Below are 56,153 nucleotides of genomic sequence, written 5' to 3' on the forward strand. Positions count from 1 at the left end.
GAACTATCTATAAAACCCTGGTCGATTCAGTCCTCACCACTCATTGCGATTTGTGTGCCGCTTTGAGATAGGTATCAGCAGCACGGGGCTGAGATAGGCCTTAGCATCCTAGCCGCGTCACGCTACACCCGCAACATAAATGCGGAATGGCTGCTTGCAGATTCAGACGGGGGAATGCTCAAGCGTGCCTCCCATGTTTCAGCGCTGGAGATTAATGCATCAATTTGATCAAGCAGTTTGGCCACTGCTTCTGCATCAATCAGTTCGTTTTGTTGTTGTAGGCAGAGTTGCCCTTTTTCGTTCAACGCAAACCATCCTCCCGCAGTGCCCGCACCCCAGGCACAGGCACGCAGGAGCAGTTCATATTGACTAGCGCTGGGGTTGGTAGCGAGGTGGCAACTCATGACCAAGCGTTGCTGGGCATGTGAAGAGCGCAACTCGAGCAATCGTTGGTTGTCAAATATAAGCCGGCAACAGCCTTGCGCATCGAATGAGAGGCCCTCAATGCCCATCGCATGGCCCAAGGCCCCGAGTAATTGGTCAAACCGATCGCTTGTTTGGCTGGCAGTGAGGGTTTCAAGCATATCAAGAGGCTTTCTGGATAATGCCCTTCATGGTATCGCCAAGCGTTTTACTGAGTGTGCCTTGCAGCTCAATCATCATGCTCCATTTTTGCATGGCCATTTGCATATTCAGCAAGGCGGACGAATCACTGGGATTGTTTTGCAGGTTGGCCATAGCGCTCTGTACATTGGCTGTACTGCTGTCAAAAGCTGTGGTGAATGAAGCAGTGATGGTGTCAAAGGATAGTCCTGTCGAGGATGGGCTGATAGCTGCCATTGTTAACTCCTGAAGTTCGGGTTACTGCCGGGTTTCAGAGCTGATGCCCTTGAGAGAGGTGGCTGGCCTGCCCCGGCAGACTGTGTTGGGCCAGTACCTGTTGTGCTGCAAGGCAAGTTTGCAGCATAGCTTGTAGCAATACAAATTGTTCTCGAGCAACGCCATGAGATTGTTGATGGCGTATCAATTCAATCAGTTCAAGCAAGCGCTGCGCCGATTGTGCAACCATTTGCTGACTGGCAGCATCGGTACGCTGCAACGCTGCCTCCAGCGCGCTGAGCTCGGTGGTTGCGCTGTCGATTGGCTGTGCGTGACCTGGTATGGACAGGCTGCTATGAAATGGTGTCGATGTAGTCATGCTATGAATTTCATACCGGATTGTCAGCGTGCGACAGTGATGCGGCGAGGTTGATCGAACACGATCGCGTGGTCTTCAATCGCTTGTAGTCGCCAGCCTGCATGGCTGGCTCCTGGGAGCAATTTTGCGCCTCCAGGCAATACAAGGTAAGGGCTCATGCCGCCAACAACGCTGCGTATTTCAAACGGCGCTTTGCTGTGGTGGTTGGCAGGGGCTTTGGTGACGACTGTAAAGGGCATTCCAGGCCAGCGTTTACTGATCGCAAGCAAGGCATCTTCGAGCTTGGAGCGCTGTGAATTGCTCAGCGACACGGTGGCCAATATTTGTTGCCCATCCCATTCGGTTTCACTGTCGGCAAATCCTTCGGCTTTGAGCGCAGCAGCAACGTCCTGTGGCATGGTTTCTGCCAGTCGAATGCTGTTTTGCAGTTCTAGGTCTGGAGGCAGCAATGCTTTGGTTTGCTCAAACGCTTCTTGCTGGCTTGCCGTGTTGGCCATAATGCCGCTGATGCGCAGGCAGCATGAGTCTGCTGCGTTGAATTCGAGGTGTTTGAAGGCTTCAGGCAGCATGGCCTTTAGGTCTGTGCGCATCTCGGAGATCGAGCGTACTCGCATCAGCGGTGGAGGTTGTTGCCTAGCCATGGCGGTTGAGAGTCGGTCGAGCGCCTCAATCGAGGCGACCCATCCTGATAGTTGAACGCGCCCGTCGGGCTGCGGAGACAATTGAAGTCGAAGAGCGGGGTCTACCTGTGCAATTGCCAGCTGCAATGCGGGCAGCTGTGCAGTGGCACGCAGCATCAAGTCTTGTGACGTCAATGCTGCTGGCAGCGCTTGTGCTTGATTGACTTTGGCATAGTTAAAGAGCAGACCAAACACAACCACGGCCACAATGGCCAGAATCAGCACATAGGTGCGCTTTTTGCCTGCGCGCTTGTGATTGGTGCTGGCTGCCTGTTCTTGGGCTGCTGTGGCAGTAAGCGGTGCGGGCTCTGGCGGCAATGGCGCCATGGGGGAGTCTGCTTCAGGGGGCGTGGTGTCGGTTGCGCTATGTTCCCCAGGGCTTAATCCTTGCGATGGCAGATGGGGTGGCGCTGAGTTTGGCGCAGTGACGGCCTCACGCCAGTCCAGGTGATTGCCCATGGACACATCATCTGGCCATTCTTGCTGGGTGTGGGCGATACTGATCCAGATTCCGCCATATTCATGGGCATGACCGAGCGGGTGCCAATCTGACAAAGCGCGGTGGGTTTCATTGACTTCGCGGGATTTAGCTTCGCTGAGTCGCCAACCTTGTTCAGGCAGCAACTGCAGTTCAAATAAAGGTGCTGCCGCAGAAAAATCAGAGACGATTGCATCTGCCTGCTCTTGTGTGCCTAAGGTCATGCCAGCAGTAGCTGGCATACGCGCACCCCGGTGCTTGCCGCTGTGAATGCGCAATTCCAGTGTGTGTTGGGCCATTACTTGCTCAATTGCCTGCATGGTGGGACGTTGTCATCGAAGGCATGCTACTAATGGGTTTACAGATCAATGCGTGCCAGTGGTTGGATGTTGATTTCCTGCGTCAATTCTTGGTAACTGAGTACGGGCAGATCGTACAGATCTTGTTCAATCATTTTGCGCAGGTAGCGGCGGATGTCCATTGAGGTAAGCAGCACTGGTCGATGGGCGGCTTGACTGATATTGCCTACAGCCCGTTTGATGTTGTCGACCAGCTGTTTCGATTTGGCTGGATCAAGCGACAGGTAACTGCCTGCCGAGGTTTGTCTGATTGCGCCGCGAACCATTTCTTCGACATTGGGGGCCAGCAAGTAAGCGGGCAGTACATTCTGTCCGCTGGAGTATTTGTAGCTGATGTGGCGACGCAGGGTAGAGCGCACGTACTCGGTGAGCAAAACGGAGTCTTTTTCTTTTTGCCCCCATTCAATCAAGGACTCTAGGATGGCCCGTAAATTGCGAACCGAGATGTCCTCAGAGACCAATCGCTGCAGGATTTCAGCGATTTTTTGTATCGGCAAAACACGCGTTGCTTCTTTGACTAGATCGGGAAAGCGCGCCTCCATGGCTCCCAGCAAGAAGCGCGTCTCCTGAATGCCAATAAAATCTGACGAGTATTTTTTGAGCACGAACGCCAAATGGTAGGTAAGGATCTGGTTCACGTCCATGAAGGACAGGCCTGCGCGCTCCATCAGTTCCCGTTTGTCCGCAGAGACCCAAACCGTTGGCAGGTGCGGCAGAAAGGCACGGTCGGTTTCATAGTCAATTTGCAGTGCGTCCAAATTTTGTGTGGTTTCGCGTGACAAAATGAAATTGGGCCTTAGGCGGCCTTGTGAAACTGGGATTTCAGACAAAAGGATGTTGTAGCTCTCAGCTGCCAGGCTTTCGTTAAAGCGCAGCTGAATGCCCGGAAAAGGCACACCTAGATCGAAGTACAGTGCCCGGCGAATTTTTAACAACTCGTCATTGAGGGCATCTGCTTTGAGGCTGTGTTGCAAGTCGGCAGCGACGTCCATTAGTAATGGCACGGTGGGGGCAAATTCCTCGCTGCCATCTTGTGCAGGTTTGCGCGGTTTTTCGCCTGCAGCTTGCATTGCTGGAACCTCGGTGACAGCGCCTGTTTTCTCATCTACCACTTGGCGTGTGCTGCGAAGCAGCACATAGCCAACGCCACCAATCAGCACGGCAAGCCCAACAAACACCATCCAGGGCATGCCTGGGATGAGTCCCATGCCCAGGGCAACGGCAGCAGCAATCATCAGCGCGCGAGGTTGTGCCATGATTTGCGCGCCAATGTCCTTGCCTACGTTGGAGGGGCTGCCATCGTTGGTCTGTACCCGTGTGACAATCATGCCCGCGCAAATTGCGATGAAGAGTGCAGGAATTTGTGCAATGAGGCCATCGCCGATAGTCAGAATCGAGTAGGTGTGCATGGCATCGGCGGCCGTCATGCCGCGCTGCATGGTGCCGATGACGATGCCGCCCAGCAAGTTGACCGCCACGATGATCAATCCAGCGATGGCATCGCCTTTGACAAACTTCATGGCGCCGTCCATGGAGCCGTACAACTGGCTTTCCTTTTCAACAATGCCGCGACGGCGCTTGGCCTCTTCCATGTCGATGGTGCCTGCACGCATGTCGCCGTCAATCGACATTTGTTTGCCAGGCATCGCATCCAGCGAGAAGCGGGCCGCCACCTCTGCAACCCGCTCAGCACCTTTGGTGATCACGACAAACTGAACAATAGTGAGGATCAGAAACACCACAAGCCCCACCACAAGATTGCCGCCCACAACGAAGTTGCCAAAAGTGAGGATGATCTCACCTGCATCGGCTTGCAACAAAATCAGGCGCGTGGTGGCAATGGAGATGCCCAGCCTAAAGAGAGTGGTGATCAGCAGAACCGATGGGAACGAGGAAAAGGACAGGGGCGATGGCAGGTACATGGCAACCATCAACAAAATGGCTGAAAGAACCATGTTGGTGCCAATGAGCACGTCAACCAGCCAGGTGGGCAAAGGCAGAATCATCATGAAGATGACTGCGACCAAGAATGCCGCTAACACCAAGTCGTTGCGGCTGGTGGCCTTTTGAACGATGTACTGCAATCGCCCCAGCATGCCAGGAGCAAAAGAGGTCTGAGCCTGGCTATTCATGGTTTTTTATGGCTGCTGTGCGAGGGGTTGGATTGGCGGCTGCCCACCTGGCGAGTTGCGATGTGGGCCCGCATGGCGCTGGCCGCTTCTGTCTCTCGTCCAAGTTGTTGTAATACCTGGCCGTGCACCAGGTGAAAAGAAGCGTCTATGGCACCCAATAAAATCATGCGCTCTAAGGTTGTCAGTGCCCGTTGTGCTTTCTCTGAACGCAGTTGCGCAACCGCCAGGGTAAGCAGGGTTTTGGGGTTGTCAGGAGCTAGCACGTCGCGTGCTGTCAGCAATACAGCAGCTTTATCGGGCAGGCCGTGCTGTAGGTAGATGTAACCCAGCAGGTCCATCAGCTCCAGCTTCAGCGCCAGTTCCGGTTGTTCTGGCAGTGTATTGGTAGGCAGGCTCTGGGGGTTGACGCCGGAGTCTGCGTTGAGCGGTGTGGTAGTGGTCACCATGCAGTTGGTTTAACCTTGGTAGAGCACGCTGCGATACATCTGCACCAGATCGCGCAGGCTGCACTCTTCATTGAGCAATCGGCTTGCGCGGTTGACCGCGCGCAGTGCGTCTGTCTGTGCCGGTTCCTTTTCAAGCTGCGAGGCGGCCTGGCGCAGATGCTGCTGGACGGACTCCAAGCCCTGACGAAAGTGCTGTGGTGACAGAAGTTCGCGGTGTTGCAGGTGTGGGCTCAGTGCCGCCTCCAGGTCAGAGTCCAGGCTAGGCTGGCCCAGCAGCGCTTCTACCTCGGGCCGCATTGCCAGGTCAGCAGGCATGCCCTCTTCGCGTCGGGGCAGCGTTTGCGTGTCACCTTTGCGGGCGAAGGTGATTTGGTCAATGCCTCGGTCGAAGGCAAGGCCAGGTCCCAGTTTGATATCTGACATGGAGTGACTCCTTTTAGCTGGCTTGGTTGGGCATGTGGCGCAGTACCATCAAACCCGCAGCATGCTCTCTATACGCAACTCACTTGCAGCTTGCGCCAAAGCAGTGCTCGCGGCTGGCATTTGTGCACCCGGCTGAGCAGCGAGGCGTTGTTTCCAATGCTCCAGCAATTGGGCCAGTATTTCTAGGCGCTGTACGAATTCAGCGACATTCTCGGTGTCGCTGAAACTTTGCCAGAGCAGCAGCTCCTGCCGAACTGGATCAAGTGCTGGTTGAAACCCTTGGGTTTGCACACCAAACAGGTTGGCTGCCAGCAATTCGGTCAGGTACATGGCGCTTTGCTTGGCAGGCAAGGCCCCAATAACGCCAATAATGAGCAGGTTGTTGCTGCCTTCTTGTTTTTCCAAATCGATCTGGTGTTCTGCATCGACCCGCAGGCTGGCTACGCCTGCGTAGTTGAACGCCAGTGTGCAGCCAAGCTTTTGGCTGGCTTCCTGAAGCAATTGATCGGCTGACATAGTGATGTGTCCTCTTGGCTGCGTTCAAAGTTCTGCTGCATGGGCAATGAATGCCGGCAGCAGTGTGGTGTCCATGATCTGCTCGACGGTGTTGCGCAGCGCATTCGAAAGCTGCTGCCGGGCGGTGACGGCCGCGTTTACGGCAGCCAGGGCCTTGGCGTAATCTGTACCCTTGACGTTGAGATGGTATGTTCCCGGGGGTGCTTGTGTAGCGCTTGCAAAGAGACCTGGTGTGCTGGCTGGTGCCATGGTGAACTTCTGGAATATGGCCTGTGCCAGCGTTTCATCCGGGTTGTGTTTGAGTTCTGCCATGGCATCCATGAAGGCCAGTGATTCAGGGCAGCCGACCGGGGACATGGCCCATTGTCTGAACACTTGTAAGTCAGCCGGGCTGGCCTTCGTCAGGAAGTCGGTATAGGTGCCGGTGAAGCTGCCAAACGACCATTGATGTTTTGTGAAATGGCCTTGTCCGAATGCGCCATTGAGATTCAACATACAGTCTGAGACGATGGGGGCAAACGCATTGACCAAATCTGTTTCGGCTTTGGTGATGGCCTGGGAAAAAAATTGGGCCTGTGCTGCCTCGATGCCGATGTAGGTGATGGCTTGAGGGTTTAACAGCATGTCGCGACAATGGCGCAGCGCCGTCAGGTCGGGCTCGCCCTGGCTCTGAGCAAAAAAATCCCAGGCACGAACCAGGCCGTCAGCTGTGGCATTTTTGTGGTTTGCATCGCCTATGAGCTTGCCTTTTTGGGCCTGCGCAAAGGCGTGCAGGTCGTCGGCCAGTGGTTGATTGCTGCCCAGGTTCGCGCTGGAGAGCAGTGTCAAAAATGGGCTGTTGGCGCTTACTATGTCAGTTGCGACCGGAATGGGATACGGGCGATTGAAGGCAGGTTGCAATTGAAAGTCGAAAATGGGCTGGCCCTGCATGCTCAGGCGGTTGCTGGCTATGTCCAGTTCGAAAAGTACCGAGGTTTTCAGTGAATTGCCGTGGCGGTCAAGTTCTACTCTGGCTCCGGTGTCCGTTGTGATGGCCTCAACTTCATATTCGTGTTTGTAGGAGACATCAAAGCGACCATTGCCCTTGGTGGTCAACTCGAATGAAGCCTGATGTGCGCTTTCCTGGCACGCTTGCACACCAAGACCATTGGAAGTCTTGATGAAGGGTATGCCGCTTGCCATGGCCACACGGGCTGCCGCTGCAACGCCTTGGTGAAGAAACTGGGTGACTTTGAGCAAAGCGGCAGGCTGTTGACCGCAGGCAACGAAAAGTGCCTGCAAACCTGCTTGCACACGCTGCTCCTTGACCGCATTGCTCAGCGTTTTCCAGTTGGACACATCAAATACATTGTTGCCATCCACCTGGACATGTGCAAAGCCCCGCATGGCATCTACGATGAAGCTCCTGGAGACAGGTAATTCGATTGTGGCTGTCTGTGGGTGACTGATTGCGAGCGTTACTTCGGTGCTATCGGCGCTTTCCTTGGCGCTCAATGGTCCTTCCAGATTCGCTTGGTAAGCATCCAGTGAGTCACCTGTGAGCCGCACACGTGTTTGCCCATCGGGGGCGAGCCCATGCAGTGCTTGCAGCATCAAATTTGGCAACTCATTGATCGTGTGTTCCAAAAGTGCCATTTCCTCATCGCTAAGCGCTAGTTGCTGTGCGCTGTCGGACAGTTCATTAATGGCACTGTCCTGAGTCCAGTGCTGCATCATGGAGAGTCGCTGATTTGGAGGCAGCGAGGCGACAACATCTGCGAGAGCTTGATTCAGTGACGCCTGTGAAGCATGCCTGCCGCCGTCCATCAGCATGGCTCCGGCGCTCTCCGCGACCGCCTTGCGTGTTCGCATTAAATTCACCAGATCTGGCATCAGTTGACTGGCAGGAACGTCAGTTTGGTGCATCAACGACATCCACGCACCCTTGGTATGTGAAGCCTTTTCGTCAAGGCGACTTTGAAATTCCTTGTCAAAAACTGCTTTGAAACCAGCTAGGCTGGTACTTTGTTGGTTTTTGGGGATGAATTTTTTCAAAGCCGAGTTCAACTGCCCCAACTGCGCGTCACTCAGATCGTCTGCCGCCAGCGTATCTGCTTGGGTTTGGGTGCTGAGGTACTTGACCATGTCTTGGTGGTCTTGCTTCGCTTGTGCATTCAAGGTGAAAGTGGGGTCGGCCATTTCATAGGCTTGCAAACGCAGCCACACCTCGGTCATTTCGACCACGGTATTGCTCAATACAGGGGCGTCGGTTAACGAGTGAGGCAGGTCCAGGTCATCGGCCTTTAATTGCGCCACAATGGTTTGGAAGCTTTGCAGGTCCTTTGTTTCTCGCGCTTTCAGCTCTGTTTTGAAACTGTGGTGCAAGGGATCGTTAGGGCCTGTTTCGTTGATCAAGCGCATTAAATCGTCCAGAGCCGCGCACGATAGGACAGTTTTTAGCTGCGTTGACGATAAGCCATCTTTTAAGAGTGCTGCCACGCCACTGCTTTCGAATTGCGCGCCTGTGCCGCCGAGCGGAACGTGTAACTTGGCCAATGTGGCCTGTGTCTTGGCAATGGGATTCCAAATGTCCCGCAGTGCACCTGCAATGCTGTCACGCGTTTTTTGCGGGAGTGGCGTTGTTCCCGCGGCTGCTAACACATCTGTCAGCTTTTGCATGGCTTGTTGCTGCTCGTGCGCACTTGTTTTAAGTGTGGCGTGCGCCATTTCTGTCGCTTCGTTGATCAGAGTTTCAGCCAGATTGCCAGGTAGCTCGCCATTGTCATTGAGCAAGTGCAATTGCTGCACAAGATCTGGCAGTTGATTCTTGGGTAAGGAGGCCAGTGCGGAGCTTACGAAGTCACCAAGACTGAGTGCAGAAGTGGGATCAGCAAGAGTTTGTCCCAGTGTCTGCAAGGCCAGGCTCAGCTTCTGTGAGGCGCCTGTGTTACCGGCTAACAGTCCTTTTAGCGCAGCGTTCAGGTTGCTTTGAGTCAGCAATGCCTGTGTGGCGGCAGGCGTATTGCTGCGCTGCGGCGCGGCTTGTTCTGTTTGGCTGCGGCCAAAGAGTGAGCGAATGGTTTGACGAAACCCACCAGTTTGTTGTCTAGGAGCTGCAGGCCCGTTGTTCTGCGCTAAGGCTCGTCCATTAATCTGGGCAGGAGCCTGGTTTTGGTGAATCGGGGCACTGCCTGCCTGATGAGCAGGAGTGTGAGCGCCATTGGTGTTGAGATTGAGGGCCATAGCTGCTGGTTTTGTTGTGTTGCGTGGATACTCTTGTCACATCAGCCGGGAGTCTGAACGCGCACTATGGTCGTCGACATGAATGGCTGGCCTGAATGCACACTTGCGATGCATCTGCTAGGGTAAGTAACCGTTTGGCAAGATGGGTTCCATGGTGACTTGTTCGCTGTGCTGGGTATTGGCCTTAGAACGTGTTTACGATCTTTTCGCAGACCGCGTTGGAGCCCAAAAGGATACGATGCGCGGCAAAAACCGCAGTCGGGCTATCTGCCCGGCGAGGATTTTTAACAAAGCAGTGCGCCTTTTGGGCTCCAACCCGAAGGGCAAGGCTCAAAAAAGCGCATTGCGGCGTTGCCCGTTTTGTTCATACAGACGTATGAACTGCAACAGGCGCCTTGCACTGCCTCTTTTTTGTGCCTTGCGCGACTGCAAAAAGATCGTAAACACGTTCTAACTAGCTCGCAGTAGTTCGAAGCGGCTCATGAGCAAGTCAATGGCTTGGAGCAAGCGTGTGGCATTGATCTGCTCCAATGGGATTTGTATGGCCTGTACAAACCAATCTTGCGCGTCTTGTTCGAACCAACCATGTTGGATCAGGGCATCGCCTGAAGCCATGGTGTCCTGCTTTAAAGCGCGCAGCAGAAGCGGGCTGGTTTCATAGGCCTGCACAGGATGGCTGATATGCACGCGAACATGGGTTTCGTGCGCGGCAATGCCTAGGCGTGCCTGGGAGTCAAGGCGTAGCTGCAGCCCTTGCGCGGCTTGCGCCGGTGAGATTTCAAGCTGGATGTTCTGACCCAACTCGGTCAAGGCTTGTTCAAGCGACATTTCAGTAGTCCTCTTCGCGGTCAATTGCGATGTCCAGTGCTTCTTGCACGGCATTGAAGGTGCGTGTGCGCTGGTCACTGTCTTTAAAAATCGGCGTAGGCATATCGCGCAACATGCCTTTGACGGCCTGTAACAAGGTGATTTGCGGTGCTGCTGCATCGCCTGCGAACTTGTGTGCCAAATTGCCAAGACGGCTGTGTGACACCCATTGTTCATTGCTGATGCTGACCATCTCGCGTAGCAAGGCGATGGGGCTTTCTAATTGCACGCCATGTTTTTGGCTCAGCGAATGCAGCAGCGTGTCGCAAGACTCCAAAATGGTTTCAACTACTGATAGTTGGTATAAGTCCTGCATCAGACTTTGTAAGCGAGCGCAGTCGGTGCTGGGTCGCGTTGCTGTCACGTCCAATCCCAGAGCTTTCTGCAGCCGCTCAAGGCCCTGGCGCAAACCTTGTTCGCCATGGCGCTCAAGCAGCAGGTCCAGTGTTTTGTGGATGCTGGCCTCGCCAAGAACCACATCCTGATAGGTTTGCTGAAACCGTTGTACTTCCGCTGGTGGTGAATCACCGTCAGCGGCTGCTTCAATGGTGTTGAGGTCGGCGCGGATGGCCGGCCCGTGGGCCATTTCCAAATCGTCGATGGCCTCTCTGAGGCGCTCCAGTACTTCCTGCGATGCACCTTCTTGTTCCCCTTGACCTAGGGCGTACTGCAATGCCAGATACTGCGATGTGCTGTTGCCTAAATGCTCGCGCACCAGCTTGCCTGGACTGCTGCTGCCTTGCAGTAGCTGTGCGCATAAGGCCTTTATTTTTTCTGCTTCTGCAGCCTGACCAGCCTTGAGCAGGTAGTTGTTGATGGCTTGGGCCTGCATGACAGTTTGTTGTCCAAGCACGTCTTTTTTGCGTTCGTGGCGGTGGCGGTTTTCTGCTTTGCCTGCCATGTGCATGCTGATTTCTTCAGCTGCATTTGCAAGCATGTCACTTTCCCACTCAAGCACAACCCCTGATTGGCCAAGTTGACCACGTGCTTGGGGGTTGCTGTCGGCCGGTGCTTGTTGACCTAGGCCGGAGTCAATGAAGGTGTGCAGATCAATGCGTGACATGGATGTTGTCCTCTGAAAGGCTCCTTTGTGCAGGGCAAAAAGACACGACGTCAAAGCGGTTTGCTTTGGCGTATTGGTGTGAGTAACCAATTGGGCTTGGCGGTTCCATGACGACAGTGGTTTTAGCGAGTGTGTCAGGCCACTACATGAAATCAAAACAATCATGGAACTGACAGCGTATGGCTGTTACTTACCTCGTGTCAGCCGTTTAGTGCGGTGTTTATTAGCAGTCTCAATAGGAGTTCACTATGTCCCAGCTTTCAGCTGAGCAGCGTGCTGCGCAAATGAAGGAAGCCATTGATAACGCCCTGCGTGCTTTGGAAGAGGGGGAGCGGTTTTTCGAGGCGAATGGCCTCAATAAGGAAAAAGCGCTTGCTTATCTGGAAGCGCAGCAGACAGAGCAGACGCGCGCAGAGGCGCAGGCTGCTGTGCAGGCGGATCTGGAGGAAGTTGAGCTTGATGTAAAGGCCCGCGCAGGGCAAGAGACTTCGGCATCTGCCGGTGGTGCTGCATTGCGCCGCCGTCGCCAGATGATCTGAATGCGGTAAGTCATGAAGGCTAAGGAGTATTGATATGGGTATTACACCAACCAATTTGAATTCGCTTGCCGGGGTGGGGGCGATTGATTTGACTGGCATGGATATTGAAACTGCCTTGATGGCGGTGCAGTCCCAACGTGCGCAATTGCTGGAGTCGCAATTGACCAACCAGATCAAGGAGGTGCAGAACCGCAATGAGCAGATTGCCAAACTCAACAATGTACTGTCTGCCTTGAATAGTGTGGCTGCCAACTTCAAGGGCGATGCAGGTGCGACCGATAAGTTGGTCGGCAAGAAAGGGCTCGATGGTAAAAACTTCAGCCTCGAGAGCCATGCCCAACTGGTGGAGCAAGCATTGGCGGATGCTGGCCTGGATCGGTCTGCTTTTGATTTTCCTGCTGACAAACAGGGCTATAAAACATATAAGGCAGGAGATCCGGACCCCAAGAGCAATTTTCTTGTTGTTTTCCCACCAATTAGTGCAGCAAGAGCGCAACAGCTGAATGACAGTGCAATGGCCAACGCAAGCGGCTACCGCGATATGACCAAAGGGCAGATTGATGCGGCAGTTAACAAGGTCAAGGGCATGATTGATGCAGCCAACAATACCAACCAGATGGACATGCTGCGTCTGCAAAGCCTGACCAACAAGCGCAACGAGGCATTCGACATCATGAGCAATTTCATCAAGAAGATGCAGGACAGCCGCTCCTCCATCATTGGCAATATGCGTTGAGCATGTTTGTCGGGTTCTTGATTTGTTAAGTCATCGGGGGATCTATGGGTGTGAATTTGAGTGGTCTCGCGGGCGCTGGTGGTATTTCTGGAATCGATCTGCAGAATCTTGACATTGAAACAGCCATGATGGCCATTCAGAGTCAGCGCAGTCAATTGCTGGAAGGTCAACTGCGCGGGCAGCTGGATCTGGTGTCGGCACGCAATGAGCAGATTGCCTCGATGCATGAGTCCATCAGTGGCAAGCAAAGCCAGATCACCGATCTGGATAGCCAGATTGATGCGCTGGAGACGGGCGCCGTGCCTGCCTCGAACGAGCGTATTGCCGAGTTGACCCAAATGCGCGATCAATTGCAGCAGGTGCTCAACCGTGATCCCAATGGCTGGACCGGTCTTTCGTGGGGTTGGGACAAGGATGCTGCGACAAGTTCGCACGATATGCTGGCGCGTGTGAAGAGCGAAGGTCTGACCAATCAGGGCAAGGACCCCAAGGACATTGATGGCAACGGCACGATGGATGCCGAGGGTAAGACCATCAAGGGCTGGATTGAGCAGCTCAACAGCAAAATTGCAGAGGCGAGCGAAGCAGAGAAAACGACCAAGATCAACAGTCTGCAAACCGAGAAGGCGACGTTGAACAATGAAATCACGGATTTGAAAAGCGGCATTGATGCACTCAACAACACCCAGCAGATGGACATGCTGCGCCTGCAAAGCCTGACCAACAAGCGCAACGAGGCATTTGACGTCATGAGCAACTTCATCAAGAAGATGCAAGACAGCCGCTCCTCCATCGTTGGCAATATGCGCTGATTGCGCAGGAGCTTGATGCAATGACAGAAGTTCTACAAGATACCACCAATTCGCAAGACCAGGCGCTGCAGCAGCTCGCGCTGGTGCGCCAAACGCTGGTCAGTGGCGGCACCATTGGCGGTCTGCGTGGCATCTCACAACAGGAGTGTGAAGCACTCTACCAGTTTGGCCATGGTTTCTATGTGCAGGCTCGATATTCCGAGGCTTTTCAGGTATTTGCCTTGCTGGTGACATACGACCACTTGGAGCCGCGCTACCTGATGGCTCTGGCGGGGGCTGCACAGATGCTGCACCGTTATGAAGACGCCTTGCAGCATTACGGAACGGCCGCACTGCTGTTGATTGATGATGCGGCGCCCTATATCCATGCTGCCGAATGTGCCTTGTCTTTGGGGCGCAGGGACGATGCCGAAGAGGGACTGAAGCTGGCACTTGACGTGTTGGCGATGCAAACCAATCCGGCTTTGCAGGCTCGTGCCGAGACTTTGCTTGAAATGATTGTCCGACCAGGAGAGAAACAATGAGCGTTCAGCCCCCAGTTATTGGATCATCAGGTGGTCCTTCTTATGTAGATTTTTCAGAAACGAATTCAGCGTCTGATGTCAAAACAAATGGCGTGCAGGTGCATGAAATTGAGCAGGACAATGTTGGTGGGACAGACAAGGAAAAAAAATCCGGTGTTGATATGCCCGCGCCTGAGTTGACGCGTGGTGGCAGTGTCGGGCTCTCGAATTCCCTAGCTAGCTTGACTGCTGATCAGATGCAGGCGGACATCTATGCCGTGATGGCTTTGTTCCAGAAGATGGCACAGGAGCAGCGCACCGCGGCCCGCGAAACGCGCATGGCCGAGGCAGAAGCCCAGACCAGCTCATTGATGGCGGCGGCGGATGAAATTCGCAGTGCTGCAAAGGATAGGCTGATTGGTGGAGTGATTTCTGGGTCGCTCTCAATTGTAAGTGGCGCGGTCAGCATGGTAGGGGCTGCCAAGGAAGCGCGTGCGTTGAGTCGTACCGCAGATCCGGCAATTCCTAAGGCAGGCACTTTGACCAAGGAAGAAGCGTTAAAAGTCAATCCTGAGCAGGTCGCCAATAAAGCGGCGGTCAATGACCAGCTCAAAAAAGACTTTGCTTCTTTGCAGCTGAAGAAACCTGTTGAAGGAGCATTGACTCAGAAGGAAGCATTTAGGATCTCTCCTGAACAGGCTACTAAAAAAGCGGCATGGAATGATCAATTCTCGAAAAATTTTGGTTCTTTGCAACTGCCTGCTACTGCATCCGGACAAGGCGCTGCTGCGCAGCAGGTCGCCAATAAGGCTGCATTTAGTCTGCAGAGTCAGTCAGGCATGAAAGCAGGCGGCAATGCACCCAAGACCCATTTTCCTGCGGAGACCCAGAAAAATGAGCAGCCCAAATTGTCAGGTGATGCATTGGCTGCACACATCGCCGCAGAAGGCAAGGTCTGGCAGGGAGCGGCACAGACCATTGGGGCCACTGGTGGTTTGGTTTCCAGTATTACTGAATTCACTGCCTCCCTGCATGACGCCAGAAAGGCAGAGCTTGAGGCCCAGGCTTCCGCGCACGATGCGGCGGCGCAGCAGGCCAATGATGTAATGCAGCAGATGCAGGACATCATCCGAGATATCCGCGACAAGTTGGGCGCCATGGAGCAGTCCAGCTTGGAGACCAATCGCAGCATTGCTCGCAATATCTAAAGGTCAGGGGGGCGTGTCATGAACACCATTACCAATTTCAACCCTTCACTGGGCAGTACGCCATCAGATGTGAATGGCGAGGTTGATCTCGCTGTCACGCAAGGCAATAGCAACGCGCAGGCAAAGGCAAAGACGATCGACTTGATGCATGTGCCAGGCGATACGGGTTCAAACACAAGCGATCCTTTGCGCAATCAGAATGGCGCACCTGCGATTGCAGAGCCTGCACAGGATTTTTCTGCCGATGATCTGATTGCACTGTTGCAGAACCTGCGCAGCAAGAGTCATGATCAGCAGTTGCAGACCACGACTAAGACTCTGGAAAACCAGCGCATCAAGGCACAGCAGAACAACGAAGCGCAGGCCAAGAAAATTCAGGACTGGATTGAAAAGAGTGAGAAAGCGGCGAAATCGGGCTTCTTCGGCAAGCTCTTCAGTTGGGTTGGCAAGATCGCTGCTGTGCTGGCCGCCGGCGTGGCTGTGATTGCCAGTGTGGTGGCGACTCCGTTTACCGGCGGTGCGGCTGCTGCGCTGACAGCTCTTGCCGTGGTTGGCCTGATTGCAGCCACGACTTCACTGGCCGATCAAATTTCCAAGGAGTGCGGCGGACCAGAGATTTCGATCTCCAATGGCATGACGCAGATGGTGAGCAGCATCCTGAAGGGGCTAGGCGTAGACGATGAATTGGCCGACAAGATCGGCCGGACATTGGCACCGCTGGTTGCTGTCATTGTGCCTGCAGCCCTTCTGGTTGAGCCGGAATTGCTGGGTACTATGGCCCAGGGAATTGCTGAACTGGCTGGAGCCAGTCAAGAGACGGCAGGCTGGATCAAGTTCGGGATTGGCCTGACGGCCTCGATTGGCATCGGCGTTGCCACTGCGATCGCAGGCGGCAAGATTGCCGATGCGGAAAAAATCACCCGCACGCTGACGGACAAGATCATCAGTGCTACATCCAGCGCTGTGAAGGGGGCAACCTCGGTGGCTCAGGGCAGTGCGGGTATTGCACAGGCTGTTTATACCAATCAGGGCGAGAACGCCAAGGCGGATCAGCAGCAGCTCAAGGCGCTGCTGACCAAGATCAACGCACAGATGGAAGATCAGCGCGAAGAGCTGCGCAAGATCATCGAGCAATTGGAAGAGGGCGTACAGGCTGTCAGCAAGATGATTCAGGAATCTGCAGACAGCATGAGCCAAATCACAAGTAACATCGGCAGGAGAGGCACGGTATGACGCAAGCCGCTACAAGCCGCACGCAAAGTGTGGCAGGCAATGATTTTGCCCAAGCGTATTTCTCCGGGGTTGGCCAGTTAGAAGCTTCACGGCGTTTCACGGCCGAGCAACTGGAAGTGATCTATGCGATGGGCTATGCAGACATGAACCAGAGGAAATGGGATAGTGCTCTGCGCATCTTCAGCTTTTTAGCGCTCTATGGCGCCACGCGCAGGCACTACCTGGCCGGCTTGGCAACTTGCCTGCAAATGCTGGGGCGCTGGGATGAAGCCATCGATATCTGGTCTCTTATCCTCACCTTGTTTGATGACTCGCTAGAGCCCATGCTGCAAATCGTCTATTGCTACTTATCGGCAGGGCGGCGTGAGCTTGCAGTGACCAGGCTGCAGCAATTAGACCAGGCGCTGGGTGCCCAGGATGCGCTTAAGTTGCGTGTTACGGCATTGCTCGAGCAACTTGAGACTGCGGGCAAGTAATGCATACGCTGTTTGCTTCCGGGCAGGTTGAAGCCATTGCAACACCAGAGTCAGTGCAGGGCATTGACGGCTTGTTAGCCAATGATGTGCAAATGCTGACACAAATCGGCTTTATCGCTGCAGGCCGGGGTGATACCCGTCAATCGAGTGCCATTTTTGCTGGTTTACAGGCTTTGCGACCCCTGCGAGCATTTGCCTGGGTTGGGGAGGCCACGGCCTGGTTGAACGCAGGCAAGCCCTCTGAGGCTGTGCGTTGTCTGGGTCGTTTTGAAGGGCCGCCGGGCCAGGAGCGCGATATGGTGCAGGCGTTCTTGGGGCTGGCGATGCAGTTTGACGGGCAGGGGCAGGCCAGTTTGCGTGTATTGAAAGCCGTTGCATTTCAGCCTGTGGATCCTGCCACGGAAGGCATGTTGTTGGCACGCCAGATATTGGGTGGCCATACGCTTGAAGACTTGAATACGCCAACACCCGGCGCGGCAGGCACATTTGCGAAGACGCCATAACTAGAAAGTGTGAATATGGAAATTCTTTCATCCGCCATGATGGGCGTGGTGACGCCCTCCAGCGCACCAGCCCAGACCAAAGTGAAGCTCGATGAGGTGGCTGCCACTCGTTTCGCTGCCTTGATGCAGGCACCATCTGGGGCTGACAATGCCAATGCGGTCAATGCCACAAGCGAGGTTGCATCAGCCACCAGTACCACGCCTGCGACATGGGGTGATCGCATTCTCTCTGGCATGCAAGGTGTATCCAGTGATTTCCATGGCCAATGGGATTCGGTGCGCCAGGCACTGGCCAGTCCACGCGCAATAGAGCCGCGCGAAATGTTGCAGTTGCAGATGCAGATGCACCATATGTCTATTCAGTCGGAGTTGGTGGGCAAGCTGGTGAGCCGCAGCACGCAAAATATTGACCAATTGGTGCGCTTGCAATGAAGGGCAGCCGTTTGTGCGCTGTGCGCTCATGGTGGCTGGTTGCCGTGCTTTCCTTATTGTTGGCAGCCTGCGGCTCTCGGGTGGATTTATTTGGCTCGATGGCTGCAGACGACGCCAATGAGGTCTTGGCTGCATTGCTTAAGGCTGGAATTCCTGCGGATAAGCAAATGGGTAAGGAGGGCGTGAGCGTTCGCGTGCCTGACGACCAAGTCGGTCAGGCATTGCAGATCTTGCGTGAAAATGGCCTGCCTCGTGAGCGTTTTGATGGCATGGGGCAGATTTTCAAGAAAGAGGGCTTGATTTCATCGCCTTTGGAGGAGCGTGCACGCTACATCTACGCGTTATCGCAAGAGTTGTCTGACACGCTCTCCAAAATTGACGGCGTGCTGTATGCCAAAGTGCATGTGGTATTGCCCGAGCGGGGCACAGCGGGCGATAGCGGAACGCCTGCAACCGCTGCTGTTTTTATCAAGCACCAAGACGGTGTGTCGCTGGAGTTGCTGCAGCCGCAAATTCGGCGTTTAGTCACTAATAGCATTCCGGGCCTTACGGGCGAGCGAGTCTCGATTGTGCTGGTTTCGGGTCAGCCGGTTGAGGTATCTGCGCAGCAAGAACCTACGGTCAGTTTTTTGGGTAGCTCAATGCGCGCAGGATCATTGGCAGTCGGTATGTGGATTGTCTGCACTTTGTTGGTGCTGTGTGTGCTGGCTCTGTCATGGTTGGCGTGGCGCTATGCTTGGCCTGATTGGAAGGCCAGAGCCCAACGCCAAACCCAAGGGGATGCCAAGGCGTGACGACTTCGTATTTGCTCGAGCCATGGGCACGGAAGGTGACAAGGTCACCCTCCGTGCATTGGTGTGTCTGGCTTCAACCCAAGCTGAAAGGTCATCGGCATGGCTGAGGCTCCTGTATTGGATGGTGGCTTGTCTGAGCCAGTGCCCTTGGCCGCACAGCTGGTGGCTCGCTTGCTGGAATTCAACCAGTGGCCGAGTCGTATGTTGCACCCAGCACGTGCGCAAGCGGTTTGGACGGAACAAGAACTGGCCCAACAAGGCCGCAGCGCCAGTCTGGATCGTGTGCTGCACCTGCGCGCCTCTCGCAGGTTGCTGGCGCAGTTAGGCAGCGATGCGATGCCTGTGACGCAATTGAATGCACCTGCCTTGCCTTTGGCCCTGATTGCATCGGATCTGCAACTGCTGCTGGTGCGGCGTGTGGGTTTGATGGCTTTGGGCAAGCTGCTTAGCTCTTTGATTGCCAGAGCGCAGGTTGTGCAGGCGCGCGAAGATTTGGGGCGCGAGTCCATGGATTGGGCCATTGCACATGCATTGCAGTGGCCAGAATCGGGCTGGCTTCACCCGGTCTTGCAGCTGCAGCAAGGATGGACAGCCAAAGCTGATTTATTGGGTAGCGCTGTTTTGGCGCGCTCATGGCAGCAGGCACCTGCGCCACTGCGCCGCCGTGCGGACTGGAGTCTTGCCCCTCAGGCATGCGAGTTGGTTTTGCCTGAAACAATCACGGAGGTACAGGCGCGCACGCTTTGCCTGTCGCAACTAGCCGAAATGGAGCCCGCATGGCTTTTACTCTTCCCACCACAATCAACGCATTGACCCCACGCACACTGCAGGCGCGGCTTGCTCCCGATGTGCGCTTGTTGCGTGCAGCCGATATGCACGCCTTGGCCAATAGCGAGGCATTGGTTGCGGCCGCCACTGCGCAAGCACAGGCCATTGAGGCTGGTGCAGCCCAGGCCTATGAGGCGGAGCGTCAGCGGGGATATCAGGACGGTCTGATGGAAGCCAAAATGGAGCAGGCTGAACAAATGATCGAGAACGTCGGGCGCACGGTCGATTACTTTGCCCGCGTGGAAGGGGAGGTGGTGGATCTGGTCATGTCCTCGGTGCGCAAAATAATGGCGGATTTTGATGATGAAGCGCGTGTGTTGATTGTGGTGCGCAACGCGCTGGCCGTGGTGCGCAATCAGAAAAAGATGACGCTGCGCTTGCAACCTAATATGGTGGAGAAGGTGCGCGCGCATGCCAACGAGTTATTGGCTGATTATCCTGGCGTAGGCTATCTAGACATCGTGGCCGATGCCAGGCTGCAGGACCAGGCTTGCATTTTGGAGAGTGAAATTGGCATGGTGGAGGCCAGCATCGAAGGGCAGCTGGCGGCCTTGGAGCAAGCCTTTCGCAAAGTTCTGGGGGCTCGGGTATGAGTGGAGGCCGCTCTGCACGGCCAATTCGCCAGTTCGACTACATCACTGAGATGATGGCGCAGGCGCTGGAAGATACGCCTATGCTGCGCATCAAAGGGCGTGTGATTCAGGTGGTTGGCACCATCATCAAGGCGGTTGTCCCTACCGTGAAAGTCGGCGAGGTTTGTTTGTTGCGCAACCCAGGGGAAGATTTTGAGATGAAAGCCGAGGTGGTTGGCTTTGCGCGTGATGCAGCCTTGCTGACCCCCATTGGCGATATGTATGGTATTTCGTCTGCTACCGAGGTGATTCCCACTGGGCGCGCCCATATGGTTCCTGTTGGCAATGGTTTATTGGGGCGGGTATTGGATGGCTTGGGAAGGCCTTTGGATTTGGCTGAGAGAGGCCCACTTGAGGCGAATAAATACTATCCCGTTTTTGCCGAAGCACCAGACCCACTCAAGCGCCGTATTATCAATCAGCCTTTGGAATTGGGCGTGCGTGCATTGGATGGCGTTTTGACTTGTGGTGAGGGGCAGCGCATGGGGATTTTTGCTGCTGCAGGGGGGGGCAAATCGACCTTGATGGGGATGCTGGTCAAAGGCGCAGCAGTCGATGTCACCGTGGTAGCACTGATTGGTGAGCGTGGCCGGGAGGTGCGGGAGTTTTTGGAGCATGAGCTGGGCCCAGAGGGACGGCGCAAGGCGGTGATTGTTTGTGCGACCAGCGACAAATCTTCAATGGAGCGTGCCAAGGCGGCCTATGTGGCGACCGCGATCGCTGAGTATTTCCGCGACCAAGGTAAGAAGGTTTTATTTCTGATGGATTCGGTCACGCGTTTTGCGCGTGCTCAGCGTGAGATTGGGTTGGCCGCAGGTGAGCCGCCGACACGACGCGGTTATCCGCCGTCGGTATTCGCGACCCTGCCAAAGTTGATGGAGCGCTCTGGCATGAACGACAAGGGCTCGATCACGGCGCTCTACACCGTGTTGGTCGAGGGCGATGATATGACCGAGCCCATCGCGGATGAAACGCGCTCTATTTTGGATGGCCACATCATCCTCTCGCGCAAGCTGGGGGCGGCCAATCACTACCCAGCGATTGATGTCTTGGCCTCTGCTTCTCGGGTGATGAATGCCGTCATTACGCCAGAGCATAAGCGCCTGGCTGGGCATTTGCGTGAGTTGATGGCCAAGTACGAGGAGGTGGAGTTGCTGGTGCGCATTGGTGAATACCAGCGTGGCGGCGATGCGGTCACCGATGAAGCGATCGACAAGGTTGAGCGGATCCGCGCCTTTTTGCGTCAACGTACCGATGAACGAACTTCTTTGGCTGACACCTTGGCTCAGATGCAGATGTTATTGGCAGGTGGGGGGCGCTCATGAGTTTGTTTGGTGAGTTGATTCGCATCAAGCGTTTGCGCGAAGACAAGGCCGAACGCCATATGTACCAGAGCCGACAACAGGCGCAGCAGGCCCGTGAGGCGCATTTGTTGGCGCAAAGCCATTTGCAGCATATGGTCGAGCAGGGTCAGCAGATTGAGCAGCAGTTGTATGCAGACCTGTTTAGCCGGCAGGTGCGCGTGCGCGAGATCGATGCTGTGCACCAAGAGCTGGCGCAGATGCGCCAGTGCGAAATGCAGCAAGAACAGGTCGTTTGCGCAGCTGCAGAGCAAGTAGCAGTGGCGCAAAACGCCTTGCGTCAGGCCCGTGAGGGACACCAGATTGCCCAACGTCAGACCTCCAAATTCGTGGATCTTTCCGCCTCTTTTGATATTCAGCGCCAACGCGAGAGTGACCGTTTGGAAGACCTGGAGATGGAGGAGGCTGCGAGCGTGCGCCGCGAGCGAGACGATTGGGACGGTTTGCAAACCGACGAGGAGCAGCCATGAGTGTTGAGCGCAGCATCCACCTTGATTTAGGCATGCCGCCAAAAACCGATCTTGAAGATCAGGCAGACAGCGGCACGCCGACGCACAAAGATTCCCGCAGTCCAGCACAACTTCAGCAAGACCGGCAGGCGTTTGAGGCGAACTTGAAAGGCCCGCCGCACCAAGCAGCCATACCAGCGGCTGTGCCTGCAAGTCCGTTCGCTTTGTTTGGTCAGACTCCGGTTGTGCAAGCCAGTGTTGCCCAGCTTGATCAACCAAGCGCTGCGGCTGCCTCTGAGGCTTTGGCTGGTTTGGATGCCACGCTCAGCGCGCTGGCATCGCGTGTATTGGTCGGTCAAGGCAGAAATGGCAGCACAGCGGTACACATTCAACTGGAGTCCCATACGCTGCCAGGCGTATCGCTGGAAGTTTTTGAAGCCGAGGGGGCATTGGTTGCGCAATTCGTATGCACCAACGAAGCCTCGCGTGAGCGTTTGGCACGGGCCGTGGACTGGCTGGCCAAGTCATTGGCCCAGCGGCTGATGCGCAGTGTGCTGGTGCGGGTATTGGCCGATGACCCAGAAGACCCGAGTCCTGTTGAGAGCCGAGCGGATGCGCCGATTTGATATGCCATTGATGACCCCAATTTCTATGCGCAGTTTGAGCGCCAATGAGGCGCAAGCCTACACCTTGATTGCACAGCGGGCACAACACATGCCTTTGCGTATTTTTGAGTGCGATTGGCTGGTTGCTATTGTGCCGGTCGAGCCTTGGCCGCAGGCATTGGCAGATGCCTGGGTTTTGCATTTTGAGTGGTCTGGCGGTCGCTTTGTGCTGTCTCTGCCAAACGATGCGCTGGCCGAATTTTTGGCTGCAGCACAGCTGTATGACCCTGCCCAAGCACTGCCTGATGCACTGGCCGAGCTGCTGCTGGAGGCGGTGTTTGCCGAAGTGTTCGACGCCTTGCGCCCACTTGGGCGTGGTGTGCCGCAGCTGTTGCAGGCGCAGCGCAGTGATGCGCAGCCAGGGTTCGCTGGCAGCCATGCATTGGCGTTGCATATCAAGTCCGTTGGCAGCAGTAACGTGCTTGCACTGCACCTGCAGGCCGATGCCATGGGCCTGTTGGTTGTGGCAGGAGCTGTTGCCAAGCGTGCCCCCATGCGTCAGGGCTTGCGTGAGGACATGCCGCTGCCACTGCGTGTGATGATCGGCCGCAGCGACTTGCCTCAGCGGGATGTGGCGGCATTGGCTGTGGGTGATGTCTTGCTGCTGCAAGACTGCCGCCTGGATCCCCTCCAACAGTTGTGGTTGGCAGCCACGCCATCGCACGGTGTCTTGGTCAAGCTGGCTGTATCCCAGCATCCACACCCTGATGCAGTCAGTCCTGATCTTGCAAATGCGGAGCACGCTGTACATGCTCCTTTGCGCCTTCTTGTTGTTCAAGCCTGGAGCTCTCTCATGACCGATGCGTCCGAAATTACTGCAGCCCCCATGTCTGCAGATGGTCCGTTAACTTCGCTGGAAGACTTGCCGGTGCAGTTGAGCTTCGATGTGGGCGAATTGAGTATGACACTGGCGCAATTGCGGCAGTTGGCACCTGGGCAGGTGCTGGACTTCGCACGGCCTCTGGGCGCTGTAGTGAATGTGCGTGCCAATGGGGTCTTGCTGGCGCAGGGCGATTTGGTCAGCATAGACGGTCGATTAGGCGTGAGTCTGCAACAAGTGTTCTTGGACACAGCACAGCCTGGGGATCAGGCATGAGCACTGGCTTGGATCCGGTCACGCTTGCCGTCTTGTTGGCGGCAATGGCTCTGTTGCCAACGCTCGTCGTAGTGACGACGTCTTTCTTGAAAATTGTCATTGTGATGTCGCTGCTGCGCAATGCTTTGGGGGTGCAGCAAATTCCTCCCAATTTGGCTTTGTATGGGATGGCCTTGATTTTGAGTGCCTACATCATGGCGCCTATTGGTGTGAACATGGCCGAGCGGCTGACCAATCAGCCGGAGTTGATGCAGAACGTGACAACTTTGGTTGGCGGCGTGCGCGAGGGGGCAGAGCCTTTGCGCGAGTTCATGATGCGCAATAGCAGCGCCGAACACCGCGATTTTTTTGTGCGCACTGCCAAACGCTTGTGGGGGCCAGAGCTGTCTGCGAATGTTCAAGGTAGCGATTTCATGATGCTGATGCCGGCCTTCTTGGTGTCAGAGTTGACCGCCGCTTTCAAGATGGGTTTTTTGCTGTATTTGCCGTTTGTTGTGATTGACTTAATTGTCTCCAACATCTTGCTGGCCATGGGGATGATGATGGTTTCTCCTGTCACCATTTCACTGCCACTCAAGCTGTTTTTGTTTGTCATGCTCGATGGCTGGACGCGTTTGATTCAAAGCTTGGTGTTGTCTTATGTGTGAAGTGCCGCTGAAGTCAGAAAGAGGCTGCTATGCAAACGGTTGACGTTGTTTCTTTATTTACTCAAGCCTTGTATCTCGTGCTATGGCTCTCTCTGCCACCGATTGTGGTCGGCGCAGTGGTGGGTACATTGTTTTCCTTATTCCAGGCTTTGACTCAAATTCAAGAGCAAACCCTGTCATTTGGCATCAAATTGATCGCCGTGACGGCAACGCTGTTGTTGACCTCGCGTTGGATTGGCGGCGAGTTATTCAATTTTGGGGTGCAAATTTTTGAGGCGATGGCCACCGTCAGCCATTGAGGTAGCGTTGGCATTAGGGCGCATAACGGTCCGCATACGAAGCCAGTTTTACATCAATACGCTGATTGCCAGAAGAAATGGAACGCAATGGACTCAGTGGTTACATACGAAGAACTCAAGGGATTTTTGCGGGCGCTGGTGCTTAGCCAGCCGCGCATATTGGCCATGTTCATCGCTCTTCCGATTTTCAACTCACAACTCGTGCCCGGCATGCTGCGATATGGCTTGGCCGGTGCGTTTGGTATTGTTGCTGTACCGTTGGTGCAGTCGCAATTGGTGGGCGTGAGCCTGGACACCCCGATGGCTTGGGCGCTGGTGTTGCTTAAAGAGGCCTTTATTGGGTTTGTTTTGGGCTTCATGGTGGCAATTCCATTTTGGATTTTTGAAGGCATTGGTTTTTTGGTGGATAACCAGCGTGGGGCCAGCATTTCTGCCACGCTCAATCCTCTGACTGGCAATGACTCCTCGCCGATGGGCATTTTGACCAACCAGGCATTTATCGTTTTTTTCCTGATTTCGGGCGGCTTTAGCTTGATGCTTGGCATGCTGTATGACAGCTTTGCGCTCTGGAGTGTGCCGAGTTGGAGTCCGACTTTGAATGCGTCCAGCATTCCGTTTTTCTTGTCTCAGTTAGACCGGCTTGTGCGCATGACCTTGTTATTGGCAGCGCCGGCGGTGGTGGCGATGTTTTTGGCTGAATTGGGCTTGGCTTTGGTGAGCCGATTCGTGCCGCAGTTGCAGGTGTTTTTCATCGCCATGCCAGTCAAGAGCGCATTGGCGGTGCTTATTCTCATTTTCTATGCCTCTACGCTGTTTGACTACGGACTTGATTTGGTAGAAAGCGTCGGCGGTATTGCGCGGGCACTGGATGCGCAATGGGGGTCCCATGAGTGAAAAGACGGAACAACCAACCTCCAAGAAGCTGCGTGACTCGCGTAAAAAAGGCGATGTGGCCTACAGCAAGGACTTCACTCAAACGGTTTTGATCATTGCCATTTTTGGTTATTTGTTGGCCAGTGGTGCGCGCATCGTGCAAGACATGATGGAGATGATTTTGCTACCGGCCTCCCTTGGTGGCATGGAGTTCTCTGATGCAGCCAATATTTTGGTGACGAAACTGTTGAAGGAGGTCGCGTGGTTGATGCTGCCATTTTTGGGCATTATTTTGGGCCTCGGTATATTGGCCGATGCGATGCAGGTTGGGCTGGTTCTGGCTTTTGAGAAGCTCAAGCCATCGGCAAAAAAACTCAATGTAATCAGTAATTTGAAAAATATTTTTTCAAAAAAAAACCTGGTTGAATTTCTGAAGTCGTGCCTGAAAATCGGTTTTCTTTCTAGCTTGCTTTGGATGTTGTTGCGTGATGCCTTCCCGATTCTGAGCAGTATTCCACAAGCTGGTGTGCAGGGCATGGGGCAAGTCATGGGTGCCTTGATCGGCACGATGGTGATCAATATTGGTCTGGCGTACACAGCCATCGCATTGGCCGATTTCGCTTGGCAGCGTTACCAACACCGCAAGGGGTTGATGATGAGCAAAGACGAAGTCAAGCGTGAGTACAAGGAGATGGATGGGGACCCCCAAATCAAGCACAAACGCAAGCAATTGCACCAGGAGATGCTGCAAGAAGGTGCTGTGCAAAATGCGCGCAAGGCCTCAGTTCTGGTCACCAATCCAACGCATTTGGCCGTGGCCTTGTACTACAACCCTGAAGAGACGCCTTTGCCGATAGTGACGGCCATGGGAGAGGGCGCATTGGCCGAGCGAATGAAGCAGGCGGCGCAAGAAGCGGGAGTGCCTGTGATGCAGAACATCCCATTGGCACGAAGTTTGGTCGCCGAGGCTCAGGTTGGGCAGTTCATCCCTTCCGCTTTGGTAGAGCCTGTGGCTGAAATATTGCGGCTGCTGCGTGAGTCTGGCCCGGACGGTATTCCATTGATTGATTGAGAACTTATAAGACCATGTTCACTACCTCCCCCGCAAACACGACCAGTCGCCTGCTGTTGGCGCAGTATGCCCATGAACTGGGACATGCTGCGCTACCCCAAGATGCAAGCCGCCTGAACCTGAGCATTGACGGCCGTTACCGCGTGCAACTGCGTGCGGTGGATGCGGCTCGCGTCATGATTCGTTCGCGCTTGGATGCCGTTCCTCCTGCCGGGCCTGCACGTGATGCGGCTTTGCGTCGCATCGGGCAAATGGCGTGTGTTTCGATGGCGCGTTCACCTGTAGCCTGCGTGATTGATGGCGATGAGGATTCTTTTTGGCTGCACCAGTTGAGTGAGCCCCAGTCACTGCAAGATATTGATGCATTGGTGGGGGATTTTGTCAATGAGTTGGCATTTTGGGTTGGCTCTTTGCAGTGACCTGTGCTGTGTACTGATGTGTCTAGGGCCATACCGCTATGATGTTTGAATATCCTTTATCTGCCTCGCGCTGGCTGTGTGCTGCGCCACGACCATTGCGGCAACTGGCAGCCAGCATGGCCCTTGGGCTGGCTGCTGTAGTGGCTCCAAGCTGGGCCAGTCCTCCGCCCTGGACGGCATCGCCGTATAACTATTACGCCACTCGGCCAACCCCGTTAGCGGATGTGCTCAAAGAGTTTGCGGCCACTTTTAGCTTGACTCTGGACTTGTCTCCTCAAGTGCAGGGCACGGTCAATGGCCGCATGCGGGCAGACTCTCCAACTGACTTTCTCAATGAAATGGCCGGCGTGTATGGCTTTCAATGGTTCACACATGCTGGCACTTTGTTTATTTCGCGTGCCGCAGATATGGGGACTGCTTCGGTCTCGGCCTCCGGGGGGAGCATTGGGCAGTTGCGTGATGCACTGCGCAGTCTGCAAATTCTCGATGATCGTTTTGGTTGGGGTGAACTGACAGATCAAGGAATTGCTCTGATCTCTGGACCTCCTGCGTACGTGAGCCTGGTGCAGCGCACCGTTCAATCGCTGCCCTTGGTGGCGGGTGGGCGAAAAATTACCGTGTTTCGCCTCAAGTATGCCTCGGTGCAGGACCGCACGATCACTTACCGAGATCAGACCATTACTTCGCGCGGTTTGGCCGAGGTGTTGCGGGACTTGATCCGCGGAGACACCAGCAGCATGTCTATGCCCAATGCGGAAGGTCTCTACCGCATGGCCGAGCCTTTGCGTGCAGGCGTTGCGCAAACGATGCCAGTCTCCGGAGGCCAGTTGCCGTCTGCGGCGCCATTGGTGAACCCATTAGGCAACTTTGCGCCGGCAGAAGCCAATGAGGCACCTCTGCAGCCAGCCGCGCAGCTGGGGACTGGAGCCGGGAATGTGGTGGTGAATCGCCAGGCACCCTCAATTGAGGCGGATACGCGCTTAAACGCTTTGATCATTCAAGATACACCGGATCGCATGCCGATTTATGAGGCGTTGATCAAACAGCTGGATGTACCGACTGCCTTGATCGAGATTGAGGCCTTGATTATTGATGTCAATACCACTCGTTTGGATGAGTTGGGCATTGCATGGGGGGGCCGCAAAGGCGGAACTGCGGCTGGTTATGGCGACGTATCAGAGGGCTCAGGCGGCTTGACGATTTCTGCGGCCCGGCCTGGTGCCAATATCAGCACCACAACGGCGGTGCTGGACGCAGGCAATTATTTGGTCACCCGTATTCGGGCACTGGAAGGTTTGGGAGAGGCAACCATCCAGTCGAGGCCCTCTATTTTGACGGTAGACAATACTGGCGCATTGCTGGATCTGTCAGAGACTTTTTATATCCGCACAACCGGAGAGCGCGTGGCAACGGTCACGCCGATTACGGTGGGAACTACGCTGCGAGTCACACCACGGCATATTGAAGATGAGCAGCATGGCCAGACCATTCAGTTGGATGTAGATATTGAGGACGGCCAAATTCAAAGCAGAGAGGTCGATGGTTTGCCCACGGTGCGCCGCAGCAATGTCAGCACGCAGGCGGTTGTTGGCGAGAATCAGACTCTGGTGATTGGCGGCTACAACACGCAAAATAGTACGCATAGCAATGAGCGTGTTCCATTGCTTGGATCCATCCCTTTGTTGGGAAGCTTTTTCTCACACAAGGTCGACAACCGTGAAGCGCGCGAGCGTTTGTTTTTGATCAAACCGCGTTTGGTCACCTTACCCGCTGAGGCAGGTAGAACAACGTTGGCAGCAGGTGCGCGCGCCCCGTCAATGGCCATACCACAAGGGCGAGAGTTTCCCCATCCAGTTGAGGAAATGCAGCAGGATGCTGCTGGCAATTGGGTTCCAGCACCAAGAGATCAGCCAGTGAATGGCGTTGCGCCATTGGTGAACCCGCCAGGCGAGCGTCCGGCACTGCCTGCTTCTGTCGCGCCGGCAAGCCGTTGGGCGCGGGCAGTGAGCGCCAAGCCTGGACGCCGAGAATTTCCGGCCACCTATGGAGATCGCTGACCGTACCCCAGCACTGGTTGGGGTGAAAAGCCTGTGCTTGGCTGCGTTGCGCATCACTTTGCCCTTGTCTTTGGTGCTGGTGTTGCTGTCGACACTGCTGATGTCTTTGCGTATTGAGCAAGCGATCCAGAATCTGGCCAATGAGCGCGGCGGGCGAGCTGCAGCACAGATCAAGGGGCAGATTGAGCACGGCTTTAGATTGGGCTTGGGCTTGAATGATCAAGTGAATTTGGCAGGCTTGCTGCGCACTCTGAAAGACCAGGACATGCAGGCGGCCTGGGTGCAGACAAGCACTGGCGAGGTGTTGGTGTCCTTGGGTGATGCCGCCTTGCCGTTGCGGCTCAATCCAGCTTGGACTGCGCAGCTATTGGCGCTTGCGCCCTATGAGCTGGCTGCGCTGGATACTCTGGTGCGCACTGCCAGTGGCCAAGTGTTTATGGGGTCTGTGCTCGTGGATGCCGCAGGACTGCGCACGGGGATTCTCTGGCTCGCTTATGACCGTGAACGCTTGCGCAGTTCGGTTTGGGAGCAGTTGGCGCCGCTATGGCCGTATGCGTTGATTGCCTGGCTGGCGTTATTGCTGTGTTTGACAGGCTTATTGTGGCTATGGCTGCGCTCTATGGGGCAGCAGCTTGGCCATGCGGCTGATTTCATCCGCAGTGGCAGCCATTCAGCGCCGCAAGGGTGCGGGCGCTGGCACACCTGGGTGATTGCAAGTGCTGCCATGCTGCTTACCTTGTTGTCGCTGGCATTTTTGGCCGTCCAAGGGCGTGAGTTATCCAAGCCTTTGTTGCTGGAACAAATGGACAAAAATGCCAGCAGTGTCCTACACACGGTCAGTGCCCAGTTAAGCCGCGCATTGGCATTGGACATTCCTATCAATGGCTTGACAGGCATTGAGGCTCTGTTTGCACAGGAACTGGCACAAGCGCCTGAAGTGACTTTTATGGCATTGCAGGGCGTGCATGGGCAGCCTCGGGTATTTGTTACCCAGCCTCATGCGCCTTTGCCAGAGCTGGAGCTGGCTCAGCAATGGTGGCAGGGTGGTCAGGGCGACACTTTTCGTCTGCAGCAACAAGTCATGCGCATGGACGATGGCACCGCCGTAGCCGAGTTGGATGTGGGCACGCCGCGCGCGCGCTTGGATGCGAATGCACGCAGCATCATGCTGGATTTGGCATTGGCTGTTTTGGTGGGGCTGGTGCTTGTGCGTGAATTGATGGGGGCAGGCTGGTCGCGCTCTCGTGTGTATCTGTACTGGATCTTTAGCCAAGAGTGGGCTGGTCTGCAAGGTTGTTTGACGTCGGCCGTGCAGGCAGGGCGCATCCGTCTTGAGCAATTGTTCAATGCACTGCGTGGCTTGGGACGCGCAAATGATGCCGCCTCCAATACGGTCAGTAGGGTGCGCCTGGTAGTTTTTCTCACGGCCCTCTCCGATGAGCTGTTGCGTCCCTTTTTTGCGGTATTTGCCGCTCAAGCATTGCCTTGGGATGCCGCGCTTTCGCCGACGACTCTGGCTGGTTTGCCCGTGATGGCCTTTATGCTTGCCCTGGCCCTGGCGCAGCCATTGGGGCCGGTGATCACCCGCCGAATCGATCCGCGTTGGGCGATGGCCTGGTGTGCTGTGCTTGGCGCCGTATTGTTGGTGCTGACCGGCATCAGCCGAGACAGCAGCACATTGATTGTCTTGCGAGCCGCCAGCGGCTTGGTCTATGGGCTGCTCACGATCATGGCGCAGACCACGATTATGCGCGTGACCAGTGCGTCTTTTCGTGCCCGAGGCTTGGTGGAGGTGTCCGCCGCCATTGTGGCTGCAGGCGTGTGCGGCCCTGCATTGGGTGGTTTGCTGGTCGAGCGACTGGGGATGCCAATGACTTTTGGCGTCGCAGCTGCGTGCTTATTGCTGGCTTTTTTCGTGATGGTGACAATGCCGCGGCTGGTACCTGTGGACCTGGGTAATCCTCCTGGGATGGGCGGGATGCGTGGTCTGCTGGCGGTGCTGACTAATCGAAAGGTGTTGGCCGTGACGTGGCTGACGGCTGTTCCTGCGCGTTTGGCAGCGGTGGCCATCCTGGTGGTGATAACGCCGCTTTCATTGCAGGCTCAAGGTGAAAGTGTTGCGGTATCAGGGCGTGTACTGCTTTTGTATTTTTTGGTTTTTATGTGTGTGGCACCGTGGGCAGCACGTTATTCCGATCGCAGTGGTCGTCGTTTGCCTTGGGTGCTATGGGGTGGGGTGGTTTCTGTGGCTGCCTGCGTGGCCATGGTGTGGCTGGGGGGCGTTGCAGGCGCAGGGCTTTGCTGTGCATTATTGGGTTTGGGGCAGGCGCTGATGTCTGCGCCCCAACTGGCCATGGTGACAGAGGCTTTTCACGGCGGCTTAGCGCATGCCAATTCAAGCGGAGCAACCCCCACTCAGGCATTGGCCACATTCCGTTTTATTGAGCGCATTGGCAGCGTTGCCGCGCCGCTCGTGGTCTCGATCGCTGTGATGTATTTGGGAATGGTGGGGGCCGTTGCGGTTGTCGGTAGCATTCTGGCAGCCGGCACGGTGTTGATGTGGTTGCTTGTGGGCAGCCCGTTGTCCTGGGTGACTCAAGCACACTCTGCACGTGTTTGAGTATGTTCGGAAAGATGTTCGGAAAGAATCCAATGCACTCTTTTTTTCGCCGTAGCCTGCTGGTGTTGTGGCTAGTGATAGGGCAGTTGTGGTTGACGTGTGCAGCGGCTCAGCAGACGCAGTTGTCAGCCCCATTCAAAATCGTGATGGCATTGCCACGTGCCGAGCAAAATATTGAGCAGGCGTTTCGTGATTACTTGCGCAGCCAGCATGTGGATGCGCAAATCCAAGTGGTGCAGTTTTCTGGCTTGATGGAGGATGCAGCGCAATTAGTCACTCAGGTGCAGGCCTTGCAGCCAGATTTGATCTATAGCTGGGGCACGACCACGACACTGGCACTGGCAGGTCAGGTGCATGGCGCCAAGACAGGATTCATCCATCAGACGCCGATTGTGTTTACCGAGGTGACAGACCCGGTGGGGGCAGGCTTGCTGGAGCAATTGAATCCGCCGGATCGCAATCTCACCGGTGTGATTCATGTGGCCCCTGTGGATATTCAGCTCAATGCATTGCTCGCCTATCGACCCTTCAAGCGCATTGGCTATATTGTCAATCCAGCAGAGCCCAATACGCTCTCGATTGCTGAGCGCCTACAAGAATTTGCATTAAAAATGGGCTTCGAGCTATTGGTTGCAACTATTCCTTTGGACGCTGGCGGGCATCCGGATGCGTCAGCTCTGCCATCCTTGATTGGCGGTTTGGCTGCCCAAAGTGCAGATGTGCTCTATATCGGACCTAGTACGTTTTTGGCATTTACCCACAGGGACCTTGTCACGCGCGCAGCACTAGCGCATCGCCTGCCGACGTTTTGCACAACAGAGAGCGTGGTGCGCGAGTCTTTTTGCATGTTCAGTCTGTTTTCAAATGGCGCCAATGTGGGCCGGTTTGCGGCTTTTAAAGCGGTTGATATTCTCACCGGGCGCTTGTCAGTGCAGCAGACTCCTGTGGAGACCCTTCAGCGTTTTTCGCTCTTGATCAATATGCCGGTGGTGCGCTTGCTAGAGCTGTATCCACCTATTTCGCTCTTGAATGTGGCGGAGGTGATTGAATGAGCCAGGCGTCGGACTGCGCCCCAGCACGGGTGAATTTTTGGGCTTGCCTTGAGGTTGGCTGGCGCTGGTGGTTGGTGGCGGTGTTCGCATTGGCGCTGCTAGGCATGCTGCTGCTGAGCGCACAGCGAACGCAGGCTCTGCAATTGCGCCAAGCGCAGTTAGAGGTCGCATTACAGCAATTGCGCGATCGTTTAGAAGTCAATCTGGCTTTGGGCTTTGAGCTGGGCGACAACGCCAATGCACAGGCATTGCTGGAGGATCTATTGGCAGCCGATGCGTCTTTGTTGTCGATCGAGGTGTTTGATGCAACGGCGATTTCACTCTTTAGCACAGACCGTGGTTTGATTGGTGAACAGGTGCCTGGTGTGTGGACGCGCGCAGCGCAGACTTCGCAGCAGCAGGCTTGGCGAGTTCGTGGTGACGATGCGTTCACGATGGGGCTGCCAGTTCGCGGTTCGTTTGGTGAGGTGACGGGGCAGATCAGCATCACATCGGTGCTGCCCGCCCCTGTGTCTCGCTGGCCTGTGTTGTTGAGCGTTGCTCTTGCAATGCTGGTCTCGGTGGGTGTATGGCTGGTGCTCACTGCCGTGCTGTTGCGCCGTGGCGCCAGGCAGCAGGCACAGGCCCAATTGCATGCTGCACAGCAACACCTTAATTTGGTGGACCAGCGTATTGCCCGAGCGTTGCGGCAAATGACGCGCGAGAGTGAGGCATCACATGATGAGCAATAACCGTGTGTGGGCCATCTTGGGTTTGGCTTGCTTGTGTTTGAGCGCGGTGATCTTATTGGCCGTGGCGGCCATGCCGCTGCGCGATCTGGCGATGCGTGAGGCACAAGGGCGCGCCCGCCTGGTAGGCAGTGCTGTCACCGCGCAGATTCAGCATGCGTTGGATCTGAACATTCCTATCCGTGAGCTGGTTGGCATTGAGAGCTTGTTTGAGCAAAACGTACAGAACTTTCCAGATTTGTTGCGCATCGAGTTGCGCGACCGCAGTGGCGATTTGCTGTATGAAGCTGGCCATGCAAGGGCTGGCCTTGGCGCGCCTGGCATTGAAATGCCACTGCATGATCGCCACAGCCAGGCCGGCCAGGTGGTGGTGCACTGGAGAAGCGTGAATCTATCGGATTTTATTCGCAGCAGTGGCCTGCCTTTGTTGGCTTTGCTGGCATTTGCACTGGTATTGCTGCGTGAAGCATTGCGCATGGCCTTGACTTGCTATCCGGCTAGTCGAGAGGCGTTAGTGCGCACAGCATGCATGCGCATTCAGGCGGGGGAGTTGGATTTTGCGATTGCGTCTACCGGGCGCCGCGATTATGACGCGCGTCCGCAATGGTTAGCGGCGCGTTTGCGGCATGTGCGAGAGCAGTATCAGAGGCTAGAGCGGATCACCCTGTCTTTGCTGCGCACCGAGCCCGATGAGCGAATACGCCAAGAATTGGAGCAGGGCTTACAAGATGCGCGCGGAAATGACCGAATTCAGGTGCAGGCGCAGCTGTGGTTAACAGGCGCTGGTGCGCAGGCGCGCCAGCGTTGGCATGGTGTGCTGCTGGGGATGCTTGTCTGGCTGCCGCTGGCGATACCCATCGGTGGTGGCATCAGGCTCATACAAGTGGCGTTGCCTGTGCTGTGCTTGCTGCTTTTGTTGGTGTGGCTGCCCAGTTTGTTAGGCTGGGAGCAAAAAGCAGCATCCCGTGGCATGTTGCTGGGGGGGGTGTTACTGGGTCCTGGGCTGGCCTTGCTGCTGCAAATGGCGTTCGCTCCAGCGTTTTTGAATGGCACGAATCCACAGGTGAACATGGTGCTAATGCTCCAGACAGCATTGGCACTGGGTGCTGGACTTTGGCCTGAAAAGTCCCAGCCGAAGGAGGCGTGCGATGTCTCTTAAGACCCGTATTGCATTGCTGGTGGTTGTGATGGCGTTAGGCATTGGTTCGATGGCTGCCTATGTTTTTTGGTCACGAGACCGTGAACATGAGCGCAACTACCGTGAACTGGTATCGGCATCACAAGCGATCGCATGGAATAAATTGCAGCAGGAAACGGCTGCTGACTTGCAGGACCATCTCAAACAGATGCTGGCAAATCCCGCACTGCCAGAGGCGTTGGCCCATGCCGATATGGAGCGGCTGGACACATTGGTTGCGCCCAGTTTATTCGCCGACGAAAACTTTCGTGTCGATTGGTTCGATCAGCGTCGCGCTTTGCTCAGGTCTAGTTCTCGACTGTTGCAGCAAGACCCATTGGTGGACTTCAACTGGCTTAGTGCCTCGTTGGCGACTGCCGATGTGCGCATAGGCATCAGCCATCCATCCAGGGACAACTACTATCTTGTGGTGACACAGCGTTTTGAGATCAATGGGCAATTCGGTGTGTTGGCGCTGGGCCGTAATTTGAAGCAGTTGCTGCACGATATGAGCTACATCAGTGGTGCAAAGAGTTTTTTAGTGAATTTGCGTGGCCGGGCAGTCGCTGGAACGCAAGCCGCATTGCTCGATGGCGAGCAACTCTCATTCACAGCGCGCATGCCGCGCGTGCAAGAGATTTTCGATCGCCAACAGCGGCGATGGAGGCTCGCTTCACTGCCACTTTTAGGTCCTGATAACAGGCCGATTGGGACCTTGTTATCGGCCTGGGATATTTCCGAGATCTACCGTGAGGAGCGGCGTGAGCAGCTTTTTTTACTCACTGGCTTGGCGCTTGTGATTGCCGCTATGGGTTTGCTGGTCTTTGTGTATCTTGGGCGGGCAATGCAGCCTCTGAATCGATCTGTCGATGTGTTGCAGGCCTTGGCCCATGGAGATTTGCGGGCCGCTCCGGATGAAGATGACCAACGCTTGCCTGCTGAAGCAGGAGCCATTGCAAGAGGGGTCGCGGCGTTGCGTGGAGAGCTGTTGAACTTGCAAGTGCTGCGCGATGAGCGCATTCGGGTGCGCCAGCAACAAGAGCGTTTGATTCGACGAGAACTGCGTACTTTGGCAGATGGTTTGGATAAGGATGCGCGTCAGGAAATTTTGACCGCGCTGGATAGTCCATCGGAGGACTCGGCTGCCAATGACAATACCTTGGCCCGGTTGGCTGCTACGCTGGCGCGTATGTCAGGATTGGTGCTGGCGCAGCAAGACAAGCTCGTGGTGTTGTTGAATCAATTGCGTGAAGCAATGCAGCAACAGGCGGCTTTGCTGAGCCTACGCCAGGAGCTGGAGATTGCACGCACGATGCAATTGTCTATTCTGCCGCGCCAGGCGCCAGAAACCGAGGCGGTTGATGTCTCGACGCTGATGATTCCAGCCAAGGAGGTTGGAGGCGATTTCTACGACTATTTTCTAGTCGATCACAATCGTTTGGCGGTGGTCATTGCAGATGTTTCTGGCAAAGGGATTCCAGCGGCTTTTTTCATGGCCATCTCTCGTACTTTGCTCAAATCGATTGCGCAGTTCCTGTTCAATCCAGCAGAAATCGTCAAGCAGCTCAATGACCAACTGTGCGCTGACAATGAACAAATGATGTTTGTGACATTGTTCTTTGGCATATTTGACTTGGACAGCGGTGATTTTGAATTTGTCAATGCCGGCCACAACCCGCCATTGTTATTGCGCACAGGTGGCGAGGTTGAAGTGCTGCCGCATAGCCAAAACCCGGCGTTGGCGGTGATGGATGGCTTGTCATTCCGTCAGGGCAATCTGCAGATACAGCATGGTGAGACATTGCTGCTTTATACCGATGGCATCACCGAGGCACAAAATCCTGCCGGTGAACTGTTTGGCGATGAGCGTTTGTTGGCATGGGCTCGTCAGGCTAACTTGGACGGCAGCAACAATGTGACTAACAGCTTGCTGAGTGCTGTGCGTGCCTTTGAGAGCAGCGCTGCACAGGCTGACGATATCACTTGCATTGCGTTGCGGCGGCTGGCCTCTCACAGGCTTGCAAAGCCCCCATGCGGAGAGACCGTATGAGCCGCAGCAGGCGCCTTGTACTGCCTCTTATATGTGCCTTGCGCGACTGCGTCGAGACTTTGAACAGGCTCTCAGGCCAGAGCCAGCTCAAGAGCTTCTTCGCGCGACTCCACGACTTGCAAGATAGCCAGAAAACCGCTGATGGCAAAAACTTCCCGGACAGAGGGCTGCATGCCAAACAGCACCAGCTTCGCAGCCGATGCCCGGCTGCGTTTTGCCAGTATCAGTATCACTCGCAGACCAGCGCTGGAGATGTAGCTCAATTGGCTGCAATCGAGTATCAGACGAGAGACACCGCGATCCAGAGTTGCTGCCAGCTCGTTTTCCGCTTCTGCAGCGTTGCCGCTATTGATTTGGCCTTGCAGGGCGATGATTTCGCCGTTTTCAATGGCTTCGTGGGTGAACATAATGGTTAGCTCCAATCGGTAAGTAAATATGCATGAAATGACCAACTCTCGCCAGCTGGGCCACTATACATTGGAGCCAGTGCTGGTTGAAATCGCAGGGGCCATAGAGTGGCTTGAGTCTTTGGCTCAACAGCACGGCTGGTCACAACGCACCCAGTATGGCTTGACACTCAGTGCGGACGAGGCCCTCACCAATATTGTCAGCTACGGTTTTGGTGAGGGCGTGCCCGTAGAGCCAATTTTGCTCACCTGCAGCAGCATGGGTGAGGAGGTCATACTGCGGATTGAAGATGCCGGTGCTGCTTTTGATCCAACACGCCAGACACCGGCTGAATTGGATGCGTTGCTCGCCTCTTTGGAGGATGCTGTTGCGGGTGGGCATGGTTTGCGGCTGATGCTGCATTTCCTCTCGGGCCTTGATTACCAGCGAGCGCAAGGGCGTAATGTGCTGACGCTGCGGATCTTGGCGCAATCCTGAGACAGTGCCAATTTGTCTCTGTACTGAACGGCCTACTGGCTTTCCAAAATGGTTCTTAGCCATTGTGCCGCTTGATGGCTAGAGACAGGCGCATTACCAGATTGTTGTGCATCGCTGAAACGCTCCGCCATACTGAGGTCAATATGCTGCTTGCGGTCGCTATCGAGTTGTGTGTGGTCAAGCCCGAGCTCATGGCAGATTTTGGTGAAACCTGCGCCAGCATTCACAGCAGAGAAATGCAATTCGGTTAGAAAATTGACGCCTTTAAGCACATTTTTACTGGTTGAAGCCATATCCAAAGCCGCAGTGATTGTGCGTGCGGCCAGTGGTTTACCAGGTGCTTGTTGCAAGTCCAGGGCACTGGCAATGGCTTTGGCAATACCGCTTGAATAAGTTTGCTGCAAGGCCTCAACGAAAGCAGAGGTGGTATCAGTCTGGCTGTCTTGCTGCTGTACCCACGCAACCTGTCGTTGGCTCCCAGGCATGCTACCGATTCCATGCACCGTCCACTCTTGACCGTCGTGCTTGAGTATGACTTGCTCATGCACGCTAGCCGCTTCGCGAAAGTTGTCTAGGCCAACGGGAGCAGCGCAGCGACCGGCAGCACTGGTGAAGTCATGTATGTTCAAATAAACCTCTTTAATATGTCTGAAGTATGAAAAATACAAGCATTTCTCTTTTATACAGTCTTTGAGTAACAGCATGTCATCAAGCGTTCCCTTCATTCAAATAATTTATGTTGATGCACCAATTTGGTGCAAATTTGCTTGAAATGTACTTCAAATGTGGCTCAAATTACCCTGTTTCAGGTATATACAGTAAAAGATTGATACATATAATTTTTTAAATGCTTAAGCATTTAAACCCTCAGAATATAGCCCCATCCGTTGAGCGCGCTCGTTGTCAGGAGCATACCTCAGTGGATGAGAGGAACATCTTATTACGTGATCTTGTGGTGGAGCATAGAAGCAAACTCCATCGTTTTATTGTCAAACACATTGGAATGGGCACAGAAGCTGAGGAGCTGACCCAGCAAGCGTTTGTCGAAGCATGCGAAGCCTTTGAGACTTTTCGGGGACAGTCTGAAATATCCACTTGGCTGTATGGCATCGCAATGAATTTGGTGCGCAACTACCTCTCACGATCACCACGGCGACGGTTTGATTTTACTGACGAGTCAGAGTTGTTGGAGATTGCGGCAGAGAACTTAGGCCCTGACGATCAAGCAGAGCAAGTGCAATCCCTGCAATACCTGACAGAAGCCATGCGGGACTTGCCCGCACACATGCGCGAGGTACTGCTGATGATTGCGGTGGACGAGCTGAGCTATGAGCAAGCGTCGGTGCTGCTGTGCGTTCCGGTCGGTACCGTGCGCAGCCGACTCTCTAGAGCGCGCGTTGCATTGCGAGAAAAACTAGCGATCGCTGGCGTGGAGTTGGACTTTTAAATGGCCCCGCAATCACCGGCTCTGGTGCCAGTCAGCGCGCGATCATTACAGCGTTATTTGGACCAATATTCGTTGCTGCAACAACTGCGTTTTCGTATGCTGGAACTGTCCGATGCCCAAGCTGTGATCGAGCTGCGCGCACAGGTATTGGCACAACTGGCTCACCCGGATCAATATGTTGTCGAGCCAGATGAGGAGCAGTTTGTTGCAACACATCTGCACCTGCAGCCACAGCTGGATTCCTGGGGGGCCAGTATTGGAGTTTTTGATGGTTGCCGCTTGGTGGCTTACGCCATGCTAGGTATTCCTAGCAGCTCAGACCCAGAGAACCTGGCCCATCGCGTAGGTGCCCTTGTTACCTTGCCTGGGGCAGCAGCCCATTTGGCTAGTTGCATGGTTCTGCCCAATTACCAAGGACGTCATTTACAGCGCAATCTGCTCCATATTCGCAGCGCATTGGCTAAAGCATGGGGGCGCGACTGTTGTCTCGCCATGGTGTCATTGCACAACCACTCAAGTCGCCATAATTTGATGCGCGAGGGCTTATGTGTGAGCTGGATTGGAGAGATCGATGGACTGCGACGTCAATTGCTAGCCTGTAATCCAATTCAGCCCTGGGCATTTGATATGCGTGGTGCGCAGAAAGTATGTAGTCTTGATTGGCAGTCACAACAAAGCTTGTTGGAGGATGGCTGGTGGGGGGTAAGTAGCGAGCGCGAACCCCATGGCTCCAGCATATGGTTTGCACGCAAATTGTCCTAGCCTGTTTGAATTGGACGCATGTTGCGATTGAGAGGCGGCTTGATAATCCCCTCATAAACCATAGCCCTGAGAAGTAGCACTATGCGGCCATGGGCAGCCGTTGTTTAGGGGTTGATGCTGCCCAAGACCATGTTTGGGTGTTCGTGGGTATATTGCCATATCCACTGGGTAGCATAATCTCGCACCTCACCGAGGTTGCGCCAATGGTACTGTGGCAGCCATTCGTACAGAGATACTCCTTGGCTATTTTTTGGGCTTATTTGAATGTCATTTCCAACTCTGTCCGACAATTTTTTTGCGGCAACTCTGCCGCAACATAAATAAATTTCGTTTTCTTTGGAAAGTAAGAGGCGAGTTAATGCACGGCGTGCTTCTTTTTTGATATATCCCATCGGGTTAAATGGGACTCCGGCACGAATAATCCAATCTTTTCTTTTTGTGCATTTTTGAGATTCGGTAATTATTGTCTCTACTATGCTATAAGTTTCAAGGGTGGCTGTCTTATTGGATAATGATGTACTTGGATAAAGATTTTTAAGAACTTCTTTTATTTCAGATTGTTCCTTGTCAGCAATTTCATTCATGTAGCTATCCTTTTATTTTGATGCTATTTAAAATATATTTGAAATATTTGAGATCGATGTTTTGAATATTTCCAGCTATGATTACATCCGGTTTTTTATTGATTAATATGTAGAATCGATGTTGATTATTTTCACCAAAGGCGAAAAATTCCCCTCCATCAATTTGAGCATGAAAACGATATTCTTTGCTTTCTAATTTGTAGGTGGTAAGGTAGTCACAATAGCTGTCATCTGGTGCGGTAAACATTTTTTTGTAAAAAGATTGAATATTTTCGGCAATATTTGGATCTTCTTGGTAGTCGCCAGTTTTTTCAAAAATAATGATGCCTCGGAGCTCTGTTTTTTCATCTTTTGAAAAAATCAAGGAACCCTCTTCTGTGATGGATATGCTGGTGAAGCCAGATGGTATGCTTAATGAGGCAAGACTGGGGCCGACTGACAAAGAAATCCATGAATCCGTGTTAACGCTGTCTTGTGCATATCGTAAGGGTTCAAATTTTGGGGCTGAACATTGCGCATAGGTCGCACCGGTAAATGTGAAAAACAGCAAAGAAACGCAAGTCTGCTTGAAAATTTGATGGATTTTTATTTTCATGATGAGTGGTCGTTTCTGTAAAATTTTCTGATGGCTGATTTGAGCGTTAACTCTTAGTATCAGGATTTGTAGATTGCTAGCTTCAAAATCATGGAGCCGTGTCGTGGTCTAATGCATTGCACAGACTATCACAGTGAATAATTTTTTGATTAAGAAATGATCAATAAAAGTCAATGCGCGGCTGCAGTGTAATCGGGCAGTTGTTCTGGCTCTGGAATGGTTTGGCTGTTTTTTGTTTGTAATAGGCTCTTTGGGCAATGTGCCAAAGGCCTGAAATTGAGATGTAGGGTGGTGTAGCTCTGCTGCCCACGCAGATTGGATAACCTCAAAGTAGCCAATGGATTTTTCTATAATCGCTGGCATCATTGCATGTCTAAATGCAGCTGGTGTGGGCAGCTGAGCTACATCTGCCGGCATATCCGAATATTTGCTTTGGGTCGAATGCGTTTATCGGAAGTTGGCTCAATATGCAAGAAAAAAGCTCGTTAATCTGATTGAGATGTGTAATGAATATCATTCTTGAAAACAGCCAGCAAGTGGATTGCTATACAGATATGGCAGCAACATTTACCGCTATGCGCGTCAACCCCAGGCACTATGAATGGTTCGTCAGTGATGTTGAGACAAACGGATCGGTGCCGCTATTGAGTCAAGGCAATATATGGATTACAGGTGATGAGCTCGCTGATGTGCTGGAAGCACGCATCCAGTTCATTTGGGCTGTCTTCAGCGCATTCCCAGTTGGCATGCGGATCGCTGTTGAGAAGGCCCCTGTTGCGGACGGAAACCCTTCGTTTTGGCAGCAGCCAAAGCTGCTGCCTCAATTAACGGGCGCGTGCTTTGAAGTCGTGTGTTGGGACTCCTGTGCGACTATTCTGATTGGTGTCTCAGAGGCGCAGGCAGCTGCTTTCTCACGAACATACTTCGATGCAAAGCCTCTTTCATGTAGCGGGGATGGATTTTAAACACCCAATGGCTTTTTCAAAACGACGTGCACGGCCCCTTTCCAAGCGGCTGCTGGCGCGGGCATCAGAGCCGAGTTACCTAATGCCCCCATGTCTGCTTCGGTCGATTGCAGCGAAGATGGCGACTCCAATCAGCCAAAACCAGCCAGTCAGCGCTGCTATCGACCGATGGGGAATTCCTTTGAAAATATGGCGGTCTTGGCCAACCGATCAGCCCTGTGGCCACAAAATCAATTGGGTGTTGCGGAAGGTTGCAATCAGCGCGTTATCACTATCGCGCCGAACCTCAGCATCCCACACCTGGGTCGTTCGCCCTCTATGAACAGGGCGTGCTGTGCAGGTCACGGTACCTTCTCGAGCCGTGCCTAGCAGGTTGTTCTTGAGCTCCATGGTGGTGAATCCACTGGCGCCAGCTGGCAAGTTGCGAACGGTTCCATAGCCACAGCAGGTATCCGCTAGTGAAGTAACGGTTCCTGCATGCAAATAGCCGTTCCAGGCTCCCAAGGCACGCCGTACCTCTAGCGTGGCTACCACTTCATCGAGCTCGACTTTGATAAAGCATATACCCAGCAAGCCAGGCAGGTAATCCGCACCCGCAGCATTCCATTCTCCCAATGTGGCTGGAGTAGCAATGTTCATCATGATTCCTTTTGGCATGGGGGCACGCCTTCGGCATGCACAAAGTTGAATGCACGGCAGTCCGTGATGCTTCCTGATAACCCGAAGTTGGACTTTTTGCATTTTCTCTGTGATTGGCTTTGCGGATTGTCCGCAACGCGACTAAGGGCTCAAGCGCTTGAGGCAGCATCAGCGGCACAGAGGGGCAGCCCAGCTGCTGCACTGTGCAACTACACACAGAATAGCGTCGCGGGATTGTTCAGTGAGGTTGGCGGGCAGTAGTTGGCTTTGCCTGAAAATGGTATTGGGGCATTTACCCAACCAGTCCCAATTTTCGCGCAATGGCCACTGCCTGTGTTCGACTGCCTGTACCCAGTTTGCGGTTGATGTGGCGCAAATGGGTGCGTACGGTGCTGTCGCTGACGAATAACTTTTCTGCCATGGCGCTATTGGAATAGCCTTCGGCCAGCAACGTGAGGATGCGCAGCTCTTTGCGGGTCAGTTGCTCAAGTGCAGGGACGGCCTGGCTGTCTGGATTGTGGGTGGGGTCTTCGGGCAATGAGCCAAAGGCTTGTACCAGGCGATTGAGCGTTGCGGTTTGCAGTGGGTCGCTGGCCCACGGCAGGCGCAGCCTGTGTTCTGTGCCCATTTGTTGGCAGCGCTTGAGCCATTGGCCCATGGCCGGGCCTTCGTCCAACACCAGGCGCACATAGCCTTCGTGGGCGATGGTGGGCAGTATTTGGCCCAGCAGGGCTGCGGCGTCAGTTGGGCGCTGGCTGTTGGCCAAGGCCAGGCTGCGCAGCAATTGCAGCAGCAGTGTGCGGCGTTCGCGGCGCTGGGTGTGGGCGCGTTGGATTTCTGGGCCCAGCAGGGCCAGGGCCTGTTCTGGGCAGCCAAAATGCAGTTGCCAGCGGATTTCGGCCAATGCCGGGTATTCGGTTTCGTGGGCGAACCAGCGTTCGTGCGGCTCGCGCTCCCAGGTGGGGCCTTGCTGGGCTTGCTGCAAGGCTTGGCGTGCGGCATGGGCATTGCCTTGCCGCAAGTAGATGTGGGCGCGTTCCAGGTGGGCGGCGGCACACACGCGGGGGATTTGGCGGCGGTGGCCTAGAAATTCCAGCTCGATCAGCACGGCTTGCGCCAGGTCCACATCGCCTTGCTCAAACGCCATACGGGCGCGCATCGCGTAGCTGAGCACCATGTGGTCGGGCAAGCCCACTTCACGCGCTAACGGCAGGTAGACATTGAGCAATTGTTCAGCGCGCAGCCACTGCTGGCTTTCATAAACGGTGTAGGCATAAAACACGCCAGCCCAGGCATTGCCTTGCAGCTGGTTGCTGTGGCCTGCGTGGCTGGCGTCAACTGCCAGCCGGAAACGCGCAGCGGCTTGGCGTAGTCGGCCCGCTTGCAGGTCAAGCAAGCCTTCGGTGGCTTCGGTGTACATGTGCAAAAAGCGGCTGCCCTGCTGGCTGTGCGTGCGGGCGGTTTGCAGCAGCGCACGCGCCGCTGTGCTGCCTTGCAGCGTGTAGCTCAGATGCGCCATGGTTGTGAGCAAGGTGCCGGTGATGAAAGGTGTGCCCTGCGGCAAGGCACGCAGGCTGACGCGGCCCAATGCCAGCGCTTCCTGGTTGCGGTCTTGCATCAGCCGCAGCGTCGGCCACAGTGCGGCGGCGTGGGCTGTGAGTTCTGGGTGGCCGGGGTGCTGTTGCAGGGCAGCGCGTAGCAAGGTTTCGGCACGTGCTGGGCCGTGGCTTAAGCAGGTGGCCCAAACGGCTGCGGCGTGCAGGCGGGGGTGGGGCGCGAGCATGGCTTGGGGAATGCGCGTCAACCAGCGGGCCAGCAAGCGCATGCGGCCTTGTTGCAGAAAGTCGTCTACATGGCGCTCCAGCATGCGCAGTGCGCCTGCATGGTCTTGGGCTTCGAGTGCGTGGTCCATCGCGGCAACGGCCTGGCTATGCACTTCAAACCAGGCCGAGGCAGTGGCATGCAGGCGCTTGAATGCTTGGGGTTGCTGCGCTTGCAGTTGGGTGCGCAAGTAATCAGCCAGCAGGCTGTGGCTGCGCCAGCTGTCTTCTTCTTGTGTTTGCGGGCTGAGCAGCAAAGCCGAGTTTTGCAGCTGACTCAGCATTGCCTGGCAGTCAAGCTGCGGCAGCAATACCTGGCAGATTGCGGGCTGGAGTTGGCGCAGGATGCTGGTTGTGCGCAGAAACTCCTGCATGGCCGGGCTTTGGCCTTGCAGCACCTCTTCGGCCAAGTACTCGGCCATGGCCCGCTCTGAGCCGGAAAAACGCGCCACAAATTGCTCTGCATTGCTGCTGCGGGCCATCGCGATGCACGCCAACCGCAGGGCGGCAGCCCAGCCTTCGGTGCGTGCATGCAGTTCCTGCACGGTGGAAAAACTGGGCTCTTGCGGGCAAGCCATGCGCACAAAGGCCTGGGTTTCGCTGAGCGTCAAGCGCAGGTCATCGGCGTTCAGGCCAAGCAGCTGGCCCCGGCTGCGCAGGCGTGCCAGGCCCAGTTGCGGCAGGTTGCGTGTGGCAATGAACACGCGGCTATGCGGTGGCAGTTGCGCAATGATGGCGCGCACAATCCCCAGCACGGCGGGTTCATGCACATGTTCGAATTCGTCCAGAAACAGCGCAAATGGCGCGGCGGCCTGTTGCCAAGGCAGTGCGGCATCAAACACGGTGGCGTTGGGCACTGCGGCCAGGCCGATTTGGTTGGCCGCTTGCTCCAGGCACAGCGTGAAACGGGCCACGTCGTTGTCGCTGCGGTCAAGGTTCAGCCAGGCGCAGGCCAGGCCGGTTTGTTTCAGCTGTGCACGCGCTTGGTGCAGCAGCGTCGTTTTACCAAAGCCTGCCGGCGCATGCAGCAGCACCAGCTGGCCTGCGCTGGCTTGCAACTGCGCCTGCAAGGCCGTGCGTGGGAGGAGGGTGCTGTGCTCGGCTGGTGGGCTGTGTTTGGCGCTCAGGGGAGCGCTGCGTGCGTGGCCAGCAGCCAGTGCCGCCCGCCTTGCCAAGGTCGCGCTGTGGTAGAGGGCGGTGGATGGCTGCATGGTGTGAGCACTCCTTGTCGTTATCCTATTGCCTTGGCTCACAATGCCAAAGCACTGGCCACGCGCAAACGCTCGCGGCACTGGCTGACAATGCGCTCAATCAACTCAGCGCAGGTCGGTACGTCATCAATCAGGCCAATGACCTGACCGGCCCAGACCAGGCCCGCGTCCACGTCGCCGCTTTGCAGGGCACCACGGCCGCGCTGGCCTGCGACCAGCGGCTGGATATCGGCAAACGCGCAACCGCCGGGGCGGCGCTCCGTGGTGACAACTTCATTGGAAATGGCGTTTTTGAGCACGCGGCCGGTGTTGCGCATGGTGCGGAAAATCAGGTGGGTGTCGCACTCATTGGCATTGACCAGCGCTTGTTTGATGGCTGGGTGGATCGGCGCTTCTTGTGTAGCGCAAAAACGTGTGCCCATGTTGATGCCTTCGGCCCCCAATGCGAAAGCAGCTGCCATGCCCCGGCCATCGGCAATGCCGCCCGAGGCAACGATGGGAATGCGCAGGACGCGTGCCGCTGCAGGGACCAAGACCAGCGCACCCACATCGTCTTCGCCGGGATGGCCAGCGCACTCAAAACCGTCAATGCTGATCGCATCCACGCCGCTGCGCTCGGCTGAGAGTGCATGGCGCACGCTGGTGCATTTGTGCACGATCTTGACCTCGTGGCGCTTGAGCAGATCGATGAATTCCTTGGGGTTGTTGCCTGCTGTTTCTATGACTTTGACGCCGCCATCAATCACGGCTTGGATGTAGTCTGCATATGGCGGTGGCTTGACCGAGGGCAATATGGTCACATTCACGCCAAACGGCTGGTCAGTCATATTGCGGCAGCGCTGGATTTCAGCGGCCAGTGCGTCGGGCGTGGGCTGGGTCAGGGCTGTCAGCACGCCCAGCCCGCCTGCGTTGGAGACGGCAGCCGCCAGCTCGGCCGTGCCGACCCATTGCATGCCGCCTTGCATGATCGGGTAGCGGGTTTTCAAGAGATCGGTGATGCGTGTTTGCATGGTGTCATTTTGCTGCTGTTATTGGCCTTGAAACTGGGCTGGGCGTTTGTCTAAAAAGGCCGTGATGCCTTCTTTGAAGTCGGCCGTCGCTGCGCAGCGTACAAAGCCTTCGGCCTCTGCTTGCAAATGGTTGCTCAGGTCGTTGTGCAATGCGCGCCGCACCAGGCGTTTGAGCTGGCCCAGTGCGACAGTGGGGCCGTTGGCAAAGCGCTCGGCCACTTGTTGGCTAAACGCTTCTAGCCCATCAGCTGGCAGTACGCGGTTGACCAGGCCCAGGCGCAGGGCTTCTTCGGCATTGATGGGTTCTGCCATCAGCACAATCTCCATGGCTTTGCGCAGCCCCACCATATGGGCCAGGCCCCAGGTGGTCGAGCAGTCGCTGCTGGCACCTATCAACGGGTAGGCAATTGCCAGCTTGGTGTTGTCGGCCGCAAAGACCAGGTCACAGCCAAGCATGACACCCAGGCCTCCGCCAGCGACTGCACCTTGCACGCTGGCAATGACGGGCACCGGCAGTTGCGCGAGCAGCTCCAGGCCGCCATGCATGCCGCTGATGAGTTCGTGCGCGACTGCTGTCGGGTCGCCTTGCATGGCGCCCAGGTCGCCACCGGCCATAAAGGCGCGGCCTGCAGCCGTGATGCGCACCACGCGCACTTGCGCATCGGCACATATGTCCTGGCAGGCCTGGTGAAAGGCTTTGGCAGTGGCCACATCAATGGCGTTGAGTGCCTCGGGGCGGTTGAAGCGGATATGCGCAATGCCGCCATCGCGCCACCACAGCACAGGGCCGTTGGGGTCGACAGTTGGGGGATAGCTTGTCATGGGGTGTCCTTGAATGTGTTGCTTCGGTGGTTGGAGTCAGCAGGTTTGAAGCCATGGTGCGTGGCGCAACGGGCGGCTTGGTGGTGCGCCAGTGGGTTGAAGCAATAATCTGCGTTCGTGCCCAAACGGCCCTTGGTAGGGTGTTTCAGCAGCTCAATCACCGCGCTTGGGCACTCGCTCCGGTGGGCCAGGTCTTGCCATGGCTGGTTCAGTGCAAGCACTCCGTGGTCCAGCAATGTGCGCAACTGGCGCGGCAGGCCCAATTGTTTGTCGCTGCATTGGAAATCCATGGTGTGTCCTTGTGCGAGCAATTGGCTGGCATGCTTATTGAGGCTAAGCGCCGCAAATCGCATCCAAACCACGGCGTGCAAATGCGCGGCTGAGCGGGCCAACCTCGGCGGCGTTGTCCGAGCTGGCATTGCCACTGCGGGCGCGGGCGGCAATGCCTTCAAAAATGACGGCCCAGCGCATCAGCGCAAAGGCGGTGTGGAAGGTGCTGGCGCGTTGGCCGTGCTGGGCCTTGGCGTAATAACGCGCCAGGTAGTGCGCTTCATCAGGGATGCCCAGCGCCTGCCAGTCCAAGCCCAAAATGCCGCCGTATTCCTCGGGCGTGGTGCGCCAGGCGCTGGTGTTGAAGGCCACATCGGCCAGCGGATTGCCCAGCGTGGACAGCTCCCAGTCCAGTACCGCGACCACGCGGGGCTCGGTGGGGTGAAACAGCAGGTTGTTGAGCTTGAAGTCACCATGGGCAATTGTGGTGATGTCGTCTGGCGGCTGGTGCGTATCCAGCCATTGCAGCAACTGGGCAATATCGCCACCTTCAGTACCGGCTTGGCGGGACATCTCCCATTGCTGGCGCCAGCGGCGCAACTGGCGGGCAAAAAAACCATCGTGCTTGCCAAAGTCGGCCAGTCCTGCGGCGCGCCAATCGACGTTGTGCAACTGCGCCATCGTGTCGGCCATGGCGAAATAAATCGCCTGTCGCTCAGCCGGCGCCATGCCGGGCAAGCTGGCGTCGTTGAACACACGGCCGGGCACTTTGTCCATCAGGTAAAAGGCGGTGCCCAGCACGTCGGGCTCAGCGTGGTAGAGCACCATGTTGGGCACAGGCAAGCCTGTTCCATCGAGCGCTTGCATTACGCGGTATTCGCGCTCGATCGCGTGGGCGGAAGGCAGCAGCGGCCCGGCTGGCTTTTTGCGCAGCACCATGCTGCGGTTGTCAAAGTGCACAAAATAGGTGGGGTTCGATTGCCCGCCAGCAATTTTCTCCAGCCGCATTGCGCCTTCGAGGCCTGGCACATGCTGCTGTAAAAATTGCTTTAACCGAGGCGCGGAGAATGCATTGGATGCCATGCCGCCCCCTTCAGGTGATGGCACGCGTTGCGTCGCGCTTGATCGAGAGAATGCCCATTAAGCCCACCGCCGCCGCCGCGATGACAAACAGCGCTGGCGAGAGCTTGTTGCCGGTCAACTGCACCAACTGCACCGCCACATAGGGGGCAGTGCCGCCGGCAATGATTACGCCAAAATTCCAGCCACTGGCCACGCCCGTGTAGCGGTACTGCGGCTCAAACAGCAAAGGCAGTAAGGTGTAGGCGCTGACCTGGGTCGCCACGGTATTGAGCATCAAGACGATGTAGGCAAGAGTGGCAATGGCCAGGCCCTGGTCCATCAAGGCCATCATCGGTACAGTCAGCACGATGTAGCCAATCAGGCCGATCAGCATCAGCTTGCGCAGGCCAATGCGGTCACCGATATAACCGCCCAGCGGCATCAAAATAGCCGAGATGCCAATGGCCAAGGTGGCAATCCAGTACACGCTGCTGCGCGGGTAGCCCAGCTGCGTGATCAGGTGGATACTCATATAGGTCAGGCCAATATAGGCCGTGCCATTCGTGGCGGCGCTGATCGCGGTCGATTGCAGCAAGGCCTTGGGTTGCTTGCGAAACAGCTCGCCTATGGGCGAATGCTCTTTTTTCTTGGTCTCGTTCTGGTAGGTTTCCTTGACGCGGGTGCGGGCCCAAATGCACAGCAAGGTCAGCGGAAAGGCCAGCAAGAAGGGAATGCGCCAGCCCCAGCTGCTCATTTGCTCGGGCGTGGTCAGCATGCTGACGGTGCCGGCCACGGCTGCTGCCAGGGCAAAACCGCCGGTCGAGCCCATCGGTGTGAATGCACCAAACGTGGCCTTGAGATGCTTGGGGGTCGATTCAGAGATGAACGTGGCAGAGCCTCCCACTTCGCCCCCGGCTGAAAAGCCCTGCAGCAAGCGCACCAGCACCAGCAAACCAGTGGCCCAGTAACCTGCTTGCTCAAATGTGGGCAAAACCCCCATCAAGGTACTGCCAACGCCCATGCACACCAAGGTGCCCAGCAAGGCATTTTTGCGGCCGTATTTGTCACCAATATGGCCAAATACAATGCCGCCCAGCGGCCGTATCACGTAGGCCGTACCAAATACCGCCAGCGCGGCCAGCAGCGATACCGTGGGGTCGCCACTGGGGAAGAACAAGGGGGCTATCACCACGGCCATATAGCCGTACAGGCTGAAGTCGTAGTATTCAATCAGGGTGCCGACAAAGCCCGAGGTGGCGGCGCGTTTGGTGTCGGCAGAGGCGGGGGCTGGGCTGCTCGCATAAGACTCGCTGTGAGAGGCCGTGGGCGCAATGCTGGTCGTCATAGGTATCCTCTGGTGGTGCGTGCTTGTGTCTGGTCTGCAAGCACAGTTTTTAGGCAAAGCTAGCGCCTCACCAGGGCCTGATTCATGAAGAATTCAGGCCTTGGTGTGGCTGCACGAGGGGGAGTCGCTGGGGTGTGCGCCGCTTTATCGCAGGCTGCGGCGCAGGATTTTTCCGGTCACGGTTTTGGGCAACTCGTCAACGATGCTGACGATGCGCGGGTATTTGTAGGCTGCCATCTGGGCCTTGCAATGGGCCATCAAGTCCTCAGGGCTCACGTCTGCGCCGGGTTTGAGCGACACCACGGCCTTGACGGTTTCGCCCCGGTAATCATCGGGCACACCAATCACCGCTGCCTCGCGCACGGCCGGGTGGCTGTAGAGCACGTCTTCCACTTCACGCGGCCAGACCTTGTAGCCGCCGGCATTGATCATGTCTTTCTTGCGATCGACTAAGTAAAACCAGCCATCGCCATCCATAAAGCCCACATCGCCGGTGCGCAGCCGCCCATCGGGGATGGCAGCCGTTGTGGCGTCGGGCATATTCCAGTAGCCGCGCATCACTTGCGGGCCACGGTCGACAATCTCGCCTACCTCGCCTAGTGTTGCGGCCTGGCCTTCGTCATTGAGAATCCAGACCGTGGTGTTGAACACCGGCACGCCAATCGACAAGGCACCCGAATGCGGGTCCACCGGTGCGCGCTTGCCTAGCGGCACCAGGTGCGTGGGCGAGGCGGTTTCGGTCATGCCAAAGGCGTTATGGATGTACTGGCCAGAGAATTTTTCAAACTCGGCATTGGTGGCCGGTGAAATCGGTGCGCCACCGGAGTAAATCGCCCTGAAGCTGGCAAAGTCGTCCTTGCGCGCCTGCGGTGTGTTCATCAGGCTGATGAAGGCCGTGATCGCGCCAATCGTGAAGGTCGGGCGGTGCATGCGCAATGTGTCGAGCATGCTCTCGGGCTGAAAGCGATGCGCCAAAATCAACGGGCAACCCACTAACATGGCCAGCGACAAATGCGCAACCGAGCCCGTGATATGGAACAGCGGCGCCAGACCCAGAATGCGGTCTTGCGGCGTCAAGCCCAGCCAGTCGCGGTAGGTTTGGGCATTGAAGGCGAGGTTGCCATGCGTATTCATGGCCCCTTTGGGGTTGCCGGTGGTGCCCGAGGTGTAGGTCAGTAAGGCCACATCGTCAGCGCCCAGTGTTGGCCTTGGCAGTGTGGTATCAACGGGTGTGTCGATGAGGTGCTGCAAGTCCAGCACACCATCGGGAGCACTCAGGCGCTCGCCCAGTGCAAACACGCGGGCATCATCCAGGCTTTGGCCATCGCGGGCCGCGCAAGTGATGACGGTGGCCACTTGCGGGGTGTCGTTGGCGATCACATCGCGGGCCACATCCAGGTACAACTGGTCCAGGCACAGCAGCGCGGTGGCGCCTGAGTCTTGCAGCACATGGCGCAGTTCGCGGGCCTTGTTCATTGGGTTGATGCAAACGCCAATCGCACCCAGCTTCCAGGCGGCCAGCAGGCCAATTACAAACGCCGGGTTGTTTTGCGTATACAACCCCAGCCGGTCACCCGCACCAAAGCCCCGGCTATGCAGTGCGACGGCCAGCCGCTGTGCGGCCTGGTCCAGGCCTTGTTGGCTTAGCTTGCCATCAAAGTACAGCAAGGCCGTGGCCTCGGGGTCGCGCTGCAAGCTCGCTTCAAAGGCCGCCAGCATATGGCTGAATTGCGGGGTGATTTCTGCTGGCTGCTTGGGGGGGTACAAGGCCAGCCAGGGTTTTTGTTCGTACAAACTGCTGGCGTTCATTTGATCACCACTGGGTTAACGGGCGAGCCAGACGCACGGTGGATTTTCAAGGGCGCTGCCACGTACAAGAAGGCGTATTGCCCGTCTTTGGCGCAGCTTTCGGCCAGGCGCTCCAGGTCGCAAATCTCGGTCAATGTCACGCCCAGGTTGCGCATCAAGGCACAGTGCAAGGGCAGGGCCACGCCAGTGGCGGGGTCGTAGGTGACCTCGTTGGCAATCGTGTCGGTGACCAGGTTGGGGATTTGTTTGTCATGGAACCACTGCACCAGCTCTTTGGAGAAGCACAGCCCAGGCTCGCAAAAGTCGGTGTAGAAGGTCTTCGGATCTTCAAAGAACCGCGCGAGGAAATTGGTGCGCACAATCAGAATATCGCTGGGCTCAATCGTGATGCCCTGGGCCTTGGCGCAGGCCTCCAGGTCTTCGTGCGTGAAGGTCTCGGCCTTGTCCAGGCTGGTTTTGCCACGGTGGCGCGCCATGTCCAGCAGCACGCCGCGCCCGACAATGCCGCGCTCGCCCAGCGGCTCAACGCTGGCTTTGTCCAGGCCACCAACGGTGGTGCGGGCGTCGTAGCCATTCCAGATTTTGCCGTCATACCATACATGACCAAGCGCATCGTACTGGGTGGAGCCTTGCAGGAAGGCATCGATCTTGTCATCGGCATAGTGCAGGCCGCCGGGAAACTGCGGTGCATCGTCGGTATCCCAGGTGGATTCGTCCATCACCATCGAGCGCACCGCCGGTTCGCGGCCCGGCCAGACCGGGTCGCCCTTGGGGTCACCAATCAGGCGCTGCAAGGTAATCACCTCGCCCTTGCGGATGTGCTTGACACCGCGCAGCACCTGCTCGGGCGTCAGGTAGTTCAGCGAGCCGACTTCATCGTCTGGGCCCCAGCGGCCCCAGTTGTTGGGCGTGTCTTTGAGGAATTCGGCCATGGCCGGTACATCGTGCTCGTGGTGGTGGTGTCCCATGTTTGTCTCCTTGCGTTATGAATTGGAATTCCGAAAGTGACGCTGCGTTGGGAGCAGTGCAGTACGCTGGCCTTCGCCTGTATGGCTGCATTGGCACTTGGTCAGCGCGCTCGCCCATGTCCCTGACGCATGCCTATGGTCAGCGATAAATGCCCAAACCCGCCCCCCCAAATAGGGTGGGTGGGGTTTTCCTGATGGGGGGTAGGCACGTGTGTGACACCCAGCCAGGTGGGTGCGGCTGGACTGGGGCGTGTTAGCCGCCCTTAGATCGTAAACACGTTCTTAGCGCAGTGCCAGTTTATGCTCGGCGCTGGGCAGGCCCACGCCCAGTTCGCGGGCCACGACAATGGCCTCGTTGCGGCTGAACACGCTGAGCTTGGTGTAAATGTTTTTCAAATGCCATTTGATGGTCTCGGGTGAGACCCCGAGCGCCTGGGCAATGCGTTTATTGGGCAAGGCATTGGCCAGCAGGCTGAGGATTTGCAGCTCCCGCTCGCTCAATGCATCGGCTGGCAGCCGCGGCGCAGCGGCGCTGTGTGTCAGGCTGGCCTGCTCTTCATCGGCCAGTTTGAGCAGCCGGGCGGCGTAAAAGCCCAAAATAGGGTGGTTTTTGCTGCGGCTTGCGTGCACTTGGCGCAGCAGTTGCAGGCTGGCTTCGTCCAGGTCCAGCACGCTGCGCACCATGTCGCTGGCTTGGGCTTGCTCCAGAATCTGCAGGGCCAGGTCTTCGGCAGCGCTGTCCTGGCCGGCGCGTTGCAAGGCCAGCGCGGGCAGTGCGATGGCGCTGATCTGCAGGCGCCTAGCCAGTTGCGGGCTGGCTGCCAGCGCCTGCAGTTGCCGCAGCGCAGCTGGATCATGGCGCTGGTGTTGGTGGGCTTGCCACTGCGCCTGTGCCAAGGTGGCGTAATGGCTGATTTTCTCGGCCGCGTGGTGCTGCTTGTCTGCTGCGCGCTGGGCCAGCGCCACCAGCGTAACCAGGCAGCCGTGGTTTTGTTCAGAGAGCGCATGTTCACGCAGGCTCAGCTGGAATTGCTCGTACAACAAGATCGCAGTGATGCGCAGCATCTTGCGGCTGCTGACCGCGTTTTCGAGCCGTACCAACACTTCCTGGGCTTCGGCCAGGTTGTGATCCAGCGCCAATAGGCGGCTGCGTGCCAAGGTGGCGCTCAGGCGGGCATCGGGCAGCGCGACCTTGTCGATCGCGTCGCCATAGCGCTCCAGCAGCTCGCGCAGGCCTTGCAGGTCGTTGATTTCGTAGAGCACCTCGCACAGCAGGCCGGCAGCATTGCATGCGGCTTCGCAGTGGCTGCCCAAGGCTGCCTCGGCCTTGCTCAAGGCCGCGCGCAGCGTGGCTTCGGCCTGGCGGTAGTGGCCTTCGTGCAGGTGTGTCATGCCCAGCAGCGCCAGGCTCATCATGTTGCCAAACGATGAGTCTTGCAGCGGGCTGCCGTCTTCGCGGTACTGGCCGGGACCGAGCAGGTATTCGCGCGCCTGGGCCGGGGTGCCCTGGTGCGAGAAATACCAGCCCAGCAAATTGCGCCGCCCGCCTTGCAGCACGGCATCGCTTTGGCTGCGCATGTGCAGCATGTGCGGCAGCAGCTGCTGCGCGCGGCTGAAATCATCGGTTTGCAAGGCCAGCGAAAATTGCAGCATGCAGGCATGGGCTTGTTCTGGGCTGGTTTGCGGCAGTGCGCTGCGCCCGCGCTGTGGATGTTGCAGCTGGTGCTGTAAATGGTGTTCGAGTCGGTCAATGCTTTCCTGGCAAGCATCGAACTGGCGGTAACACAGCTGGCTCCAGCCCAGCCACAGCGTCAGTGAATCGCGTTTTTTCAGGTACGAGCGCGGGATTTCGGCCACCGCGCGCACCAGGCGCTGCAGCTCGCCGTTCAAAAACAGCTCGCGTGCATGTCGCTCAATCCAGTCGGTTGCCTGGTCGATCTCGCCAGCAGCCACCAGCAATTGCACAGCATCGCGCAGCATGCCTTTCTCGCCAAACCAGTTGCCCAGGCGTATGCGGGTGGTGCGCTGCAACTCTTTGGGCGCTTGTTCAAACCGCTCTAGCAACAACTCGCGAAACAAGGGGTGAAAGCGCCACCAGCCGGCTCGTGGCTCGTCCATCGGCATGATGAACATGCGCTGTGCTTCGAGCAGGCCCATCAAATCCTGGCCGGCGCTGGGGCCCAGCATCGCAACCACCAGCGCTTCGTTGAAATGGTGCACTGGTGACAAGCGCAGCAGGCCGTGCAGGCGTTCTGGCGCCAGATGGTGCAGCACCTCGCGGTTGAAATAGGCGACGAAATCATGGGCGTTTTTGACCGGCTCGTGCCAATGCGTGCGCTTGGGCTGGGCTTGCATGCCCAGCACAAACAGCTGTAGACCGGCAGCCCAGCCATCGGTGAGTTGGTGGAGTCGATGAACCGCCTCGGGTGCAAGCGCAGGCAGGCGCTGGCGGGCGAATTCCTGGGTGTCCTGCAGCGAAAAGCGCAGGTCTTGCACATCCAGCTCATGCAACTGGCTGGCTGCGCGCAGCCGCTCAAGTTGCAGTGGGGGCACCTGGCGCGAGATCAGCAGCAGATGCAAATTGGGTGGCGCGTAGTCCAGCAAGGTTTGCACCATTGCATGGGCCTGGTGCGCGCGGATGTTTTGGTAGTCGTCAATCACCATCAGCGTGTCGCGGCCATGGCGTTCAATGCTGCGAATCAGAGAAATGGCCAGTGTGCTGGAGAGCAAAAACTGCCCATCGCGGTTGTAGAGCAGATGCAGCTCCTGGCAAATCTCGGGGGTGATCGCATCAAACGCGGCAAAAAGCGCATCCATCAGCGCTTCGGGCTCGTCATCGGGTTGGGCCGACATCCAGGCCACATCAAAACCTTGGCTGAACAAGCGGCTGCGCCATTGCAGCGCCAACGTTGTTTTGCCGCTGCCGGCCGGGCCTAGCAATACATGGCAGCTTTTGTGGCGATTGGCTTGCCAGGCGTGCAGCACATCGGCACGCTCGACCAGGTCATGGGCCAAGCGGGGTGGCTGGTTACGGGGAGGGGGCGAAGAGGCCATGGTGGGCGTTGTCTCGGCGCGTTGCGTGGAGATCGTAAACACGTTCTTAGAACGTCAACAGGTTTTTTTGGGTAGCGCCGCAAGCTGCATGTGCGGGCTCGGGCAGTCTAGCAGCCATGCACGGCAGCTGACAACACAGGAAACTACGCATCGCTGCAGCCGATGTGACTGCGGCGCAGTGCCCTTGCTCAAGGTTTTTGGGCTGCCTGGTTATGGTGCAGGATGCGGCGTATTGCAGTAGTGGCCTCGGCTGCTTCCTG

General features: G+C 56.1%; 56 protein-coding genes. 31 read left to right on the forward strand and 25 right to left on the reverse strand.

Annotated elements, in window-relative coordinates:
- Nucleotides 1–122 precede the first annotated feature (122 nt).
- The 11 genes from E8K88_RS14510 to sctW form a co-directional block, all read right to left on the reverse strand.
- Nucleotides 123–584, reverse strand: a complete 462-nt coding sequence (locus E8K88_RS14510; RefSeq protein ID WP_136407397.1) for a type III secretion system chaperone — start codon at nt 582–584, stop codon at nt 123–125.
- Between the two features lies 1 nt (nt 585).
- Entirely contained in the window at nt 586–840 is a 255-nt protein-coding gene (sctF, locus tag E8K88_RS14515) for a type III secretion system needle filament subunit SctF (protein WP_136407398.1), read from the reverse strand.
- Nucleotides 841–874: 34 nt separating this feature from the next.
- The gene (locus tag E8K88_RS14520; RefSeq protein WP_136407399.1) at nt 875–1,099 is read right to left on the reverse strand and encodes a hypothetical protein; all 225 of its coding nucleotides are present in this window, start codon (nt 1,097–1,099) and stop codon (nt 875–877) included.
- A 122-nt stretch (nt 1,100–1,221) separates the two neighbouring features.
- Nucleotides 1,222–2,655: a type III secretion system inner membrane ring subunit SctD gene (gene sctD / locus E8K88_RS14525; protein WP_168797346.1), complete on the reverse strand. Its 1,434-nt coding sequence runs from the start codon at nt 2,653–2,655 to the stop codon at nt 1,222–1,224.
- Between the two features lie 59 nt (nt 2,656–2,714).
- Entirely contained in the window at nt 2,715–4,847 is a 2,133-nt protein-coding gene (gene sctV, locus E8K88_RS14530; protein ID WP_276606675.1) for a type III secretion system export apparatus subunit SctV, read from the reverse strand.
- Nucleotides 4,844–5,293: a type III secretion apparatus assembly chaperone SctY gene (sctY, locus tag E8K88_RS14535; protein WP_136407401.1), complete on the reverse strand. Its 450-nt coding sequence runs from the start codon at nt 5,291–5,293 to the stop codon at nt 4,844–4,846. Before sctY ends, sctV begins: the two co-directional genes overlap by 4 nt.
- Before the next feature lie 9 nt (nt 5,294–5,302).
- Nucleotides 5,303–5,716, reverse strand: coding sequence for a type III secretion apparatus assembly protein SctX (gene sctX / locus E8K88_RS14540; protein ID WP_136407402.1), 414 nt, complete (start codon nt 5,714–5,716; stop codon nt 5,303–5,305).
- A gap of 48 nt (nt 5,717–5,764) precedes the next feature.
- The gene (locus E8K88_RS14545; protein WP_136407403.1) at nt 5,765–6,232 is read right to left on the reverse strand and encodes a type III secretion system chaperone; all 468 of its coding nucleotides are present in this window, start codon (nt 6,230–6,232) and stop codon (nt 5,765–5,767) included.
- A gap of 24 nt (nt 6,233–6,256) precedes the next feature.
- Nucleotides 6,257–9,211 carry a hypothetical protein gene (locus E8K88_RS14550; protein WP_205880098.1) on the reverse strand — a complete coding sequence of 985 codons (2,955 nt, stop codon included), beginning with the start codon at nt 9,209–9,211 and terminating at the stop codon, nt 6,257–6,259.
- 693 nt (nt 9,212–9,904) lie between these two features.
- Nucleotides 9,905–10,282, reverse strand: a complete 378-nt coding sequence (locus tag E8K88_RS14555) for a hypothetical protein (RefSeq protein ID WP_136407405.1) — start codon at nt 10,280–10,282, stop codon at nt 9,905–9,907.
- A 1-nt stretch (nt 10,283) separates the two neighbouring features.
- Nucleotides 10,284–11,384 carry a type III secretion system gatekeeper subunit SctW gene (gene sctW, locus E8K88_RS14560; RefSeq protein ID WP_168797347.1) on the reverse strand — a complete coding sequence of 367 codons (1,101 nt, stop codon included), beginning with the start codon at nt 11,382–11,384 and terminating at the stop codon, nt 10,284–10,286.
- 284 nt (nt 11,385–11,668) lie between these two features.
- Between sctW and E8K88_RS14565 the strand changes: the two genes are divergently transcribed.
- The 27 genes from E8K88_RS14565 to E8K88_RS14695 all read left to right on the forward strand — a co-directional run bounded on the left by E8K88_RS14565 (nt 11,669) and on the right by E8K88_RS14695 (nt 36,645).
- Complete coding sequence (locus E8K88_RS14565; RefSeq protein WP_136407407.1) at nt 11,669–11,923, forward strand: hypothetical protein; 255 nt, start codon at nt 11,669–11,671, stop codon at nt 11,921–11,923.
- A gap of 34 nt (nt 11,924–11,957) precedes the next feature.
- Nucleotides 11,958–12,659 (forward strand): hypothetical protein, encoded by a 702-nt coding sequence (locus E8K88_RS14570; RefSeq protein WP_136407408.1) that lies wholly within the window; start codon nt 11,958–11,960, stop codon nt 12,657–12,659.
- A gap of 125 nt (nt 12,660–12,784) precedes the next feature.
- Complete coding sequence (locus E8K88_RS14575; protein WP_240754549.1) at nt 12,785–13,471, forward strand: hypothetical protein; 687 nt, start codon at nt 12,785–12,787, stop codon at nt 13,469–13,471.
- 20 nt (nt 13,472–13,491) lie between these two features.
- Nucleotides 13,492–13,995: a SycD/LcrH family type III secretion system chaperone gene (locus tag E8K88_RS14580; protein WP_136407410.1), complete on the forward strand. Its 504-nt coding sequence runs from the start codon at nt 13,492–13,494 to the stop codon at nt 13,993–13,995.
- Nucleotides 13,992–15,182 (forward strand): type III secretion system translocon subunit SctB, encoded by a 1,191-nt coding sequence (gene sctB / locus E8K88_RS14585; RefSeq protein WP_136407411.1) that lies wholly within the window; start codon nt 13,992–13,994, stop codon nt 15,180–15,182. The genes E8K88_RS14580 and sctB overlap by 4 nt, the downstream gene beginning before the upstream one ends.
- Nucleotides 15,183–15,200: 18 nt before the next feature.
- Nucleotides 15,201–16,415: a type III secretion system translocon subunit SseC family protein gene (sctE, locus tag E8K88_RS14590; protein ID WP_136407412.1), complete on the forward strand. Its 1,215-nt coding sequence runs from the start codon at nt 15,201–15,203 to the stop codon at nt 16,413–16,415.
- A complete protein-coding gene (locus tag E8K88_RS14595) occupies nt 16,412–16,891 on the forward strand; it encodes a tetratricopeptide repeat protein (RefSeq protein WP_136407413.1) in 480 nt (159 codons plus the stop codon). Before sctE ends, E8K88_RS14595 begins: the two co-directional genes overlap by 4 nt.
- Nucleotides 16,891–17,394, forward strand: a complete 504-nt coding sequence (locus tag E8K88_RS14600; protein WP_136407414.1) for a hypothetical protein — start codon at nt 16,891–16,893, stop codon at nt 17,392–17,394. Before E8K88_RS14595 ends, E8K88_RS14600 begins: the two co-directional genes overlap by 1 nt.
- Before the next feature lie 15 nt (nt 17,395–17,409).
- On the forward strand, nt 17,410–17,826 hold the full coding sequence (gene sctI, locus E8K88_RS14605; protein WP_136407415.1) for a type III secretion system inner rod subunit SctI: 417 nt from the start codon (nt 17,410–17,412) through the stop codon (nt 17,824–17,826).
- The gene (gene sctJ / locus E8K88_RS14610; RefSeq protein WP_136407416.1) at nt 17,823–18,620 is read left to right on the forward strand and encodes a type III secretion system inner membrane ring lipoprotein SctJ; all 798 of its coding nucleotides are present in this window, start codon (nt 17,823–17,825) and stop codon (nt 18,618–18,620) included. The genes sctI and sctJ overlap by 4 nt, the downstream gene beginning before the upstream one ends.
- A gap of 99 nt (nt 18,621–18,719) precedes the next feature.
- Nucleotides 18,720–19,433: a hypothetical protein gene (locus tag E8K88_RS14615; protein ID WP_136407417.1), complete on the forward strand. Its 714-nt coding sequence runs from the start codon at nt 18,720–18,722 to the stop codon at nt 19,431–19,433.
- Entirely contained in the window at nt 19,397–20,041 is a 645-nt protein-coding gene (locus tag E8K88_RS14620) for an HrpE/YscL family type III secretion apparatus protein (RefSeq protein ID WP_136407418.1), read from the forward strand. The genes E8K88_RS14615 and E8K88_RS14620 overlap by 37 nt, the downstream gene beginning before the upstream one ends.
- A gap of 23 nt (nt 20,042–20,064) precedes the next feature.
- Nucleotides 20,065–21,405: a type III secretion system ATPase SctN gene (gene sctN / locus E8K88_RS14625; RefSeq protein WP_136407460.1), complete on the forward strand. Its 1,341-nt coding sequence runs from the start codon at nt 20,065–20,067 to the stop codon at nt 21,403–21,405.
- Nucleotides 21,402–21,911 carry a type III secretion system stalk subunit SctO gene (gene sctO, locus E8K88_RS14630; RefSeq protein ID WP_136407419.1) on the forward strand — a complete coding sequence of 170 codons (510 nt, stop codon included), beginning with the start codon at nt 21,402–21,404 and terminating at the stop codon, nt 21,909–21,911. The genes sctN and sctO overlap by 4 nt, the downstream gene beginning before the upstream one ends.
- Entirely contained in the window at nt 21,908–22,516 is a 609-nt protein-coding gene (locus E8K88_RS14635) for a hypothetical protein (RefSeq protein ID WP_136407420.1), read from the forward strand. The genes sctO and E8K88_RS14635 overlap by 4 nt, the downstream gene beginning before the upstream one ends.
- A gap of 10 nt (nt 22,517–22,526) precedes the next feature.
- A complete protein-coding gene (gene sctQ, locus E8K88_RS14640) occupies nt 22,527–23,651 on the forward strand; it encodes a type III secretion system cytoplasmic ring protein SctQ (RefSeq protein ID WP_168797350.1) in 1,125 nt (374 codons plus the stop codon).
- On the forward strand, nt 23,648–24,298 hold the full coding sequence (gene sctR, locus E8K88_RS14645) for a type III secretion system export apparatus subunit SctR (RefSeq protein ID WP_136407422.1): 651 nt from the start codon (nt 23,648–23,650) through the stop codon (nt 24,296–24,298). Before sctQ ends, sctR begins: the two co-directional genes overlap by 4 nt.
- A gap of 29 nt (nt 24,299–24,327) precedes the next feature.
- Nucleotides 24,328–24,597 carry a type III secretion system export apparatus subunit SctS gene (gene sctS, locus E8K88_RS14650; protein WP_136407423.1) on the forward strand — a complete coding sequence of 90 codons (270 nt, stop codon included), beginning with the start codon at nt 24,328–24,330 and terminating at the stop codon, nt 24,595–24,597.
- Nucleotides 24,598–24,684: 87 nt separating this feature from the next.
- Nucleotides 24,685–25,491 carry a type III secretion system export apparatus subunit SctT gene (gene sctT / locus E8K88_RS14655; RefSeq protein ID WP_136407424.1) on the forward strand — a complete coding sequence of 269 codons (807 nt, stop codon included), beginning with the start codon at nt 24,685–24,687 and terminating at the stop codon, nt 25,489–25,491.
- Nucleotides 25,484–26,542, forward strand: a complete 1,059-nt coding sequence (gene sctU / locus E8K88_RS14660) for a type III secretion system export apparatus subunit SctU (RefSeq protein WP_136407425.1) — start codon at nt 25,484–25,486, stop codon at nt 26,540–26,542. Before sctT ends, sctU begins: the two co-directional genes overlap by 8 nt.
- Before the next feature lie 14 nt (nt 26,543–26,556).
- On the forward strand, nt 26,557–26,961 hold the full coding sequence (locus tag E8K88_RS14665) for a CesT family type III secretion system chaperone (RefSeq protein ID WP_136407426.1): 405 nt from the start codon (nt 26,557–26,559) through the stop codon (nt 26,959–26,961).
- A gap of 38 nt (nt 26,962–26,999) precedes the next feature.
- Complete coding sequence (gene sctC, locus E8K88_RS14670) at nt 27,000–29,018, forward strand: type III secretion system outer membrane ring subunit SctC (protein ID WP_136407427.1); 2,019 nt, start codon at nt 27,000–27,002, stop codon at nt 29,016–29,018.
- Entirely contained in the window at nt 29,005–31,638 is a 2,634-nt protein-coding gene (locus E8K88_RS14675; protein ID WP_136407428.1) for an MFS transporter, read from the forward strand. Before sctC ends, E8K88_RS14675 begins: the two co-directional genes overlap by 14 nt.
- Before the next feature lie 146 nt (nt 31,639–31,784).
- Nucleotides 31,785–32,690 (forward strand): ABC transporter substrate-binding protein, encoded by a 906-nt coding sequence (locus tag E8K88_RS14680; RefSeq protein ID WP_168797351.1) that lies wholly within the window; start codon nt 31,785–31,787, stop codon nt 32,688–32,690.
- The gene (locus E8K88_RS14685) at nt 32,687–33,421 is read left to right on the forward strand and encodes a hypothetical protein (protein ID WP_136407430.1); all 735 of its coding nucleotides are present in this window, start codon (nt 32,687–32,689) and stop codon (nt 33,419–33,421) included. Before E8K88_RS14680 ends, E8K88_RS14685 begins: the two co-directional genes overlap by 4 nt.
- Entirely contained in the window at nt 33,408–34,577 is a 1,170-nt protein-coding gene (locus E8K88_RS14690) for a hypothetical protein (protein WP_136407431.1), read from the forward strand. Before E8K88_RS14685 ends, E8K88_RS14690 begins: the two co-directional genes overlap by 14 nt.
- Nucleotides 34,567–36,645 (forward strand): PP2C family protein-serine/threonine phosphatase, encoded by a 2,079-nt coding sequence (locus E8K88_RS14695; RefSeq protein ID WP_136407432.1) that lies wholly within the window; start codon nt 34,567–34,569, stop codon nt 36,643–36,645. Before E8K88_RS14690 ends, E8K88_RS14695 begins: the two co-directional genes overlap by 11 nt.
- A 71-nt stretch (nt 36,646–36,716) precedes the next feature.
- Here the strand turns inward: E8K88_RS14695 and E8K88_RS14700 are convergent, their stop codons facing one another.
- Nucleotides 36,717–37,052: an STAS domain-containing protein gene (locus E8K88_RS14700; protein WP_136407433.1), complete on the reverse strand. Its 336-nt coding sequence runs from the start codon at nt 37,050–37,052 to the stop codon at nt 36,717–36,719.
- Between the two features lie 37 nt (nt 37,053–37,089).
- Here E8K88_RS14700 and E8K88_RS14705 point away from each other — a divergent pair, with 37 nt between their 5' ends.
- Nucleotides 37,090–37,530, forward strand: coding sequence for an ATP-binding protein (locus tag E8K88_RS14705; RefSeq protein WP_136407434.1), 441 nt, complete (start codon nt 37,090–37,092; stop codon nt 37,528–37,530).
- 32 nt (nt 37,531–37,562) lie between these two features.
- Here the strand turns inward: E8K88_RS14705 and E8K88_RS14710 are convergent, their stop codons facing one another.
- A complete protein-coding gene (locus E8K88_RS14710; protein WP_136407435.1) occupies nt 37,563–38,159 on the reverse strand; it encodes a BspR family type III secretion system anti-sigma factor in 597 nt (198 codons plus the stop codon).
- A 290-nt stretch (nt 38,160–38,449) separates the two neighbouring features.
- On the opposite strand from E8K88_RS14710, the gene E8K88_RS14715 reads away from it, so the two are divergent.
- Nucleotides 38,450–38,977 carry an RNA polymerase sigma factor gene (locus E8K88_RS14715; protein WP_240754550.1) on the forward strand — a complete coding sequence of 176 codons (528 nt, stop codon included), beginning with the start codon at nt 38,450–38,452 and terminating at the stop codon, nt 38,975–38,977.
- The gene (locus E8K88_RS14720) at nt 38,978–39,739 is read left to right on the forward strand and encodes a hypothetical protein (RefSeq protein WP_136407437.1); all 762 of its coding nucleotides are present in this window, start codon (nt 38,978–38,980) and stop codon (nt 39,737–39,739) included.
- A gap of 104 nt (nt 39,740–39,843) precedes the next feature.
- Here E8K88_RS14720 and E8K88_RS18630 read toward each other — a convergent pair whose 3' ends face one another.
- Nucleotides 39,844–40,323, reverse strand: coding sequence for a transposase (locus tag E8K88_RS18630; RefSeq protein WP_136407438.1), 480 nt, complete (start codon nt 40,321–40,323; stop codon nt 39,844–39,846).
- Nucleotides 40,324–40,327: 4 nt separating this feature from the next.
- Nucleotides 40,328–40,918: a hypothetical protein gene (locus tag E8K88_RS14730; RefSeq protein WP_136407439.1), complete on the reverse strand. Its 591-nt coding sequence runs from the start codon at nt 40,916–40,918 to the stop codon at nt 40,328–40,330.
- Between the two features lie 506 nt (nt 40,919–41,424).
- On the opposite strand from E8K88_RS14730, the gene E8K88_RS14735 reads away from it, so the two are divergent.
- A complete protein-coding gene (locus E8K88_RS14735) occupies nt 41,425–41,883 on the forward strand; it encodes a hypothetical protein (protein WP_205880099.1) in 459 nt (152 codons plus the stop codon).
- Between the two features lie 210 nt (nt 41,884–42,093).
- Here E8K88_RS14735 and E8K88_RS14740 read toward each other — a convergent pair whose 3' ends face one another.
- The 10 genes from E8K88_RS14740 to E8K88_RS14785 all read right to left on the reverse strand — a co-directional run bounded on the left by E8K88_RS14740 (nt 42,094) and on the right by E8K88_RS14785 (nt 55,935).
- On the reverse strand, nt 42,094–42,522 hold the full coding sequence (locus E8K88_RS14740) for a PaaI family thioesterase (RefSeq protein WP_136407461.1): 429 nt from the start codon (nt 42,520–42,522) through the stop codon (nt 42,094–42,096).
- A 292-nt stretch (nt 42,523–42,814) separates the two neighbouring features.
- Nucleotides 42,815–45,553 carry a winged helix-turn-helix domain-containing protein gene (locus E8K88_RS14745; RefSeq protein ID WP_136407440.1) on the reverse strand — a complete coding sequence of 913 codons (2,739 nt, stop codon included), beginning with the start codon at nt 45,551–45,553 and terminating at the stop codon, nt 42,815–42,817.
- A gap of 38 nt (nt 45,554–45,591) precedes the next feature.
- Nucleotides 45,592–46,563, reverse strand: coding sequence for an NAD(P)H-dependent flavin oxidoreductase (locus tag E8K88_RS14750; protein WP_136407441.1), 972 nt, complete (start codon nt 46,561–46,563; stop codon nt 45,592–45,594).
- An 18-nt stretch (nt 46,564–46,581) separates the two neighbouring features.
- Nucleotides 46,582–47,385, reverse strand: coding sequence for an enoyl-CoA hydratase/isomerase family protein (locus tag E8K88_RS14755; protein ID WP_136407442.1), 804 nt, complete (start codon nt 47,383–47,385; stop codon nt 46,582–46,584).
- Nucleotides 47,382–47,675 carry a hypothetical protein gene (locus E8K88_RS14760; RefSeq protein WP_136407443.1) on the reverse strand — a complete coding sequence of 98 codons (294 nt, stop codon included), beginning with the start codon at nt 47,673–47,675 and terminating at the stop codon, nt 47,382–47,384. Before E8K88_RS14760 ends, E8K88_RS14755 begins: the two co-directional genes overlap by 4 nt.
- A 43-nt stretch (nt 47,676–47,718) precedes the next feature.
- Nucleotides 47,719–48,738: a phosphotransferase family protein gene (locus tag E8K88_RS14765; RefSeq protein WP_136407444.1), complete on the reverse strand. Its 1,020-nt coding sequence runs from the start codon at nt 48,736–48,738 to the stop codon at nt 47,719–47,721.
- A 10-nt stretch (nt 48,739–48,748) separates the two neighbouring features.
- The gene (locus E8K88_RS14770; RefSeq protein ID WP_136407445.1) at nt 48,749–50,062 is read right to left on the reverse strand and encodes an MFS transporter; all 1,314 of its coding nucleotides are present in this window, start codon (nt 50,060–50,062) and stop codon (nt 48,749–48,751) included.
- Between the two features lie 144 nt (nt 50,063–50,206).
- Entirely contained in the window at nt 50,207–51,871 is a 1,665-nt protein-coding gene (locus E8K88_RS14775; RefSeq protein ID WP_136407446.1) for an AMP-binding protein, read from the reverse strand.
- On the reverse strand, nt 51,868–52,839 hold the full coding sequence (locus tag E8K88_RS14780) for a cyclase family protein (RefSeq protein WP_136407447.1): 972 nt from the start codon (nt 52,837–52,839) through the stop codon (nt 51,868–51,870). The genes E8K88_RS14775 and E8K88_RS14780 overlap by 4 nt, the downstream gene beginning before the upstream one ends.
- Nucleotides 52,840–53,121: 282 nt before the next feature.
- Nucleotides 53,122–55,935 (reverse strand): winged helix-turn-helix domain-containing protein, encoded by a 2,814-nt coding sequence (locus E8K88_RS14785; RefSeq protein ID WP_136407448.1) that lies wholly within the window; start codon nt 55,933–55,935, stop codon nt 53,122–53,124.
- Between the last annotated feature and the right edge of the window lie 218 nt (nt 55,936–56,153).

Origin of the sequence: Lampropedia aestuarii (assembly GCF_004803635.1) — a bacterium.
Classification (GTDB): domain Bacteria; phylum Pseudomonadota; class Gammaproteobacteria; order Burkholderiales; family Burkholderiaceae_C; genus Lampropedia; species Lampropedia aestuarii.

What these genes read in the sequence shown, in the direction of transcription:
- E8K88_RS14510 (WP_136407397.1), bottom strand. Translation starts at nt 584, where the DNA reads ATGCTTGAAACCCTCACTGCCAGCCAAACAAGCGATCGGTTTGACCAA.
- sctF (WP_136407398.1), bottom strand. Translation starts at nt 840, where the DNA reads ATGGCAGCTATCAGCCCATCCTCGACAGGACTATCCTTTGACACCATC.
- sctD (WP_168797346.1), bottom strand. Translation starts at nt 2,655, where the DNA reads ATGGCCCAACACACACTGGAATTGCGCATTCACAGCGGCAAGCACCGG.
- sctV (WP_276606675.1), bottom strand. Translation starts at nt 4,847, where the DNA reads ATGAATAGCCAGGCTCAGACCTCTTTTGCTCCTGGCATGCTGGGGCGA.
- sctY (WP_136407401.1), bottom strand. Translation starts at nt 5,293, where the DNA reads ATGGTGACCACTACCACACCGCTCAACGCAGACTCCGGCGTCAACCCC.
- sctX (WP_136407402.1), bottom strand. Translation starts at nt 5,716, where the DNA reads ATGTCAGATATCAAACTGGGACCTGGCCTTGCCTTCGACCGAGGCATT.
- E8K88_RS14545 (WP_136407403.1), bottom strand. Translation starts at nt 6,232, where the DNA reads ATGTCAGCCGATCAATTGCTTCAGGAAGCCAGCCAAAAGCTTGGCTGC.
- E8K88_RS14555 (WP_136407405.1), bottom strand. Translation starts at nt 10,282, where the DNA reads ATGTCGCTTGAACAAGCCTTGACCGAGTTGGGTCAGAACATCCAGCTT.
- sctW (WP_168797347.1), bottom strand. Translation starts at nt 11,384, where the DNA reads ATGTCACGCATTGATCTGCACACCTTCATTGACTCCGGCCTAGGTCAA.
- E8K88_RS14565 (WP_136407407.1), top strand. Translation starts at nt 11,669, where the DNA reads ATGAAGGAAGCCATTGATAACGCCCTGCGTGCTTTGGAAGAGGGGGAG.
- E8K88_RS14570 (WP_136407408.1), top strand. Translation starts at nt 11,958, where the DNA reads ATGGGTATTACACCAACCAATTTGAATTCGCTTGCCGGGGTGGGGGCG.
- E8K88_RS14575 (WP_240754549.1), top strand. Translation starts at nt 12,785, where the DNA reads ATGATGGCCATTCAGAGTCAGCGCAGTCAATTGCTGGAAGGTCAACTG.
- E8K88_RS14580 (WP_136407410.1), top strand. Translation starts at nt 13,492, where the DNA reads ATGACAGAAGTTCTACAAGATACCACCAATTCGCAAGACCAGGCGCTG.
- sctB (WP_136407411.1), top strand. Translation starts at nt 13,992, where the DNA reads ATGAGCGTTCAGCCCCCAGTTATTGGATCATCAGGTGGTCCTTCTTAT.
- sctE (WP_136407412.1), top strand. Translation starts at nt 15,201, where the DNA reads ATGAACACCATTACCAATTTCAACCCTTCACTGGGCAGTACGCCATCA.
- E8K88_RS14595 (WP_136407413.1), top strand. Translation starts at nt 16,412, where the DNA reads ATGACGCAAGCCGCTACAAGCCGCACGCAAAGTGTGGCAGGCAATGAT.
- E8K88_RS14600 (WP_136407414.1), top strand. Translation starts at nt 16,891, where the DNA reads ATGCATACGCTGTTTGCTTCCGGGCAGGTTGAAGCCATTGCAACACCA.
- sctI (WP_136407415.1), top strand. Translation starts at nt 17,410, where the DNA reads ATGGAAATTCTTTCATCCGCCATGATGGGCGTGGTGACGCCCTCCAGC.
- sctJ (WP_136407416.1), top strand. Translation starts at nt 17,823, where the DNA reads ATGAAGGGCAGCCGTTTGTGCGCTGTGCGCTCATGGTGGCTGGTTGCC.
- E8K88_RS14615 (WP_136407417.1), top strand. Translation starts at nt 18,720, where the DNA reads ATGGCTGAGGCTCCTGTATTGGATGGTGGCTTGTCTGAGCCAGTGCCC.
- E8K88_RS14620 (WP_136407418.1), top strand. Translation starts at nt 19,397, where the DNA reads ATGGCTTTTACTCTTCCCACCACAATCAACGCATTGACCCCACGCACA.
- sctO (WP_136407419.1), top strand. Translation starts at nt 21,402, where the DNA reads ATGAGTTTGTTTGGTGAGTTGATTCGCATCAAGCGTTTGCGCGAAGAC.
- E8K88_RS14635 (WP_136407420.1), top strand. Translation starts at nt 21,908, where the DNA reads ATGAGTGTTGAGCGCAGCATCCACCTTGATTTAGGCATGCCGCCAAAA.
- sctQ (WP_168797350.1), top strand. Translation starts at nt 22,527, where the DNA reads ATGACCCCAATTTCTATGCGCAGTTTGAGCGCCAATGAGGCGCAAGCC.
- sctR (WP_136407422.1), top strand. Translation starts at nt 23,648, where the DNA reads ATGAGCACTGGCTTGGATCCGGTCACGCTTGCCGTCTTGTTGGCGGCA.
- sctS (WP_136407423.1), top strand. Translation starts at nt 24,328, where the DNA reads ATGCAAACGGTTGACGTTGTTTCTTTATTTACTCAAGCCTTGTATCTC.
- sctT (WP_136407424.1), top strand. Translation starts at nt 24,685, where the DNA reads ATGGACTCAGTGGTTACATACGAAGAACTCAAGGGATTTTTGCGGGCG.
- sctU (WP_136407425.1), top strand. Translation starts at nt 25,484, where the DNA reads ATGAGTGAAAAGACGGAACAACCAACCTCCAAGAAGCTGCGTGACTCG.
- E8K88_RS14665 (WP_136407426.1), top strand. Translation starts at nt 26,557, where the DNA reads ATGTTCACTACCTCCCCCGCAAACACGACCAGTCGCCTGCTGTTGGCG.
- sctC (WP_136407427.1), top strand. Translation starts at nt 27,000, where the DNA reads ATGATGTTTGAATATCCTTTATCTGCCTCGCGCTGGCTGTGTGCTGCG.
- E8K88_RS14675 (WP_136407428.1), top strand. Translation starts at nt 29,005, where the DNA reads ATGGAGATCGCTGACCGTACCCCAGCACTGGTTGGGGTGAAAAGCCTG.
- E8K88_RS14680 (WP_168797351.1), top strand. Translation starts at nt 31,785, where the DNA reads ATGGCATTGCCACGTGCCGAGCAAAATATTGAGCAGGCGTTTCGTGAT.
- E8K88_RS14685 (WP_136407430.1), top strand. Translation starts at nt 32,687, where the DNA reads ATGAGCCAGGCGTCGGACTGCGCCCCAGCACGGGTGAATTTTTGGGCT.
- E8K88_RS14690 (WP_136407431.1), top strand. Translation starts at nt 33,408, where the DNA reads ATGATGAGCAATAACCGTGTGTGGGCCATCTTGGGTTTGGCTTGCTTG.
- E8K88_RS14695 (WP_136407432.1), top strand. Translation starts at nt 34,567, where the DNA reads ATGTCTCTTAAGACCCGTATTGCATTGCTGGTGGTTGTGATGGCGTTA.
- E8K88_RS14700 (WP_136407433.1), bottom strand. Translation starts at nt 37,052, where the DNA reads ATGTTCACCCACGAAGCCATTGAAAACGGCGAAATCATCGCCCTGCAA.
- E8K88_RS14705 (WP_136407434.1), top strand. Translation starts at nt 37,090, where the DNA reads ATGACCAACTCTCGCCAGCTGGGCCACTATACATTGGAGCCAGTGCTG.
- E8K88_RS14720 (WP_136407437.1), top strand. Translation starts at nt 38,978, where the DNA reads ATGGCCCCGCAATCACCGGCTCTGGTGCCAGTCAGCGCGCGATCATTA.
- E8K88_RS18630 (WP_136407438.1), bottom strand. Translation starts at nt 40,323, where the DNA reads ATGAATGAAATTGCTGACAAGGAACAATCTGAAATAAAAGAAGTTCTT.
- E8K88_RS14730 (WP_136407439.1), bottom strand. Translation starts at nt 40,918, where the DNA reads ATGAAAATAAAAATCCATCAAATTTTCAAGCAGACTTGCGTTTCTTTG.
- E8K88_RS14735 (WP_205880099.1), top strand. Translation starts at nt 41,425, where the DNA reads ATGAATATCATTCTTGAAAACAGCCAGCAAGTGGATTGCTATACAGAT.
- E8K88_RS14740 (WP_136407461.1), bottom strand. Translation starts at nt 42,522, where the DNA reads ATGAACATTGCTACTCCAGCCACATTGGGAGAATGGAATGCTGCGGGT.
- E8K88_RS14745 (WP_136407440.1), bottom strand. Translation starts at nt 45,553, where the DNA reads ATGCAGCCATCCACCGCCCTCTACCACAGCGCGACCTTGGCAAGGCGG.
- E8K88_RS14750 (WP_136407441.1), bottom strand. Translation starts at nt 46,563, where the DNA reads ATGCAAACACGCATCACCGATCTCTTGAAAACCCGCTACCCGATCATG.
- E8K88_RS14755 (WP_136407442.1), bottom strand. Translation starts at nt 47,385, where the DNA reads ATGACAAGCTATCCCCCAACTGTCGACCCCAACGGCCCTGTGCTGTGG.
- E8K88_RS14760 (WP_136407443.1), bottom strand. Translation starts at nt 47,675, where the DNA reads ATGGATTTCCAATGCAGCGACAAACAATTGGGCCTGCCGCGCCAGTTG.
- E8K88_RS14765 (WP_136407444.1), bottom strand. Translation starts at nt 48,738, where the DNA reads ATGGCATCCAATGCATTCTCCGCGCCTCGGTTAAAGCAATTTTTACAG.
- E8K88_RS14770 (WP_136407445.1), bottom strand. Translation starts at nt 50,062, where the DNA reads ATGACGACCAGCATTGCGCCCACGGCCTCTCACAGCGAGTCTTATGCG.
- E8K88_RS14775 (WP_136407446.1), bottom strand. Translation starts at nt 51,871, where the DNA reads ATGAACGCCAGCAGTTTGTACGAACAAAAACCCTGGCTGGCCTTGTAC.
- E8K88_RS14780 (WP_136407447.1), bottom strand. Translation starts at nt 52,839, where the DNA reads ATGGGACACCACCACCACGAGCACGATGTACCGGCCATGGCCGAATTC.